At 71.3% G+C, this 57,418-nt stretch carries 45 protein-coding genes and 2 tRNA genes (1 of these 47 cut by a window edge); 16 read left to right on the top strand and 31 right to left on the bottom strand.

What is annotated here, in order from left to right:
* The 4 genes from ACTWP9_RS30970 to ACTWP9_RS30955 all read right to left on the bottom strand — a co-directional run.
* On the bottom strand, positions 1-449 hold the 5' portion of the coding sequence (locus tag ACTWP9_RS30970) for an ATP-dependent Clp protease proteolytic subunit (protein WP_443249637.1). 211 nt of this gene lie to the left of the window's left edge; the window shows 449 of its 660 coding nt (coding positions 1-449); it begins with the start codon at positions 447-449; the stop codon falls past the left edge of the window.
* A 70-nt stretch (positions 450-519) separates the two neighbouring features.
* Positions 520-1,125 carry an ATP-dependent Clp protease proteolytic subunit gene (locus tag ACTWP9_RS30965; RefSeq protein WP_209238803.1) on the bottom strand — a complete coding sequence of 202 codons (606 nt, stop codon included), beginning with the start codon at positions 1,123-1,125 and terminating at the stop codon, positions 520-522.
* Positions 1,126-1,372: 247 nt separating this feature from the next.
* The gene (gene tig / locus ACTWP9_RS30960) at positions 1,373-2,788 is read right to left on the bottom strand and encodes a trigger factor (RefSeq protein ID WP_443249636.1); all 1,416 of its coding nucleotides are present in this window, start codon (positions 2,786-2,788) and stop codon (positions 1,373-1,375) included.
* 101 nt (positions 2,789-2,889) lie between these two features.
* A tRNA-Pro gene (locus ACTWP9_RS30955) sits at positions 2,890-2,966 on the bottom strand.
* Between the two features lie 57 nt (positions 2,967-3,023).
* Here ACTWP9_RS30955 and ACTWP9_RS30950 point away from each other — a divergent pair.
* Positions 3,024-3,094 (top strand) — tRNA-Gly (locus tag ACTWP9_RS30950).
* Between the two features lie 168 nt (positions 3,095-3,262).
* On the opposite strand, the gene ACTWP9_RS30945 is transcribed toward ACTWP9_RS30950, so the two are convergent.
* Positions 3,263-3,457 carry a hypothetical protein gene (locus tag ACTWP9_RS30945; protein WP_443249635.1) on the bottom strand — a complete coding sequence of 65 codons (195 nt, stop codon included), beginning with the start codon at positions 3,455-3,457 and terminating at the stop codon, positions 3,263-3,265.
* 631 nt (positions 3,458-4,088) lie between these two features.
* Here ACTWP9_RS30945 and ACTWP9_RS30940 point away from each other — a divergent pair.
* The gene (locus ACTWP9_RS30940) at positions 4,089-5,285 is read left to right on the top strand and encodes an acyltransferase family protein (RefSeq protein ID WP_443249634.1); all 1,197 of its coding nucleotides are present in this window, start codon (positions 4,089-4,091) and stop codon (positions 5,283-5,285) included.
* A 167-nt stretch (positions 5,286-5,452) separates the two neighbouring features.
* On the opposite strand, the gene ACTWP9_RS30935 is transcribed toward ACTWP9_RS30940, so the two are convergent.
* Positions 5,453-6,616 (bottom strand): PP2C family protein-serine/threonine phosphatase, encoded by a 1,164-nt coding sequence (locus ACTWP9_RS30935; RefSeq protein ID WP_443249633.1) that lies wholly within the window; start codon positions 6,614-6,616, stop codon positions 5,453-5,455.
* A gap of 147 nt (positions 6,617-6,763) precedes the next feature.
* On the opposite strand from ACTWP9_RS30935, the gene ACTWP9_RS30930 reads away from it, so the two are divergent.
* Positions 6,764-8,017 (top strand): GNAT family N-acetyltransferase, encoded by a 1,254-nt coding sequence (locus tag ACTWP9_RS30930; protein WP_443249632.1) that lies wholly within the window; start codon positions 6,764-6,766, stop codon positions 8,015-8,017.
* Positions 8,018-8,033: 16 nt separating this feature from the next.
* Here ACTWP9_RS30930 and ACTWP9_RS30925 read toward each other — a convergent pair whose 3' ends face one another.
* Both ACTWP9_RS30925 and ACTWP9_RS30920 read right to left on the bottom strand, forming a co-directional pair.
* Entirely contained in the window at positions 8,034-8,867 is an 834-nt protein-coding gene (locus ACTWP9_RS30925) for an Fpg/Nei family DNA glycosylase (RefSeq protein ID WP_443249631.1), read from the bottom strand.
* A gap of 3 nt (positions 8,868-8,870) precedes the next feature.
* Positions 8,871-9,356 (bottom strand): ribose-5-phosphate isomerase, encoded by a 486-nt coding sequence (locus tag ACTWP9_RS30920; protein WP_443249630.1) that lies wholly within the window; start codon positions 9,354-9,356, stop codon positions 8,871-8,873.
* A gap of 205 nt (positions 9,357-9,561) precedes the next feature.
* Here ACTWP9_RS30920 and ACTWP9_RS30915 point away from each other — a divergent pair, with 205 nt between their 5' ends.
* Entirely contained in the window at positions 9,562-11,076 is a 1,515-nt protein-coding gene (locus ACTWP9_RS30915) for an amino acid permease (RefSeq protein ID WP_443249629.1), read from the top strand.
* 104 nt (positions 11,077-11,180) lie between these two features.
* Here ACTWP9_RS30915 and ACTWP9_RS30910 read toward each other — a convergent pair whose 3' ends face one another.
* A complete protein-coding gene (locus ACTWP9_RS30910) occupies positions 11,181-11,786 on the bottom strand; it encodes a biotin transporter BioY (protein ID WP_443249628.1) in 606 nt (201 codons plus the stop codon).
* A 360-nt stretch (positions 11,787-12,146) separates the two neighbouring features.
* Here ACTWP9_RS30910 and ACTWP9_RS30905 point away from each other — a divergent pair, with 360 nt between their 5' ends.
* Positions 12,147-13,601, top strand: coding sequence for an amino acid permease (locus ACTWP9_RS30905; RefSeq protein ID WP_443249627.1), 1,455 nt, complete (start codon positions 12,147-12,149; stop codon positions 13,599-13,601).
* Positions 13,602-13,815: 214 nt separating this feature from the next.
* Entirely contained in the window at positions 13,816-14,463 is a 648-nt protein-coding gene (locus ACTWP9_RS30900) for a superoxide dismutase (protein WP_443249626.1), read from the top strand.
* 127 nt (positions 14,464-14,590) lie between these two features.
* Here the strand turns inward: ACTWP9_RS30900 and ACTWP9_RS30895 are convergent, their stop codons facing one another.
* Entirely contained in the window at positions 14,591-15,229 is a 639-nt protein-coding gene (locus tag ACTWP9_RS30895; RefSeq protein ID WP_443249625.1) for a mycothiol-dependent nitroreductase Rv2466c family protein, read from the bottom strand.
* A gap of 191 nt (positions 15,230-15,420) precedes the next feature.
* Here ACTWP9_RS30895 and pepN (ACTWP9_RS30890) point away from each other — a divergent pair, with 191 nt between their 5' ends.
* Entirely contained in the window at positions 15,421-18,060 is a 2,640-nt protein-coding gene (gene pepN / locus ACTWP9_RS30890; protein ID WP_443249624.1) for an aminopeptidase N, read from the top strand.
* An 82-nt stretch (positions 18,061-18,142) separates the two neighbouring features.
* Here the strand turns inward: pepN (ACTWP9_RS30890) and ACTWP9_RS30885 are convergent, their stop codons facing one another.
* On the bottom strand, positions 18,143-19,117 hold the full coding sequence (locus ACTWP9_RS30885; RefSeq protein WP_443249623.1) for a LysR family transcriptional regulator: 975 nt from the start codon (positions 19,115-19,117) through the stop codon (positions 18,143-18,145).
* A gap of 244 nt (positions 19,118-19,361) precedes the next feature.
* Here ACTWP9_RS30885 and snpA point away from each other — a divergent pair, with 244 nt between their 5' ends.
* Positions 19,362-20,051 (top strand): snapalysin, encoded by a 690-nt coding sequence (gene snpA, locus ACTWP9_RS30880; protein ID WP_443249622.1) that lies wholly within the window; start codon positions 19,362-19,364, stop codon positions 20,049-20,051.
* Positions 20,052-20,234: 183 nt separating this feature from the next.
* Here snpA and pepN (ACTWP9_RS30875) read toward each other — a convergent pair whose 3' ends face one another.
* On the bottom strand, positions 20,235-22,811 hold the full coding sequence (gene pepN, locus ACTWP9_RS30875) for an aminopeptidase N (RefSeq protein ID WP_443249621.1): 2,577 nt from the start codon (positions 22,809-22,811) through the stop codon (positions 20,235-20,237).
* Positions 22,812-22,998: 187 nt separating this feature from the next.
* Between pepN (ACTWP9_RS30875) and ACTWP9_RS30870 the strand changes: the two genes are divergently transcribed.
* Entirely contained in the window at positions 22,999-24,831 is a 1,833-nt protein-coding gene (locus ACTWP9_RS30870; protein WP_443249620.1) for a TIGR03767 family metallophosphoesterase, read from the top strand.
* A gap of 36 nt (positions 24,832-24,867) precedes the next feature.
* Here the strand turns inward: ACTWP9_RS30870 and ACTWP9_RS30865 are convergent, their stop codons facing one another.
* Entirely contained in the window at positions 24,868-25,779 is a 912-nt protein-coding gene (locus ACTWP9_RS30865; RefSeq protein ID WP_443249619.1) for a LysR family transcriptional regulator, read from the bottom strand.
* 74 nt (positions 25,780-25,853) lie between these two features.
* Here ACTWP9_RS30865 and ACTWP9_RS30860 point away from each other — a divergent pair, with 74 nt between their 5' ends.
* Together ACTWP9_RS30860 and ACTWP9_RS30855 are read left to right on the top strand one after the other, a co-directional pair.
* Positions 25,854-26,768 (top strand): DMT family transporter, encoded by a 915-nt coding sequence (locus ACTWP9_RS30860; RefSeq protein WP_443249618.1) that lies wholly within the window; start codon positions 25,854-25,856, stop codon positions 26,766-26,768.
* Between the two features lie 11 nt (positions 26,769-26,779).
* Entirely contained in the window at positions 26,780-27,925 is a 1,146-nt protein-coding gene (locus tag ACTWP9_RS30855) for a serine hydrolase domain-containing protein (protein ID WP_443249617.1), read from the top strand.
* 14 nt (positions 27,926-27,939) lie between these two features.
* Here the strand turns inward: ACTWP9_RS30855 and ACTWP9_RS30850 are convergent, their stop codons facing one another.
* The 5 genes from ACTWP9_RS30850 to ACTWP9_RS30830 all read right to left on the bottom strand — a co-directional run bounded on the left by ACTWP9_RS30850 (position 27,940) and on the right by ACTWP9_RS30830 (position 32,024).
* Positions 27,940-28,845, bottom strand: coding sequence for a hypothetical protein (locus ACTWP9_RS30850; protein WP_443249616.1), 906 nt, complete (start codon positions 28,843-28,845; stop codon positions 27,940-27,942).
* Positions 28,846-29,008: 163 nt separating this feature from the next.
* Positions 29,009-29,245, bottom strand: a complete 237-nt coding sequence (locus ACTWP9_RS30845) for a hypothetical protein (protein ID WP_443249615.1) — start codon at positions 29,243-29,245, stop codon at positions 29,009-29,011.
* A gap of 58 nt (positions 29,246-29,303) precedes the next feature.
* The gene (locus ACTWP9_RS30840; RefSeq protein ID WP_443249614.1) at positions 29,304-29,465 is read right to left on the bottom strand and encodes a hypothetical protein; all 162 of its coding nucleotides are present in this window, start codon (positions 29,463-29,465) and stop codon (positions 29,304-29,306) included.
* Positions 29,446-31,743, bottom strand: coding sequence for a 4-alpha-glucanotransferase (gene malQ, locus ACTWP9_RS30835; RefSeq protein ID WP_443249613.1), 2,298 nt, complete (start codon positions 31,741-31,743; stop codon positions 29,446-29,448). The genes ACTWP9_RS30840 and malQ overlap by 20 nt, the downstream gene beginning before the upstream one ends.
* Positions 31,743-32,024 carry a hypothetical protein gene (locus ACTWP9_RS30830; RefSeq protein WP_243085736.1) on the bottom strand — a complete coding sequence of 94 codons (282 nt, stop codon included), beginning with the start codon at positions 32,022-32,024 and terminating at the stop codon, positions 31,743-31,745. Before ACTWP9_RS30830 ends, malQ begins: the two co-directional genes overlap by 1 nt.
* 576 nt (positions 32,025-32,600) lie before the next feature.
* Between ACTWP9_RS30830 and ACTWP9_RS30825 the strand changes: the two genes are divergently transcribed.
* The gene (locus ACTWP9_RS30825) at positions 32,601-35,939 is read left to right on the top strand and encodes a beta-N-acetylglucosaminidase domain-containing protein (RefSeq protein WP_443249670.1); all 3,339 of its coding nucleotides are present in this window, start codon (positions 32,601-32,603) and stop codon (positions 35,937-35,939) included.
* Between the two features lie 68 nt (positions 35,940-36,007).
* On the opposite strand, the gene ACTWP9_RS30820 is transcribed toward ACTWP9_RS30825, so the two are convergent.
* Entirely contained in the window at positions 36,008-36,547 is a 540-nt protein-coding gene (locus tag ACTWP9_RS30820; RefSeq protein WP_443249612.1) for an HNH endonuclease, read from the bottom strand.
* Positions 36,548-36,822: 275 nt separating this feature from the next.
* On the opposite strand from ACTWP9_RS30820, the gene ACTWP9_RS30815 reads away from it, so the two are divergent.
* Positions 36,823-37,806, top strand: coding sequence for a mechanosensitive ion channel family protein (locus tag ACTWP9_RS30815; RefSeq protein ID WP_443249611.1), 984 nt, complete (start codon positions 36,823-36,825; stop codon positions 37,804-37,806).
* A 139-nt stretch (positions 37,807-37,945) separates the two neighbouring features.
* Here the strand turns inward: ACTWP9_RS30815 and ACTWP9_RS30810 are convergent, their stop codons facing one another.
* The 8 genes from ACTWP9_RS30810 to ACTWP9_RS30775 form a co-directional block, all read right to left on the bottom strand.
* Entirely contained in the window at positions 37,946-39,673 is a 1,728-nt protein-coding gene (locus ACTWP9_RS30810; RefSeq protein ID WP_443249610.1) for an FHA domain-containing protein, read from the bottom strand.
* A 120-nt stretch (positions 39,674-39,793) separates the two neighbouring features.
* Positions 39,794-41,149, bottom strand: coding sequence for a vWA domain-containing protein (locus ACTWP9_RS30805; protein ID WP_443249609.1), 1,356 nt, complete (start codon positions 41,147-41,149; stop codon positions 39,794-39,796).
* Positions 41,150-41,297: 148 nt separating this feature from the next.
* The gene (locus tag ACTWP9_RS30800; protein WP_443249608.1) at positions 41,298-42,845 is read right to left on the bottom strand and encodes a PP2C family serine/threonine-protein phosphatase; all 1,548 of its coding nucleotides are present in this window, start codon (positions 42,843-42,845) and stop codon (positions 41,298-41,300) included.
* A gap of 2 nt (positions 42,846-42,847) precedes the next feature.
* Complete coding sequence (locus ACTWP9_RS30795) at positions 42,848-45,583, bottom strand: tetratricopeptide repeat protein (RefSeq protein ID WP_443249607.1); 2,736 nt, start codon at positions 45,581-45,583, stop codon at positions 42,848-42,850.
* A complete protein-coding gene (locus ACTWP9_RS30790; RefSeq protein WP_443249606.1) occupies positions 45,580-46,908 on the bottom strand; it encodes a hypothetical protein in 1,329 nt (442 codons plus the stop codon). The genes ACTWP9_RS30795 and ACTWP9_RS30790 overlap by 4 nt, the downstream gene beginning before the upstream one ends.
* 88 nt (positions 46,909-46,996) lie before the next feature.
* Positions 46,997-48,142, bottom strand: coding sequence for a glutamate ABC transporter substrate-binding protein (locus ACTWP9_RS30785; RefSeq protein WP_443249605.1), 1,146 nt, complete (start codon positions 48,140-48,142; stop codon positions 46,997-46,999).
* Between the two features lie 13 nt (positions 48,143-48,155).
* A complete protein-coding gene (locus tag ACTWP9_RS30780) occupies positions 48,156-49,619 on the bottom strand; it encodes a hypothetical protein (protein ID WP_443249604.1) in 1,464 nt (487 codons plus the stop codon).
* Positions 49,620-49,971: 352 nt separating this feature from the next.
* Positions 49,972-50,940, bottom strand: coding sequence for a methyltransferase domain-containing protein (locus ACTWP9_RS30775; RefSeq protein WP_443249603.1), 969 nt, complete (start codon positions 50,938-50,940; stop codon positions 49,972-49,974).
* A 71-nt stretch (positions 50,941-51,011) separates the two neighbouring features.
* Here ACTWP9_RS30775 and ACTWP9_RS30770 point away from each other — a divergent pair, with 71 nt between their 5' ends.
* The 3 genes from ACTWP9_RS30770 to ACTWP9_RS30760 all read left to right on the top strand — a co-directional run bounded on the left by ACTWP9_RS30770 (position 51,012) and on the right by ACTWP9_RS30760 (position 53,307).
* Complete coding sequence (locus ACTWP9_RS30770) at positions 51,012-51,740, top strand: ABC transporter ATP-binding protein (protein ID WP_443249602.1); 729 nt, start codon at positions 51,012-51,014, stop codon at positions 51,738-51,740.
* A complete protein-coding gene (locus tag ACTWP9_RS30765; protein WP_443249601.1) occupies positions 51,737-52,813 on the top strand; it encodes an ABC transporter permease in 1,077 nt (358 codons plus the stop codon). Before ACTWP9_RS30770 ends, ACTWP9_RS30765 begins: the two co-directional genes overlap by 4 nt.
* A 92-nt stretch (positions 52,814-52,905) precedes the next feature.
* Entirely contained in the window at positions 52,906-53,307 is a 402-nt protein-coding gene (locus ACTWP9_RS30760) for a globin (RefSeq protein ID WP_443249669.1), read from the top strand.
* Positions 53,308-53,334: 27 nt separating this feature from the next.
* Here ACTWP9_RS30760 and ACTWP9_RS30755 read toward each other — a convergent pair whose 3' ends face one another.
* The 4 genes from ACTWP9_RS30755 to ACTWP9_RS30740 form a co-directional block, all read right to left on the bottom strand.
* Complete coding sequence (locus tag ACTWP9_RS30755; protein WP_443249600.1) at positions 53,335-54,012, bottom strand: hypothetical protein; 678 nt, start codon at positions 54,010-54,012, stop codon at positions 53,335-53,337.
* The gene (locus ACTWP9_RS30750; RefSeq protein ID WP_443249599.1) at positions 53,993-54,418 is read right to left on the bottom strand and encodes an acyl-CoA thioesterase; all 426 of its coding nucleotides are present in this window, start codon (positions 54,416-54,418) and stop codon (positions 53,993-53,995) included. The genes ACTWP9_RS30755 and ACTWP9_RS30750 overlap by 20 nt, the downstream gene beginning before the upstream one ends.
* A gap of 4 nt (positions 54,419-54,422) precedes the next feature.
* A complete protein-coding gene (gene ettA, locus ACTWP9_RS30745) occupies positions 54,423-56,087 on the bottom strand; it encodes an energy-dependent translational throttle protein EttA (protein WP_443249598.1) in 1,665 nt (554 codons plus the stop codon).
* Between the two features lie 397 nt (positions 56,088-56,484).
* A partial coding sequence (locus tag ACTWP9_RS30740; protein ID WP_443249597.1) for a peptidase occupies positions 56,485-57,418 on the bottom strand: 934 nt, incomplete at its 5' end.

The raw sequence follows: 57,418 nt of genomic DNA, 5'->3' as shown, positions 1-57,418 counted from the left end.
CGCCCCGTCTCGCTGTAGGGCTGGTGGATCAGGATGCGCGCGTTGGGCAGCGCCATCCGCTTGCCGGGCGTACCGGCGGCGAGCAGCACGGCCGCGGCGGACGCCGCCTGGCCCATGCAGACCGTCTGGATGTCGGGCTTGACGAACTGCATGGTGTCGTAAATCGCGGTAAGCGCCGTGAAGGAGCCGCCCGGCGAGTTGATGTAGACCGAGATGTCGCGGTCCGGGTCCATCGACTCCAGGCACAGCAGCTGCGCCATGACGTCGTTGGCCGAGGCGTCGTCGATCTGCACGCCGAGGAAGATCACACGCTCTTCGAAGAGCTTCGCGTACGGGTCGTACTCCCGCACGCCCTGCGAGGTGCGCTCGACGAAGCGCGGGACGACGTAGCGGGACTCGGGCGCGACGCCGGTGAACTCGGCCCGGGGGCCCGTCTGAAGTGAGGTCATCGGGAGGTTCTCCTGGAGATGAGCTGGTGGCTGCGGTAGGGGCGTGTGCCGTACGGCGCTGTGGCGGGGCTCACGCGCCCGTGCCGCCACCGCCGGGGAGCTGCGCGGCATTGCCGTAGACCTCGTCGATGAGGCCGTACTCGCGCGCCTCCTCGGCGGTGAACCAGCGGTCGCGGTCCGCGTCGCGGGTCCACTGCTCGACGGTCTGACCGCTGTGCGCGGCCGACAGCTCCGCCAGCCTCTTCTTGGTGCGCAGCAGCTGCTCGGCGTGGATCTTGATGTCGGTGGCCGAGCCCGCCAGCCCCGCGGAGGGCTGGTGGATGAGGATGTCGGCGTTCGGCAGCGCGAACCGCTTGCCGGGCGTTCCCGCGGTCAGCAGGAACTGCCCCATGGAGGCGGCCAGGCCCATGGCGATGGTGACGACATCGTTCTTGATGTACTGCATGGTGTCGTAGATCGCCATGCCCGCCTGGACCGAACCACCCGGGCTGTTGATGTACAGGAAGATGTCCTTGTCCGGGTCGGCGGCAAGGAGCAGAAGCTGGGCGGTGATCTTGTTGGCGATATCGTCGTCCACCGGCTGGCCGAGGAAAATGATGCGCTCGTCGAGCAGCCGGTTGTAGACCTGGTCGCCGAGGCCACCACCGAAGTTGGGCTCGCCGGCGGCGGAAGGCATCGGAAGCGTCACGTGTCCACCTGCTCGTGTCCGGACGGCCACGCGAAGCTGGCCGTCACTGGGGTCTTCGTCTACTGGGGACCCTAACGCGCCGGTCGTCGGCCGCCATCCCGGGCCGAGCGCATTTCGCTGTGAGCGCAGGTTCCCCGGACGGCCACTGACGTCGCGGCCAACAGCCGAACGGGGGGCGCCCGGGCGTGCACTCGCGCGCCCCGGCGCCCCCCGCTCGCGGGTCAGGCGGGCCGGATCAGCTCTCGGCCTTGTCCGCCGTACCGGTGTCCTCGGCAGCGGCCTCGGCGGTCTCGGCGGCGGCCTCGGTCTCGGTCTCGGTCTCGGCAGCCTCGTCCTCGTCCTCGTCGCTCAGGTCGACGACCTCGCCGTTGGAGTCCTTGACGGTGACGGCCTCGACCACGGTGGCCAGGGCCTTGCCGCGGGCGACCTCACCGACGAGCATCGGCACCTGGCCGCCCTCGACGACGGCCTGCGCGAACTGGTCGGGGCTCATACCGGAGGACTGCGCGCGGCGCATAAGGTGCTCGGTCAGCTCTTCCTGGCTGACGTTGAGCTTCTCCTTGTTGACCAGCTCGTCGAGGACGAACTGGGTACGGATGCCCTTCTCCGCCTGCTCCTTGAGCTCGGCGTCGAACTCTTCCTCGCTCTTTTCCTGCATCTTCAGGTACGAGCCGAGGTCCAGGCCGAGCTGCGCGAGCTGGTGGTTGATCAGGTTGTGCTTACGGCTCTCGATCTCGTCCGCGAGCAGCTTCTCGGGCACGGGGACCTCTGCGAGCTCCAGGAGGGCGTCGAGCACCTTCTCCTGGGCCTGGGTGGCCTGCTCGTGCTTCTTCTGGTCGGCCAGCCGCTTGCGGCTGTCCGCACGCAGCTCCTCCAGCGTGTCGAACTCGCTGGCCAGCTGGGCGAACTCGTCGTCCAGCTCGGGCAGTTCGCGGGAGGAGACGGTCTCGACGGTGACGGAGACCTCGGCCTCCCGGCCGGCGCCGGAGCCGCCCTTCAGCTCGGAGGTGAAGGTGGCGGTGCCGCCCGCCTCCAGCCCGGTGACGGCCTCGTCGATACCGTCGAGCAGCTCGCCGGAGCCGATGGTGTAGTCGACGCCCTTGGCTACGCCGTCCTCCAGGACCTCGCCGTCGATCCGGGCCTCGAGGTCGACCTTGACGACGTCACCCTCGGTGGCCGCACGCTCGACGACCGAGGTGGAGGCGAAGCGCTCGCGCAGCTGCTCGACGGCCGCGTCGATATCCTCGTCGGAGACCTCGGCGGCATCGACCTCGACCTCGATACCGGAGTAGTCCGGGATCTCGATCTCGGGGCGGACGTCCACCTCGGCGGTGAAGGCCAGCAGCTCGTTGTCCTTCAGCTCGGTGATGTCCACCTCGGGCTGGCCGAGCACATTGAGCTCGCCCTCCTCGACGGCGGACTGGTAGAGCTTCGGAAGCGCGTCGTTGACGGCCTCCTCCAGGACGGCACCGCGGCCGAAGCGCTGGTCGATCAGGCGCGCAGGGATCCTGCCCTTGCGGAACCCGGGCACGGTGACCTGCTGGTTGATCTTCTTGTACGCCGCGTCGAGGCTGTCCTTGAGCTCCTCGAAGGGCACCTCGACAGTGAGCCGAACCCTGGTGGGGTTCAGAGTCTCCACGGCGCTCTTCACGGTCGGTCTCCTTGGGGCTGGCATTGGGGGTTCTGCTGATTCTTGGCTGCGCCCCGTATGCATGCAGACACGACACAGGCACGCGCGTCTTTCATAGTACGTGGTCGGGGTGGCCGGATTCGAACCGACGACCTTCCGCTCCCAAAGCGGACGCGCTACCAAGCTGCGCCACACCCCGTCGGTGCGACACGTAGAGTACATGTCGTAGGATGCGGGTCGTGCCGATCCGGTTCACGCGGGCGTAGCTCAATGGTAGAGCCCTGGTCTTCCAAACCAGCTACGCGGGTTCGATTCCCGTCGCCCGCTCGCAGTACGAAGGCCCGGCCCCGAGAGGGGCCGGGCCTTCGTCGTTCCGTCAGCGGGCGGTCACACTGAGCGCCGGGCGCCGCGGCGGGGACCCGGGAGAGAGCGCATCGGGGGCCCTGGGGGTGGTGCGGTGGCCCTTGGAGTGATCCGTCGGCAGTGAGCCGGCCGCTAGAAGCTGATCTGGTTGATCGTGTCGGCGAGCGAGTTCAGGAACCGGTTGATGGACGGGGCCATGCCGGTGGAGGCGAGGAAGAAGCCGAAGAGTACGGCGACGACGGCGGGGCCGGGCTTTATGGACTTGCTCCGGATCATCACGACGAGGATGACCGCCAACAGCAGGACTACGGACAGCGAGATGGCCACAACTGCTCACACCCTCATGGTCGGAACGCCTCACCCGGCCTTGGGGGGCTGCCACCGTGGCCGCACCCCCGCGCACACAGCGCGCCCCCATCGTGCCACCAACTCCGGTGCCGGTGGAGCCGGGTGAGGTGCCGAGGGCGCCATCATCGGGTAAATACTGATCGCCGTACTCGGACACTCCGGGATACTTCGGGTGTAGTCGGCGTACCTGACAAGTCTTTGGGCCGCACTGGAAAATCGAGCCATCAATTCGGCTTGAACAATGCACACCGGCTTGACGATGTGACGAATGCGCTGCGTGGTTTGCCGCACAGAGTGTGCACCTGGTGCATAAAGTCCGGCACCCGGTGCCGACCCGGCTCGTGCGTCCGGAAATCGCCCGCACACCCCGAAATCACCGGGCTCAGCCAGGAATTGTGTCGTCGCTCACAGCCGGTGCAGGGCAGCGGCGATGGGCCGGTACCAGGCGCCTCAGGGGCCTCATACGCCACGTTTAGGTGGGACATCGGCCATCAGACCGAACATTCGCGTCACGCCCCGTCAGCTGCGTTCCGTAAGCAGCAGGAATAGCGCTCGCGGGGGCGGGAAGGGGGAACGAGGCGAGAATTTACGGCTCACATGTTCAACCGCTATGGTGCGGCAGATGTTGCACGCTGGTTATGAGCGGGCGCCGCTCCCCCCCGTCCGCCAGGAGTCCCCCTCCCAGACGCCACCGGTGTCCGCGGAGCAACCTGCGAAGTCGCAGCCCGCGAAGGCGCAGAAGAAGCCAGCAGCCAATCAGCGGGACCCGTTCTTCGACAACGCGAAGTACCTGACGATCGTGCTCGTCGGGATCGGCCACACGTGGGACCCGCTGCGCCACGACAGCCGTACGGCCGAGGCGCTCTACTTCGTCCTCTACACGTTCCACATGCCGGCGTTCATCATCATCTCCGGCTATCTGTCCAGGAGCTTCGAGGGCAAGCCGAAGCAGGTGCAGCGGCTGGTCACCGGGGTCGTCGTGCCCTACCTGGCGATCCAGTTCGCCTATACGTACTTCATGCGCTGGGCCAACGACGACCCGGACCGTGAGTTCCACTTCCAGGAGCCCGGGTTCGCGCTGTGGTTCCTGTGCGCGCTGTTCCTCTGGCGGCTGACGACACCGCTGTGGAAGAGCCTGCGCTGGCCGATGCCCGTCGCGCTGGCCATCGGCGCCGCCGCGAGTGTGACGCCGACCATCAGCAGCGACCTGAACCTGATGCGGGTGGCGCAGTTCCTGCCGTTCTTCGTGCTCGGCCTCCAGCTGCGCCCCCACCACTTCCAGCTGGTCAAGCGGAAGCAGGCGCGCTACCTCGCGGTGCCGGTGACGCTGTGCACGACGGTCTTCGCCTACTGGGCCGTGCCCCGGATGTCCAAGACATGGTTCCTGCACGACCAGGCCGCTGCCGACATGCACGTCCCCTCCTGGGCGGGCGCGGTGATGTACCTCGCACTGTTCGGCTGCGGCCTGGTGATGACGGCCTGCTTCCTCTCCTGGGTACCGCGGCGGCTGATGTGGTTCACGCCGCTGGGCGCAGGCACGCTGTACGCCTATCTGCTGCACATCTTCTTCATCCAGAGCTCGCGGCAGTTCGACTGGTACGAGATGGACTGGGTCGACCATCCGCTGAGCCGGGTCGCCATCACGCTGCTGGCGGCGGCGATGATGACGGTGCTGTGCACTCCGTGGGTGACCCGGATGTTCAAGTTCATCATCGAGCCGAAGATGGACTGGTTCTTCAAACGGGACCCCGGGGCGATGGCCCGCCGGAGGGAGTCCGGCAGGCCCGGCGCCCACCGCAAGAAGTAGTCCCGTCCCCGAGGGCTTCTTCCGGCCCCCTTCCGCAACTGCGGGAGGGGGCCGCCTCGTTGGGGGACTCCTCGTTGCTCCTGTGCTGCCCTCGCCGCCACCGTTCCGCGGCACTTTCGAACGTACGGACAGCGGGTGATCCGGAACCACCCGGTTTGCCGCCGCTGTCAGTCGCGGCAGATCAGCAGCAGGGCCCGGTCGTCGTTGACGTCCCGCGCCACCGACTCGATCAGGTGCCAGGCCGCGCCGTGGAAACTGGAGGCGACATAGCGGTCCGCCTCCCCGGTGAGCCGGTCCATCCCCTCGGTCAGATCGCGGTCGGCGGTCTCCACCAGCCCGTCGGTGAAGAGCATCAGCACATCACCGCGCCGCAGCGTCCCCTTGACGGGGTCGAACTCGGCACCGTCGTACACCCCCAGCAGCGGGCCCTCGGCGGCCTTCTCCTCCCATTTCCCCGACCCGGCGTTGAGCTGCATCGCCGGGACATGCCCCGCGGACAGCAACTCGTAGTCGCCGCTGTCCAGATCGAGGACCAGGTGCACGGAGGTGGCGAAGCCCTCCTCCCAGGACTGGCGCAGCAGATAGCCGTTGGCGGCCGGCAGGAAGGCGTGCGGGGGCAGCGAGCCGAGCAGCCCTCCGAAGGCGCCGGAGAGCAGCAGCGCCCGGGAGGCGGCGTCCATGCCCTTGCCGGAGACGTCGGTGAGGACCACTTCCAGGGTGCGGCGGCCAGGGCCGGTGCGCGCCGCGACGACGAAGTCCCCGGAGAAGGACTGCCCGCCCGCCGGGCGCAGCGCCATCTCGTGATGCCATCCCGCGGGCAGCTTGGGCAACTTGCTCTGCACCCTGATGCGTTCACGCAGGTCGAAGAGCATGGTGCCGCCGCGCCGCCAGGGCACGCCGACACGGCTGCGGAACTGCGCGATGAGCAGCCCGGAGAGCCCGGCCGCCGCGACGACCAGGATGGTGCCCGGTGTGACGCTTCCCGCGCCGTTCGCCAGCTGCCACGGTCTCAGCAGCAGCGACTCCACCATGAGGGCGATCGCGGCGGCGGCGTACAGCGCCAGCAGGCTGGCGGGCCGCAGCAGCAGGCCCCCCGCGATCAGCGGCAGCACGAGTGCCTCGGGGGCGAACCACAGCGGGTTGAGGATGGTGGCCCAGGCCAGTGCGGGGACGGTGAGCAGGAGGCCGGCCAGTGCCACCCGGTCGGAGGCGCCGCCTCTGAAGTAGTCGACGGCGGACTTGCGCAGGTTTGTACGGACCCGGTGCCATGCCTTGTACGCCTGGTGCGACCGGGCCGTCGCTGCGATGAGTCCCGCACGGCGTTCCGCCATGTTCAGGGAGCCTAGCCACCCCTTCGGCGGCCCGTCGATTCCCGGCACCGGTCAGGGGGCGTGCAGGCGCTCCGCGCACACAGGGGGCGGCGCGCCCGCGGATGAAATCGTTCGCCCGCGTTCGAACAGCCTGCTAGTGATGGCTGTATGACAAGTGAACCGCGGGTTCTTCAGCCGTCGGAGTGGGACGCCTGGTACGACGTGTTGCTGAGCGCCTTCGCCTCCGGGGAGTCGTCGGAAGAGCGGGAGCTGTACCGGGCGCTGACCGAGGTCGAGCGGTCGATCGGGATCTGGGACGAGGACCGGCCGGTGGCCACGGCGGGCCTGCTGTCCTTCCGGATGACGGTGCCCGGCGGCGCCGTCGTGCCGACGGCCGGGGTGACGATGGTGAGTGTGGCGCCCACGCACCGCAGGCGGGGTCTGCTCCGCTCGATGATGCGGCGGCAGCTGGAAGAGCTGCGGGCCGCAGGCGAGGAACCGCTGGCGGCGCTCACGGCGTCAGAAGCGGCGATCTACGGGCGCTTCGGGTACGGACTGGCGACGCAGGCCCTCTCGGCCCAGATCGACACCAGCAGGGTCGCGCTGGAGCTGCCCGCCGGCCTGGCGGCCGAGGCGGACGGGCTGCGGCTGCGCCAGTCGGACGACGCCGCATCACTGCTGGCGGAGTGCGAGGCCGCCTACGCTCGTGCGGTGCCCAGGCGTCCGGGGATGCTCCAGCGGCGCCCCGGATGGGAGCGGATGCCGCTGCTCGACCCGGAGCGCAGCCGGGAGGGTGCCTCGCCCCTGCGCTGTGTGGTGGCGCTGCGCGACGGGGAGCCGGTGGCGTACGCCCGCTACGCGGTGAAGATGCAGTGGACCGAGACGGACGCGCCGGACGGCGAGGTACGGCTGCGGGAGCTGGAGGCGCTCGATCCGGCCGGATATGCCGCGCTCTGGCGGTTTTTGTGGGGCATCGACCTGACGACGTCGATCGTCGCCGAGAACCGGCCGCTGGACGATCCGTGGCTGCACCTGGTGAGCGATCCGCGCCGGTGCGGGACGGCTGTCGGCGACTCGCTGTATCTGCGTCCGGTGGACGTCGGCGCCGCGCTGGCGGCCCGCTGCTATGCAGCCCCGTTGGATGTGGTGCTGGAGGTCGAGGACGCCTTCTGTCCGTGGAACACCGGGCGATGGCGGCTGTCGGGCGACGAGAAGGGGGCGGTGTGCGAGCCGACCCGGGACGCGGCCGATCTGTCGCTGCCCGTACGGGAGTTGGGGCGCGCCTACCTGGGCGGTGCCTCGCTGACGGCGCTGGCCGGCGCTGGGCTGGTGCGTGAGGAGCGGCCCGGTTCGGGGGCGCTGCGGGCGACGGCGGCGGCCTTCGCGAGCGAGGTACAGCCGTGGCTGCCGCACGGGTTCTGACCCGGCCGCGCCCCTCTCAGCGGCGCTGGCAGGTGGGGCACCAGAACAGATTGCGGGCCGCGAGTTCGGCGGTGGCGACGGGGCTGCCGCACACCAGACACGGCTGGGCGGCCCGGCGGTAGACGTAGACCTCACCGCCGTGGTCGTCCACGCGCGGCGGGCGTCCCATGGCCTCGGGGGTGTGCTCGTCGCGCACGGTGTCGATGCGGTTCTTACGCACCCCGTCGGTCATCAGCGTGACCAGATCCGACCAGATGGCTTCCCATTCGGCGCGGGTGAGATCGCGTCCGGCGCGGTACGGGTCGATGCCGTGCCGGAAGAGCACCTCGGCGCGGTAGACGTTGCCGACCCCGGCGACGATCTTCTGGTCCATCAGCAGCGCGGCGATGCTGGTGCGGCTGCGGGAGATCCGCGCCCAGCCGGCCTCGGGGTCCGAGGCGGCGCGCAGCGGGTCGGGGCCGAGCCGGTCGCTGATCGCCTGCTTCTCCGGCGCGGTCAGCAGCTCGCACCGGGTGGGCCCGCGCAGCTCGGCGTAGTGCAGCGGACCCTCGGGATGTACGCCGGGACGGGTGGCGAGGCGCAGCCGGATCTGTCCCACGGGCGCGGGCGGCGGGCCCTCACCGAAGCGGAGGGTGCCGTACAGGCCCAGGTGTATGTGCACCCAGCCGAGCGGGCCGAAGCCCAGGAACAGGTGCTTGCCGTGCGCCTCGGTGGCGGTCAGCGCAGCGCCGTCCAGCAGCGCGGCGCCGTCCGCGAACTTGCCCTGCGGGCTGGAGGCGTCCAGCCGGTGCCCCGCGAACCGGTCCGCGACATCGCGCGCGAGCCGGTGGATGGTGTGGCCCTCGGGCACGGCTCAGGACTGCGGGTGGTGGGCGGGGACGGGCGGCAGCTCACCGGTGCGCTGGTAGTCGGCGAGCATTCCGATACGCCGCTGATGGCGCTCGCCCTCGGAGAAGGGGGTGTTCAGGAACGTCTCCACGAAGGAGACGGCCTCCTCGGTGGAGTGCATCCGCGCGCCCACACTGACCAGGTTGGCGTCGTTGTGCTCGCGGGCCAGGGCCGCGGTCTCGGTGCTCCACGCGAGGGCGCAGCGGGCGCCGGGAACCTTGTTGGCGGCCATCTGCTCGCCGTTGCCGGAGCCGCCGATGACGATGCCGAGGGAGCCGCTGTCCGCGACGGTGCGCTCCGCGGCGCGGAGGCAGAAGGGCGGGTAGTCGTCTTCGGCGTCGTAGATGAGGGGCCCGCAGTCGACGGGCTCGTGGCCCGCTGCCTTGAGCCACTCGACGAGGTGGTTCTTCAGTTCGAAACCGGCATGGTCGGAGCCGAGGTACACGCGCATGACGCAGAGTGTGCCATCCCCGTCGGCCAGGGGACCGCGCAGGGCGCGGTTACGAGGCGTAGCAAGATGTGTTTCTCAGCCGTACGCGCCGTTTCCTCGATGTTCCGTAGGCAACAATCGGGATTCACCTCTTCCGTAGGGGGCGGTACGGGCCGTTACATGTGATCGCTCAATCCATGAACGACGCATAGGAGCCGGCTGCCCCATGAGTTCTCAGCACACCCCGCGTCCAACGTCGGGGGAGCCGCCGCAGAAGCCGCCGTCGCACCAGAACGGCGGCGACGGCCTCCAGGCGGGCCTCAAGAACCGCCATCTGTCCATGATCGCTATCGGCGGCGTCATCGGCGCCGGGCTGTTCGTCGGTTCGAAAGCGGGCATCGCGGACGCCGGCCCCGGCATTCTGCTGTCCTACGCGCTGGCCGGGCTGCTCGTCGTCCTGGTGATGCGGATGCTCGGCGAGATGGCCGCCGCCGATCCGGCCTCCGGGTCGTTCTCCACCTACGCCGACCGTGCGCTGGGCCGCTGGGCCGGGTTCACGATCGGCTGGCTGTACTGGTTCTTCTGGTCCGTCGTGCTCGCCGTGGAGGCGACGGCGGCCGCGGAGATCCTGGAAGGCTGGGTGCCCTCCGTACCGCAGTGGGGGTGGGCGCTGCTGGTGATGCTGGTGCTGACCGGCACCAACCTGATCTCGGTCGGGTCCTACGGCGAGTTCGAGTTCTGGTTCGCGGGGATCAAGGTCGTCGCGATCGTCGCGTTCATCGTCGTCGGGCTGATCGCCTTCGTGGGCCTGCCGCCCGCCGACCACTTCGCGGGCATGGAGAACCTGACCGATCAGGGCGGGTTCCTGCCCAACGGGCCGGGAGCGATCCTCTCCGGCATGCTGCTGGTCGTCTTCTCGTTCATGGGCAGCGAGATCGTCACGCTGGCCGCCGCCGAGTCGCCGAACCCGGTCACCGCCGTGCGCAAGGCCGTCAACAGCGTGATCTGGCGGATCGGCCTGTTCTACCTCGGCTCGATCTTCGTGATCGTCTCGCTGCTGCCGTGGGACTCCAAGGCGATCGCCACCGACGGCCCGTATGTGGCGGTGCTGAACGCGCTGGACATCCCGTACGCGGGCACCGTGATGGACATCGTCGTACTGACCGCCGTGCTGTCCTGTCTGAACTCCGGGCTCTACACCGCCTCGCGGATGGCCTACTCGCTGGGTGAGCGCAAGGACGCGCCGGCCTCCTTCGGCCGCACCAACGCGCGGGGCGTGCCCACCATCGCGATCCTGGCTTCGGTGGCTTTCGGCTTCGTCGCGGTGTTCTTCAACTACATCGCCAAGGACACCGTCTTCGAGTTCCTGCTGAACTCCTCCGGCGCCGTCGCGCTGTTCGTCTGGCTGGTCATCTGCGCCTCGCAGCTGCGGATGCGGCGCCGGATCGAGCGGGAGACTCCGGAGCTGCTGACGGTGCGGATGTGGCTGTATCCGTATCTGACCTGGGCGACCATCGCCCTGATCGTCTTCGTGATCGGCTATATGTTCACGGACCCCGACGGGCGCATCCAGATGATCCTCTCGCTGGCCGTCGCCGCCGTGGTGCTGGTGGCCTCGCTGGTCAAGGACCGGGTCCAGCAGGGGGCGGGCGGGCAGCCGGGCGCGCCGTCCGTGCCGAAGCCTGCTGCCGAGGCCGACCCGCTGGACGCTGCGGGCACTCCGGAATCCTCGCGCAGTTGACCCTCCCCACCATGTGTGCGGGCCCGGCGCCGTACGACGCCGGGCCCGCACAACGAGCGGATGTCAGCCCCTGCAGGCGGGGGTGCCGATTGCAGGCGGAGGGGTCAGCCCTTGCGGCCCGCCAGCTTCCAGGCGGCGGGCAGCGCGCCCATCGCCAGCGCGGCCTTGACGGCGTCACCGACCAGGAATGGCACCAGCCCGGCGGCGACCGCCTCGCCGACCGACATTCCGGTGGAGACCGCGAGGTAGGGGACGCCGATCGCGTAGGTCACCGCCATGCCGACGGCCATCGTCCCGGCCGTACGCAGCACGCCGCGGTCACCACCGCGGCGGGCCAGCGCACCCACGGCGGCGGCGGCCAGCAGCATGCCGAACACATAGCCGAGCGAGGGCATCCCGACCCCGGCGGACGCGTCGGCGAACCACGGCACCCCGGCCATGCCCGCCACCGCGTACAGCGCCAGGGCGAGGAAGCCGCGTCCGGCGCCCAGCCCGGCGCCGACCAGCAGCGCGGCGAAGGTCTGGCCGGTGACCGGCACCGGGGAACCCGGGAGCGGCACCGACAGCTGGGCGGCTATCCCGGTCAGCGCGGCGCCGCCGACAACAAGTGCGACATCACGGACCCGGGCGCGAGCAGTGCTGGAGGCGGGCAGCAGATCCGCGAGCACGGCTCCCGGACGCGGTGTGACTGCGGAAGTGAGGGCACTCATCTGGCATCTCCGTGAAGTGTGCGAGCTGGTGGAAGCAGGCACGGCCGCGCAAGACGACGGCCTCGTGCCCGACGACGCTAGCCGAAACCACTCGTGCGCCGAGCGTGAGCGGGGCGTGAGCTTGGTGACAGTGCGGGCGTACGCGGGTCCTGCGCACCCGGTTTCACCTCGGCTCACCGCGCGCTGCCGCGGTCGACCGCCGAAAAGCCACTGTCCGCAATGCGGAAACCACTGCACGATTATTGCTGTGCCGGGGCAGCCTCACGAAGACTGTGCCAGCAGTCTCCCCCAAGGCTGCGGGGGCACACGAACCGCTCTGTTCCCCGTTCACCACCACACACACTCCAGGAACGGCCACTGATGACGCGCACCGAGTCCTCCGACGCGCCACACTCCCCCGGCGAGCCCACCCGGCCCACCGGACCGCCGGACGGGACCGACCCCTCCCGCCGCTCCCTCGCGCACGGCCTCAAGCAGCGCCACCTGTCCATGATCGCCCTCGGCGGCGTCATCGGCGCGGGGCTCTTCGTCGGTTCCGGCGCGGGCATCGCCGCCGCCGGTCCCTCCATCGTCCTCGCGTACGCGGCCTCCGGCGCGCTGGTGATGCTGGTGATGCGGATGCTGGGGGAGATGTCGGCGGCCCGCCCGGCCTCCGGCTCCTTCTCCGTCCACGCCGAGCGGGCCCTAGGACCTTGGGCGGGTTTCACCGCGGGCTGGATCTACTGGACGCTGCTGTGTGTGGCCATCGCCACGGAGGCAACAGCCGCGGCGAAGATCATGACGGGCTGGCTGCCCGACACCGAACAGTGGATGTGGGTCGCGCTGTTCATGCTGGCCTTCTGCGCCACCAACCTGGCGCAGGTGCGCAACTTCGGCGAGTACGAGTTCTGGTTCGCCGCGATCAAGGTGCTGGCCATCACCGCCTTCCTGGTGCTGGGCGTGCTCGCGATAGCCGGGCTGCTGCCGGGCACCGACTCGCCGGGGGCCGCCCATCTGACGGGCGACGGCGGCTTCTTCCCCAACGGCGCCGACGGACTCATGGTCGGGCTGCTCGCCTCGGTGTTCGCGTTCGGCGGCCTGGAGACGGTGACGATCGCGGCGGCCGAGTCGGAGAAGCCGGTCTCCGGCGTCGCCAAGGCGGTACGTACGGCGGTGTGGCGGATCGCGCTCTTCTACGTCGGCTCGATGCTGGTGATCGTCACGCTGATCCCGTGGCACGACAAGTCGGTGCTCTCCGGCCCGTACGCCGCCGTGCTGGACTACGTCGGCATTCCGGCCGCCGCGCAGATCATGAATGTGGTGGTGCTGATCGCGCTGCTGTCCGCGATGAACGCCAACATCTACGGTGCCTCGCGGATGTCCTACTCCCTGGTGGAGCGCGGCGAGGGTCCGGCGTTCCTGAACCGGGTGAGCGCCCAGGGAGTGCCGCGCTACGCGGTGATCGCCTCGTCCCTCTTCGGCTTCGTCGCGGTGCTGTTCAACATCTTCTGGGAGAAGACGGTCTTCCAGTGGCTGCTGAACATGGTCGGCGCGGCCACGCTGGTGGTGTGGGGCTTCATCGCCGTCTCGCAGCTCATCACCCGCAACCGGCTGGAGCGCGAGGCGCCCGAGAAACTGGTGGTGCGGATGTGGCTCTTCCCCGCACTGACCATCGTCGCGCTGGCAGGCATCGCGGCCGTGCTGCTGCTGATGCTGCGTGACGGCGACACCCGCACCCAGCTGGGCTTCACCGCGGGTCTGACGGTGGTGCTGGCCGCCGTCGGATATCTGAGGCAGCGCAGGCAGCCGCGTACGCCGATCCCGGAGGACGCCTGACGAGGGTCGAGCTCTTGAGACGGTCTGAGCCGTATGCCGGGCGCCGCGTCCACCTGACGGCGCCTCAGCGATCCGGCGGGACCTAGGACTTCGGGTCGAGCCACGACGGGCGGAGCGCCCCCAGCGTGCTGGGGGCGCTCCGCTTTTTCACGCTCTCTTGCTGCTAGCTTCTTGTTGCAAGTAATATGCAATAGCGATCGAAGGGCGAGAGGGCATGTCGACAGCGACCTATACGTTGCCGGAGCTGCCGTACGACTACTCCGCACTGGAGCCGGTCATCAGCGGCGAGATCATCGAGCTGCACCACGACAAGCACCACGCCGGGTATGTGAAGGGGGCCAACGACACCCTCGAGCAGCTGGCGGAAGCCCGGGACAAGGACCAGTGGGGGGCGGTCAACGGGCTGGAGAAGAACCTCGCCTTCCATCTGTCCGGGCACATCCTGCACACCATCTACTGGCAGAACATGACCGGCGACGGCGGCGGCGAACCGCTGGAGAAGGACGGCACCGGCGAGTTGGCGGACGCCATCGCGGAGTCCTTCGGCAGCTTCGCCAAGTTCAAGGCCCAGCTGTCCAAGGCGGCCGCCACCACCCAGGGGTCGGGCTGGGGCGTGCTGGCGTACGAGCCGGCCGGTGGCCGGCTCATCGTCGAGCAGATCTACGACCACCAGGGCAACGTCGGCCAGGGATCGGTGCCGATGCTGGTCTTCGACGCCTGGGAGCACGCGTTCTATCTTCAGTACCGCAACCAGAAGGTCGACTTCGTCGAGGCCATGTGGCGCGTCGTCAACTGGCAGGATGTCGCGGCCCGTTACGCCTCCGCGAAGGAGCGCGCCAACAACCTGCTGCTGGCGCCGTAGCCGTACGGCGCCGCCACCGACTTCCTCCCTCGTGATCGTCTTCTCACCGTTCCGGGGGCGGAAGACGGCGAGGGCCCCTGCGTGGACGGGACACACGCAGGGGCCCTCGCGCTCCGGGCGAGCCGGCTCAGTCGAAGATCGGACCGATGTCGCGGGTGCGCTTCAGCTCGAAGAAGCCGGGGATGGAGGCCACCATCAGGGTGCCGTCCCACAGCTTGGCCGCGGCCTCCCCCTTGGGAGCCGGGGTGACCACCGGGCCGAAGAAGGCGATCCGGCGGCCGTCCGCGCCCGGCACGGCGATGACGGGCGTGCCGACCTCCTGGCCCACCAGCCCGATGCCCTCCTCGTGCGAAATGCGCAAGGCGCCGTCGTAAGCGTCCGAGTCGGCGGCGTCCGCCAGCGAGGCGGGCAGCCCGGCCTCCTCCAGCGCCTCCAGGATCACGTCCCGGCCCAGCGACCGCCTTCCCGGGTGGGCGCGGGTACCGAGCGCGGTGTAAAGCGGGCCCAGCACCTCGGTGCCGTGCTCCTGCTCGGCGGCGATGCAGACGCGCACCGGGCCCCATGCCTTGCCGCCTGGCCGCATATTGTCCCGGTACTCCTCGGGCATCTCGTCCAGCCGCTTCTCATTGAGGACGGCCAGGCTCATCACGTGCCAGTTGACCTCGACCGGACGTACCTTCTCGACCTCCAGCATCCAGCGGGACGTCATCCACGCCCAGGGACACAGCGGGTCGAACCAGAAATCGACGGGCGTCTTCTCCGGCATGCGTTCTCCTCAGCAGTGCGTTGGTGACAGGTGGCTTCAAACGTGATCTCGAACGCCGACAACGTCGCGGGCGGTCGCTCGCATTCCCGGGTATGCCGTGCCAGTGCCGCGTGCGATCCTGAGCAGGTTGTCGACCATGCGGTCCGCCCTGCCGGCCTGGGGCCGCAGCCGATGAGGAGAGGGAGCGCGGCGTGCCCGGAGAGAACCTGACCCGCACGGAGGCCCGGCAGCGGGCAGCGCTGCTGACCGTGAGCGGGTACGACGTGGCGCTGGACCTGCGCTCGGCGATCGAGCCGCCCCCCGCCACCGGACCGCGCACCTTCCGCTCGACGACGACGATCACGTTCGAGAGCGCCGAGGAGGGCGCCACCACCTTTGTCGACCTGGTGGCGCCGCACGTGCACTCCGTCACCCTCAACGGCGAGTCGCTGAACGTCGAGGAGATCTTCGACGGCGCCCGTATCACCCTGTCCGGGCTGCGGTCCTCGAACGAGGTGACGATCGACGCGCAGTGCGCCTTCAGCCGCACCGGTGAGGGCCTGCACCACTTCCTCGACCCCGAGGACGGCGAGGTCTACCTCTACACCCAGTACGAGCCGGCCGATGCGCGCCGCGTCTTCGCCAACTTCGAACAGCCCGATCTGAAGGCCCCGTTCGACTTCACCGTCACCGCGCCCGCGCGCTGGACGGTGCTGAGCAACGGCGTGCAGGAGGGCGAGCCGCGCCCGGTCGACGACGGAGCCTCCGCGCTGTGGCGCTTCGCCCGCACCCAGCCGATCTCGACGTACATCACCGCCGTCGTCGCGGGCCCGTACCACTACGTCGCCGACACCTACCGCCGCACTTTCGGTGGGGGTACCTCCCGTTCGAGCGAAGCCGAGAATGGGGGAGGCAGCGAGCTGGAGATCCCGCTGGGTGCCCTCTGCCGCAAGGGGCTGGCGCGCTACTTCGACGCCGACGACATCTTCACCGTCACCAAGCAGGGTCTGGACTTCTTCCACGACCACTTCGACTACCCGTACCCGTTCGGCAAGTACGACCAGGCGTTCGTGCCGGAGTACAACATCGGCGCCATGGAGAACCCCGGCTGTGTGACGTTCCGCGAGGAGTTCGTCTTCCGCGGCAAGGTCACCGACGCCTCGTACGAGGGCCGGGCCAACGTCATCCTGCACGAGATGGCCCATATGTGGTTCGGCGACCTGGTCACCATGGAGTGGTGGGACGATCTGTGGCTCAAGGAATCCTTCGCGGACTTCATGGGCGCGTTCGCGCTGGTGGAGTCCACCCGCTTCCGTGACGGCTGGATCACCTTCGCCAACCGCCGTAAGTCCTGGGCCTACCGCGCCGACCAGCTGCCCTCCACGCACCCGATCACCGCCGACATCCGGGACCTGGAGGACGCCAAGCTCAACTTCGACGGCATCACCTACGCCAAGGGCGCCTCCGTCCTCAAACAGCTCGTCGCCTACGCCGGAAGGGACGCCTTCCTGGAGGGCGCCCGGCGCTACTTCAAGCGCCACCAGTGGGGCAACACCCGGCTGGAGGACCTGCTGTCGGCGCTGGAGGAGACCTCCGGACGCGATATGGCGGAGTGGTCCAAGGCGTGGCTCCAGACCGCCGGGGTCAACACCCTCACCCCGCAACTCACCTACGACGCGGGCGGCCGGGTCACCGAGCTCGCCGTCCTCCAGGAAGCCGCCTCCGAAGCGCATCCCACCCTGCGGCCTCACCGGGTCGCCGTGGGCCTCTACCGCCGCGATCCGGCCCGCGGCGCCCTGGAGCGGTACGCGCATTCGGAGGTGGACGTCGCAGGCCCGCGCACCCCGGTCGCCGAGCTGGCCGGTGCCGAACGTCCCGATCTGGTGCTGGTCAACGACGCCGATCTGACCTACTGCAAGGTCCGCTTCGACGAGGTCTCCCTGGCGACCCTGCGCGAACACCTCGGCGAGCTCACCGATCCCCTGGCCCGCGCGCTGTGCTGGTCCGCGGTGTGGAACCTCACCCGCGACGGGCTGATGCCCGCGCGGGACTTCATCGGTCTGGTGCTCCGGTTCGCCGGGCGGGAGACCGAGATCGGCGTCCTGCAGATGCTGCACGGCCAGGCCAGGCTGGCCCTCGACCGCTACACGGCGCGCGCCTGGCGTGCCGAGGGTGGGCGGCTGCTGGCGGAAGGCGCCGTCACCCAGCTGCGGCACGCCGAGCCCGGCAGCGGGCACCAGCTGGCCTGGGCCCGCTTCCTGGCCTCCGTCGCCTCCGGCGAGCAGGAACTGCGCCTGCTGCAAGGGCTGCTGGACGGCACAGCGCGGATCGACGGCCTGGAGGTCGACCAGGAGCTGCGCTGGACCTTCCTGGAGCCGCTCACCGCCGAGGGCCTCGCCGACGAGTCCGATCTCCACGCCGAGCTGGCGCGGGACGACACCGCCTCCGGCAAGCGGCACCAGGTGCGGTGCCTGGCCGCGCGGCCCTCCGCCGCCGTGAAGGCACAGGCGTGGGCCTCGGTGGTGGAGTCCGACGCGCTGTCCAACGCCCTGGTGGAGGCGACGATCTCCGGCTTCGACCAGCCCGGGCAGACCGGGCTGACCGCGCCGTACGCGGCCCGGTACTTCGAGGCGCTGGAGTCCGTCTGGGCCACGCGGTCGATCGAGATCGCCATGGCCATCGTGCGGGGCCTGTTCCCCGCCGCACAGGGTGACCAGGCCACGTTGGACGCCGCCGACGCCTGGCTGGCCGGGCATCCGCACGCCGCGCCCGCGCTCCGGCGCCTCGTCGCGGAGTCCCGCGACGACCTGGCCCGCGCCTTGCGCGCCCAACGCGCGGACGCCGGGGTGTGACCGACGAGGGGCGCCCCGCGCTCAGGCCACCACGGGAAGCCCGGGGTTTGCTCAGGCCACCACGGGAAGCCCCGGGTTCTGCTCAGGCCACCACAGGGAGCCCGGGGTTCTGCTGGGCCGACAGCCAGCGGGCGTAGGCGGGGCTGCCCCGGGCCACCTCCTCGTAGGAGGCCCGCAAGTCGTCGAAGACGGCATCGCACTCGGCGCCCAGCCCCCACCCCCGCCGGAACCCGACCACCAGCCGCACCCCGAGCGGATCACCCGCCAGGGGGACGATGGACATGCCCGGCCGTGGCTGCGACGTCGGCTGGCACGGCGTGACGACCTCCCCCGCGGCGACCAGATCGCCCGCGGACAGATAGTCGCCGTACACCACCCGCGGATCGATCCGCGCGGCGGCGAACACCCGCCGCAGCCCGTCCCAGTCGCCGTCGACCGACGGGTCGACCATCCACTTCTCGTCCGCCAGCTCCGCGACGGCGACGGCCCGCCCGGCCCGCGCCGCGGGATGGGTGGCGGGCACGGCGACGAACTGGGGTTCGCGCCGCACCAGCACCCGCAGTTCGACACCGTCCGGCACCCGTAGCGGCGAGCCTTCCACCTCGTGCACGAAGGCGGCGTCGAGCTGGTTGCCCGCGACCATCCGCAGCAGCGTGTTCGCGGAGACATCGGTCTGGAAGGTGATGTCGGTGTCCGGCAGCCGGTTGTGCAGCCGGCGCAGCCAGCCGGGGACGGCTCTGCTGCCGGTGCTGCCGAGCCGGAGCCGCGCCCCGGGTCCGGTATGGCCGAGCCCCGCCGCGTCCTTGGCCTCGCGGATCAGTTCGGCCATCTGCGCGACGATCGGCCGGGCCCGGTTGAGGACGGTGCGGCCGAGCGGGGTGGGCCTGCTGCCGGTGCGTTCGCGGTTGAACAGCTGGCCGCCGACGGCCTGCTCGATCCGCCTGAGCTGCGTCGTCAGCGAGGGTTGCGTCATGCCGAGCTGGCGGGCCGCCTTGTGCACGCTGCCCGTGTCGGCGATCGCACACAGCGCACGAAGGTGCCTCACTTCGAGCTCCACACGCGGAGCATAACGGCGGGGTCGCGCGCCACACCAGAGAGCGGCGGGCCGGTGACCGTACCGCGAACGCCCCTACGCCGCAGGGGGATTCACCGGTCCTATCGGCAGTTGGCATCATTCCGGAACGCCGCGCGCTCGAACACACTCTCCCGCAGCAGAAATCCGTCCGGAGGGACCGGCGGCGCCCCCCACGCCAACATCCCAGAGCGGCGCCGGTTCCTCGGAATTCGAGGAGAGACCCCCCATGAGATACCGCAGACCGGCTCTTCCGGCGGCGCTCGGCCTGGGCGTGACCGTCGCTCTCGGCCTGGGTGCCGCACCCGCCACGGCCCTGGACGGCGCCTCCACCACGTCCGCCACCCACTCCGACGCGGCCTCCCACGCCACCCCCACCACACAGGGCTTCACCGGCGAGAACCAGCGCGACAACGAGAAGTTCTTCAAGCTCATCGTCAAGGCAGCGCTCAAGAAGCAGGCCGAGAAGCCCGGCATCCAGCAGGTCACCATCAACTACGACGCCAGCGGCGCGCCCACCTTCCGCAACCAGATAGCCAACAGCACCTCCGTGTGGAACTCCGCCGTCTCGAACGTGAAGCTGGCCGAGGGCGGCGGCGCCACCTTCGACTACCGCGAGGGGAACGACCCGCGCGGCAGCTACGCGTCCACCGACGGGCACGGAGGCGGCTACATCTTCCTGGACTACGCGCAGAACCAGGAGTACGACTCCAACCGCGTCGTCGCGCACGAGACCGGCCATGTGCTCGGTCTGCCGGACCACTACGAGGGCCCGTGCAGCGAACTGATGTCCGGCGGCGGCCCCGGCCCGTCCTGCACCAACGACCAGCCCGACGCTGCCGAGCGCGCGAAGGTCGAGCAGCTGTGGGCGAACGGTGTCACCGACGTCGCGTTCGAGAAGGCCGCGCTCTTCAAGTGAGTCGCAGGTGAGCCGTACGTGAGCCCACATGAGCCCCACGTGAGCCGCGCTGTCGGCTGATCCCCCCTGCACAGCTGCCCCCGGCCTGGTCGGCCGGGGGCAGCTGCATGGACGTCGTCCCAAAGCGGGGCTCCCAAAGCGGGGCTTCCGGAGCGGGCTCCCGCAGCGGGGCGCCGCGTCGGGTCAGCCGGCGGCGCCCGCCGCCTCGTCGGCGGCCTGGGCCCGCAGCGCCCGCTCGACGCCGGCCCGGGACTCGGTCACCAGTCGGCGCAGCGCCGCGCCGGGCTCGGCCGAGGCGAGCCAGGCATCGGTGGCCTCCAGGGTCTCCTGGGAAACCTGGAGCACCGGGTAGAGCCCGATGGCAACCTGCTGCGCCATCTCGTGGCTGCGCTGCTCCCACACGTCCTTGACGGCGGCGAAGTAGCGCTCGGTGTAGGGCGCCAGCAGGGTCCGCTGGTCGGTCTGGACGAAGCCGGAGATGACGGCCTCCTGGACCGCGTTGGGCAGGGCGTCGCTCTCCACGACGGCCCGCCACGCCTCCGCCTTCGCCTCGGGGGTGGGGCGCGCGGCGCGGGCCGCGGCGGCGTGCCGTTCGCCCGCCGAGGTGGCGTCCCGCTCCAGCTCGGCACCGATCTGCGCATCACCGGCCCGGCCGGTGGCGGCGAGCCGCTCCAGGAACGCCCAGCGCAGCTCCGTGTCGACGACCAGGCCCTCGATGGTCTCGCTGCCGTCCAGCAGCGCAGCGAGCAGATCGAGCTGGTCGTCAGTACGGGCCACGGCGGCGAACGCGCGGGCCCAGGCGAGCTGGTGGTCGCTGCCGGGCGCCGCGGCGCGCAGCTGCTCCAGCGCCGCCTCGGCCCAGCGGGTCAGCCCGGTCTCCCGCCAGGCCGGTGCCGCGTACAGGTCCAGGGCGAGCTTGACCTGGCGCTGCAGGGACTGCACGACGCCGATGTCGGACTCCTTGCCGATGCCGGAGAGCACCAGGTCGAGGTAGGAGCGCGCGGGCAGTTCGGCGTCGCGGGTCATGTCCCAGGCCGACGCCCAGCACAGGGCGCGCGGCAGCGGGTCGGCGAAGTCGCCCAGGTACAGGGTGACGTTGGCCAGCGACTCGGGGTCCAGCCGGACCTTGGTGTAGGTGTAGTCGCCGTCGTTGAGCAGCAGCACGTCGGGGCGCTTGCGCTCGCGGGGCAGCGGCACCTGGGTCAGCTCGCCTTCGACGTCGAGTTCGACGCTGTCGGTGCGCACCAGCTTGCCGTCCACCAGGTCGTAGAAGCCGACGCCGAGGCGGTGCGGGCGCAGCGTGGGCTGCCCGGTGGCGCCTGTGGGCAGCGCGGGGGCCTCCTGGCGGATGGCCAGCGCGGTGAGGGTGCCGTCCTCGGCGCAGCTGAGCTCGGGCCGCAGGACGTTGATGCCCGCGGTCTCCAGCCACGCCTTGGACCATGCCTTCAGATCGCGCCCGGAGGTCTCCTCCAGCGCGCCGAGGAGGTCGCCCAGCCGGGTGTTGCCCCACTCGTGGCGCTTGAAGTAGGCGCGTACGCCCTGGAAGAACTCGTCCATGCCGACGTAGGCGACGAGCTGCTTGAGAACGGAGGCGCCCTTGGCGTACGTGATGCCGTCGAAGTTGACCAGGACGTCGTCCAGGTCCCGGATCGTGGCCATGATCGGGTGGGTGGAGGGCAGCTGGTCCTGGCGGTAGGCCCAGGTCTTCATCTGGTTGGCGAAGCTCGTCCAGGCGTGCGGCCAGCGGCTGCCCGGGGCGTGCGCCTGGCAGGCGATGGAGGTGTAGGTGGCGAACGACTCGTTCAGCCACAGGTCGTTCCACCACTCCATGGTGACCAGGTCGCCGAACCACATGTGGGCCAGCTCGTGCAGGATGGTCTCGGCGCGGCCCTCGTAGGCGGCATCGGTGACCTTGGAGCGGAAGACGTACTGGTCGCGGATGGTGACCGCGCCCGCGTTCTCCATGGCGCCCGCGTTGAACTCGGGCACGAAGAGCTGGTCGTACTTCTCGAACGGGTACGGGTAGTCGAACTTCTCCTGGAACCAGTCGAAGCCCTGCCGGGTGACCTCGAAGATCGCGTCGGCGTCGAGATACTCGGCCAGCGAGGGACGGCAGTAGATGCCCAGCGGCACGCTGCGGCTGTCGCCCTCCCAGCTGCTGTGCACCGAGTGGTACGGGCCGGCGATCAGCGCCGTGATGTACGTGGAGATCCGCGGCGTGGGGGCGAAGTGCCAAACGTTCTCCACCGGCTCGGGGGTCGGGGAGTTGGAGATCACCGTCCAGCCCTCCGGGGCGCCGACGGTGAACTGGAAGGTGGCCTTCAGATCCGGCTGCTCGAAGGTGGCGAAGACGCGGCGCGCGTCCGGCACCTCGAACTGGGTGTAGAGGTACGCCTGGTCGTCGACCGGGTCCACGAAGCGGTGCAGGCCCTCGCCGGTGTTGGTGTAGGCACAGTCCGCGACGACGCGCAGCTCCTGGGGCCCCTGCGCCAGTCCGCGCAGAGCGATACGGGAGTCGGCGAAGACGGCGGCCGGGTCGAGGGACTCACCGTTGAGGGTGACCTCGTGCACGGTGGGCGCGACCAGATCGGCGAAGGTGTCGCCGGCCTCTGCCGCGTGGAAGCGGACCGTCGTCACGGAGCGGAAGGTGCCCCCACCGCTCTCGGCTTCGCTGATGTCCAGCTCGATCTCGTACGAGTCCACGGTGAGCAGCCGGGCCCGCTCCTGGGCCTCTTCGCGCGTCAGATTCGTGCCAGGCACTTGGTTGGTCTCCCCACTCTCGCGGATCTCGGCGCTGTCGTACTGATTGCTGAAGCCATACTTGCACGCGGTTGTGACAGCTGGTGGCGGGCGTTCCCGTGCTGTTCAGACAGGGGTCATCCGGGTCGCCAATACATCGGATGAGGGGCTTCCCCGGCCCCTGTGCACCTCCGTATCAGGAGACCGAATGTCACGTCGCAACCGCCGCGACCGCTGTGTCCCGACCGACTCCACCCCCCACATTCCCCCCGCCGATTCCACTGCCGCTCACCCTCCCGATTCCTCTTCCGCTCCCGCTGCCGCCCGCCTCCACCCGCCCTCGCACGGCCCCGCCGGCATCCCCTCGGCCGGCCATGGGCGCCGTCGGGTGCTCGCCATCGCCGGGGCCGCCGGCGCCGCCGCGGCGTTCGGGTTGGTGACCGCACCAGCCGAGCCGTCCCCTGCCGCCGCGTCCGCCCCCCACGCCCCCGTACGACCCCGCCGCACCTCACGCGCCCCGGCTGTCGTGAGCGCGCCGCACACCGGCACCACCCTTACGGGGGTCGCGGTGCCCTCCGGGGACGGGCCGTTCAAGCGGCTGGTGACGGGGCCCGGCTGGCGTCGGGTGGTCCGCACCGAGCTGGCGTCGGCCGAGCGGCAGCGCGCTGCGAAGGCCGTACCGCTGGCGGCGTTCGTACAGTTCACCGATCTGCATCTGGTGGATGTGCAGCACCCGCTGCGCTACGAGTATCTGCGCGCGGAGACCGCCAGCGCGTGGCGGCCGCAGGAGGCGCTGTCGGTCGCCGGGGCGGTATCGCTGGTCGAGCGGGTGAACGCACTGACCGGCGGGCCCGCCACCGGCGCCCCGCTCTCCTGCGTCGTCACCACGGGTGACAACACCGACAACAACTCGCTCGCCGAACTGGAGTGGTTCGTGCACGTGATGAGCGGCGGACGGATCACTCCCAACACCGGCGAGCCCATGCTGTACGAGGGCGTGCAGGACTCCGGGCTGCGGGACTACTGGCAGCCGGACTCCGATGTACGCGATCACGACAAGAGCGTGGGTTACCCACGGATGCACGGTTTCTTGCGGGCTGCTGTCCAGCAGGTGACCAGTCCTGGTCTGAAGCTGCCCTGGTACGCCACGGTCGGCAACCATGACGCCCTGCCGGGCGGCTGTTTCGCCGCCGCGGACGCGCGCGGCTTCTTCGCCGACTTCTCGGTCGGTGACCGGAAGCTGATGGATCTGCCCAAGGCGCAGGCCGCCCGGCTGTGGCGGGCCGTGGACAAGGGCCTCGACCCCAAGGGGAAACTGTTCGAGGAGATGCTGCGCTCCGAGCGGCGCCGTATGCGCACCGTCACCCCGGACCCCAAGCGCGCGCCGGTCACCCCGCGCGAGTACGTACGGACCCTGGCACGGCCGCACGCCATGGGACGCGGACCGGCAGGGCACGGGTACACGGAGGCGCACGCCGAGGACGGCAGGCTGTACTACGCGTTCCCGATATCCAAGGACGTGATGGGCTTCAGCCTGGACACCACCCGGCGCGACGGGCACTACAAAGGCCGGGTGGGCAAGGCGCAGCTGCGCTGGCTGGAGCGCAAACTGGCGGAGCACGACGACAAGTACGCGATCGTCTTCAGCCACCACACCAGCACCACCATTCCGGAAGGCGGCAAGGAGCTGCTGGCGCTGCTGCGGGCCGCCCCGCACGCGGTGGCCTGGGTCAACGGGCACAGCCACCGCAACCGGATCACTCCGCACGGCACGTTCTGGGAGATCAGTACGGCCTCCCACATCGACTATCCGCAACTGGCGCGCACCGTCGAGCTGGTGGACAACAAGGACGGCACCCTCTCCCTGTTCACCACCCTCATCGAGTCGGCGGCCCCGCACCGTACCGACTTCACCGACCTGTCGCAGACCGGGCTGGCCGCCCTCTACCGGGAGCTCGCCTACAACGCCCCAGGAGCCCGCAGGGGGCTGGAGGGCGGTGAAGGGGACCGCAACACCGAACTTCTGCTCCGCAAACCGTGAGTCGCTCCGCGAACCGTGAGTCACCGCGCGGTGGTCTCATTCCATGCCCTCTCCGCCGTCCCGCTCCTCGGCCGTGAGGGCGGCCAGGCATGCCCGTACCGAGGGGCTGTCACCGCCTGCGCGCCAGGCGGCCCGCACCTCGCGGTGCAGCGGTGGGCGCACGGGCACGAACCGCACGCCGGGCGGGCAGGGCGTCCGGGCCATCTCGGGGACCAGCGCGACGGTCAGCCCACGCGCGACGAAGGCGAGCTGAGTGGCGTACTCGGTGACGGTGTAACGGACCCGTGGCTCGATGCCGCGCGCCCGCAGAGCCTGCACCAGCGCCTCGTACGGCTCGGTGCCCTCCGGGCAGCTCGACCAGACGACGCCCGCGAGTTCGCCCAGGTCCAGCGTTTCCCGGTCGGCCAGTGGGTGCCGGGACGGTAGCGCCGCCTGTACCTCCTCCACGGCGAGGGTCTTGACCCGGACCCCCTCGGGCAGCGGCATGGGGCGGCTGTGCCAGCTCTCGATCAGCAGCAGATCCAGTTCGCCGGCCAGCAGCAGCGGCACCATGTCCACGGCCTCGCCGTCCACCACGGTCGGCCGCAGCCGGGGGTGCGCCTCGGTGAGCGTGGCCAGCACATCGGGCAGCAGGGCGCGCAGCGAGCTGCCGACGCCGCCGAGCCGGAGAGGGCCGATGATCTCGTCACCGAGGTCGGCCAGATCGGACTCGGCAGCGGACAGCTGCGCGACGACGCGTGCCGCGTGCTCGGCCAGCACCCGTCCGGCGTGGGTGAGGCGGACGCCGCGGCCGTGCGGCTCCAGCAGCCGGTGGCCCGCCTCGCGCTCCAGCTTGGCCAGCTGCTGGGAGACACCGGAGGGCGTGATGTGCAGGGCGACCGCCGCGCGGGCCAGCGAGCCGTGCACGGCGACCGCGTCGAGCGCGCGGAGCCTGTCAGAACTGAACACCCAAGCAATGCTAACGAGTACCGCATATAAATCGTCGCTTTTGCTTGAGAGTTATGGCAGGCAGAGTGACTGTCATGACCACCGCCAGAGAGGGCACCCAGGGGACCGAGCCAGGCGCCGGACTGGCCGGGCGCAGCCCGGTACTGCTGGCCGTGGCGGCATCGTCATGCATCTCGGCCTCCGCGATGTTCGTGAAGCTGTCCGGCGTCAACGCGGGCACAGCGGCCTTTCTGCGCTGCCTGCTGGCACTGGTGGCGCTGGTGCCCGTCGCCGTGGCTGAGCGGCGCCGACTGGGACCGCGGCCGGCCCGCGCCCAGCTGTTCGACCTGGTGGCGGGGGCGCTGCTGGGCGTCGACTTCGTCTTCTGGGCGCAGAGCATCCACGATGTGGGCTCGTCCATCGCCACCGTGCTGCTCAACATCCAGATCGCCGTCTTCCCGCTGCTCGCCCTCGCCGTCACCCGCACCCGCCCCGGCGCACGCTACTGGCGCACCCTGCCCGTACTGCTGCTCGGCGTCGCGCTGGCCAGCGGTGCGATCGGCCACCCTGAGCCCGGCAGCAGCCCGGTCTCCGGAGTGCTCTACGGCGCAGCAGCGGGGGTGGCGTTCGCGGGCTATCTGTTCCTGACCCGGCTGGGCGGCGGAGGGGCGCACACCGTCCATCCGGTGTGCCTCTCCACGCTGGCCGCCGGTGTCACCTCCGGTGTGCTCGGCGCGCTGTGGACGGGTGTCGATCCGGCGCCCGGCTGGGGCCCGCTGGGCTGGCTGACGGTGATGTCACTGTTCGGGCAGGTGCTGGCGCTCGTTCTGCTGGGGCCCGCACTGGCGCGGCTGGCCCCGGTCACCAGTGCCGCGCTACTGCTGCTCCAGCCGGTGCTGGCAGTGCTGCTGGGTGTCGTCTTCCTCGCCGAACGGCCCACGTTGACCCAGTTCGCCGGGTGCGTCCTGGTCGTCCTCGCTGTTTGGCACACCAGCCGGGCTGATCACTAGAGTCACTGCCCATGCACCCGCCGCGCGCCCTCCTCAGCGGTCTGATCGCCACCGTGACCGCGTGCGGGCTGGCAGTGAGCTCCTCCACGGCCGCCGACCAGGGCCATACGCGCACGCGCGAGGTGATGGAGGCCATGGTCGAACAGGACAGCGCCCCCGGAGTGCTGGCACAGGTGGAGGACGGCGCCGGAGCGTGGGTCGGCAGTACGGGCACCGCCGACCGCACCACCGGTCGCCCCCGGCTGGCGCATGACCGCTTCCGGATCGGCAGCCTGACCAAACCGTTCGTGGCGACCGTGCTGCTCCAGCTCGAATCGGAAGGCAAGCTGCGGCTGGACGACCCGGTGCGCCGCTGGCTGCCGGACCTGCGGCTGGGTGAGCACGACCGGGCCGGGGGCGGCGCCGGACGCGCCGTCACGCTGCGCCAACTCCTCGGCCACACCAGCGGTATCCCGGACTACACCGCCGATCCCGTGCTGCACAGGAACTACTTCAGCCCGCGCTTCCTGGCACACCGCCGGAGTTCACACACCCCCGAGAAGCTGGTCGAGCGCAGCCTCTCGAGGCCGTCGCTGTTCCGCCCAGGCTCGCGGTGGAGCTACTCCAACACCAACTACCTGCTGGCCGGCATGGTCATCGAGCGTGCGACAGGGCACTCGTACGCCTCGGAGATCGAACGCCGCGTGCTGCACCCGCTGAAGCTCCGCGACACCTCGCTGCCCGGTACCTCGGCCCGCATTCCCGGGCAGCACGGCAAGGAGTACTCCACGCTGTTCGCACCTGGGGCACATTCGCCGGTACGTGACGTCACCTCGCTCAACCCGTCACTGGCCGGGGCCTCCGGCGAGATGATCTCCTCCGGCCGGGATCTGGTGCGCTTCGTACGCGCCCTGGTCACCGGACGGCTGCTGCCGTCGCGTCAGCTGGCCGAGATGCAGACGACCCGCCGGGCCGACTCGACCGACCGCTACGGGCTGGGCCTGACCGAACGCACCCTCCCCTGCGGCGTCACGGTCTGGGGCCATGAGGGCACCATCCACGGCTCCCTCACCGCGGCGTTCAGCACGCCGGACGGCACACACACGGCCGCCTTCAACGTCAACGGCGACTGGTCGGGCGGCATCGACGACCTGGTCGAGGCGGAGTACTGCAACTGAGCCCCTCCCGCCGGTCAGCGCGGGAGGACCGTCACATACTCCGCCGGCTCCAGCTCGCAGGCCGCCATCAGGGCCGTCCTGACCACGGTGGCCTGCTGGGCGAGGGAGTCGCGCAGCCTGTCCGGGGTGACGTGGACGACGGTGATGCCGAGCAGTTCGAGGGACTCACGCTTGTGGGTGTACGCGTCCCAGGCCGCCTCGGCACCGGCCCGGGGCGTGTGGGCGTCGATCTCCACCGCGACGGCCTGGTCCGGCCAGTAGGCGTCGACGGCGCCCAGGTGCGGTCCGCCGGGGACGCGCAGTTCGACGTTCCAGCAGGGGTCGGGCAGCCCATGGGCGAAGACCATCTCGTACAGCAGGCCCTCGGTCAGTGCGCGCCCCTCCGCCAGCAGGCTCTCCACGGCGTCCGCGACGTGCGGCAGCCCCAGCAGCCGGGCTCTGGTCAGCTCACGCACCACAGGCTGCGGCTCGCAGTGTCCGCCGCGTACCGCCTCGATCAGCAGCCGCCGTACGTCCTCGGCGCCGGCCAGCTGGGCCACGGCATCGGCCAGCGCCCGGGGCACGGGCGCGACGGGCAGCCCGGCGATCTCCTCGGGCTCGGGCAGGATGCGGGTCCGCATCAGATGCGCCGAGGTGTACGCGCAGCCCGCCGGGAGCGGCGCACGGGCGCCCGGTCCGGTGGGCTCGCCGAGGTCCGGGACGAGGACGTCGATCCGCTCCAGGTCCAGCAGGGAGGGAGCGGCGGAGAAGCAGTGCAGGGCGAGCGCCGCCAGGCCCGTGATCATCGCGCGGCGGGGCGCTCCGGGCTGGGCGCCGGGCGGTGCGGCGGCGTCGCTCTGCGCGTACAGCAGCGCGGCACGCAGCCGTTCCTCGCTGGTGGGCAGACCGGTACGGGGCGGGAGTGGTACTTCGTGCGTCATGGGGTGGGCGATTCCCCGCCGCCCGCGGGATGCCAACGTGTGTGACAGAGCTGTCGCCGAATGCGGACAACCCTGTACTAAAGCACGGCAGTTCGACTGCCGATAACGGTTCGCCGTCCGCCGGGCCTGCGGTGCGGTCCCGGGAGGGCCAACTCGTGCGGCGTCAGCTGCTCTTCTTGCGCCTGTCGCCCAGCGACACCAGCCCGGCGATCACCAGGAAGAGCACGATCGGCGCGACGACGTACAGCCCCAGGGTCTCGGCGATGCTCAGACCGGGGCCCGGCTGGTCACCGTCGTCGGGCGCTACCGCGAACGCAGGCGACGACAGCAGCAGCATCAGCGTCGCACCGGCGGCGACCGTGCCTGTGCGCAGGGCGTTCTTGTTGACCTTGTTGCTCACACAGCCAACATATCGGACGGGTGAACGGGCCGCGCGCCGGGGTGGTGCTAGCGGGAGTTCATCGTCCTCGCTGCCGCCGATCCGGCCGAACGTGCAGATACCGCGCCGAGGGGTCGAGGATCCGCTCGCGGGAGCCGGTGTCCACGTCCGTGGAGTCGTTGGGCTGACCGCCCGCGTACCCGGTCCACAGGTCGACGGGCTCACCCGGCCGCGGGGTCACCGCCTGGGTGCAGGGCCCGGCGGAGCTCCGCGAAGAGGGCGTGGGCGCGCGGGGAGGCGGCCAGCTCCTCCAGCGTGCGGGGCCGCCCTTGCGCATCGGCCACGGGAAGCCGCCAGTTGGGGTACTCGTCACTGGTGCCCGGCACGTTCTGCGCACGCCGGTCGCCCACGGCGTCCGGCAGCCAGACGCCGACCATCCGCGCGGGTGTGCCGGCGAGGAACCGGTACACCGCCTTGATCACGCCCTCCTCGTCGCCCCTCCCCTCCGGCAGCAGCCGCAGCCGCTCGAACAAGGCGAGCCACTCGGCGAGTTCGGCCCGGTCGGCGGCGTGCTCGGCGGCAGGGCTGTCCGCCAGCATTCCCAGCCGCCCGCGCAGCTCGACATGCGCGCCGGTGAACCGCGCTGCGGTGCTCGGGAGATCGTGTGTGGTGGCCGTCGCCAGGCAGTCGGCCCGCCACTGCTCCGGCGGCAGCGGCGCGGCCCGCCCGGACTCCCCGCTCCCACCGGCAGCACCACCGGCACCACCGGCACCAGCACCGCCTGCGTCGGCAGCACCGTCCGCACCATCGGCTCCACCAGCACTGCCCGCACCGCCCGCACCGGCGTCGCCCTCGCGGCTGACCGAGGCACCGCCCTGCCGGGCACTCCCGTACGCGCGCTCGAACCACAGCACCGAGGTGCCCAGCATCCGCCGGGCCGCCAGTTCCTCGCGGACTCCCGGCTCGACCGTGCCCAGGTCCTCACCGATGACCGCTGCGCCCACGCGGTGGGCCTCCAGCGCGAGGACGCCGTGCATGGCCTCGGTGTCGTACCGCACATAGGTGCCCTCGGTCGGCGGGCGGCCCTCCGGGACCCACCACAGCCGGGAGTGGCCCATCACATGGTCGAGGCGCAGCGCGCCCGCGTGCCGGAAGAGCCCGGCGAGGACCTCGCGGTAGGGCGCGTATCCCTCCCGGGCGAGCGCGTCGGGGCGCCAGGGCGGCAGACCCCAGTCCTGGCCGCGGGCGTTGAACGCGTCGGGCGGGGCGCCGACCGTGATGCCCTGGGCGAGGATGTCCTGGTGCGCCCAGGCGTCGGCGCCGCTGGGGTGCACGCCGACGGCCAGGTCGTGCACCAGGCCGATCGCCATACCCGCCGAGCGCGCGGTCTGCTGCGCGGCGGCGAGCTGGCAGTCGGTGAGCCAGGCGGCCCAGCTGTGGAAGTCGATCCGGTCCAGATGCTCGTCCCGCGCGCGTGCCGTACGGGCCGAGCGGGGGTCGTCCAGCCCGGCGGGCCAGGAGCGCCAGTCGGGGCCGTGCAGTTCGGCGAGGGCGCACCAGGTGGCGTGGTCCTCCAGCGCCTGTCCGCTCTCGGCGAGGAAGTCGCAGTAGGCGGCCCGGCGCCCAGGGCTCGGCGGAACCGTACGGACCAGCTCCAGGGCCTCGCGCTTCAGCTCCCAGGTGGCGTCCCGGTCGATGTGTGCGCCCCTGTGCAGTACGGCGTCGCGCAGCTCTGCGGCGCGGGCCAGCAGGGCGTCGGCCGCGCGGCGCTCGGCGGGGCCGAGGTAGGCGTATTCGGGGATCTCCTCGATACGCAGGTGCACCGGGTCGGGGAAGCGGCGGGAGGAGGGGCGGTAGGGCGAGGGGTCGGTCCGGCCGCCCGGCGCGGCGGGGACGGCGCTGTGCAGCGGGTTGAGCTGGACGAAGTCGGCACCCAGGCAGCGCCCCGCCCAGCCGGCGAGCTCGCCCAGATCGGCGAGGTCGCCCATGCCCCAGGAGCGGGTCGACAGCAGCGAGTAGAGCTGTAAGAGCAGTCCGTACCCGCGCGTCCTGCCGGGGCGGGTACGGGGCGCGGGGAAGAGGTCGGGGGCGACGACGAGGGTGCTGTGCGCGGAACGCTCGTCGGGCGCATGGGCCAGCAGCGTGTGCACGCCGGGCGGCAGCGCGGTCCCCGGGCCCCAGTCGAGGGTTTCGCCACTCTCGGTGACGACCCGCAGTGCGGTGTCGCCCGGGAGCGCGGAGCAGTTCGTCAGGCCGGACAAGCCGGATAAGGAGGCGGTGGTGACCGACCCGGAGTGCGCGCCGGAGCGCAGCACGACGGTGGGCGGCAGCAGTCGGCGGCTCTCCCACTCGTGCTGCTCCAGCGCGGTACGGACGGCGCGCGGCGTCGAGGCGTCCACGCCCAGGGCCGCGAGCACGGAGACGACCGTCTCCTCGGGCACCCGGACCTCCCGGCCCGGTGCGGGCTCGTAGGAGAGCGAGACGCCGTGTGCCGCGGCGAGCCGCGCGAGCCCGGTCATCAGATGTCTGCCGGCTCCGTACCGTAACCGACCCCGGTGGGTTCGCTGGTCAGCGGCGCCTCGGCGAGCGGGGGCTCACTGGTCAGCGGGGTGGCGTCGGCGAGCGGGGGCTCGCTGGTGAGCGGCGCGTCGGCACAGCCGCAGGTGCACGAGCCGTCGAGTCCGGAGTCGGGGTCGGACACACCGGACAGGTCTACCGGCTCGTGCCCTCGTTTGGAGAGTGCGCGCTGTTGGGGGAGCGGGGTGAGGGCGGAGATCAGGAGTTCAGCGGACGCGGCCACGGGGGCCTCCGTTCGTTGACGAATCGATGGTCAGGACTCGCCCTACCCAGTCGACGGGCGTGCAGACGTGTCCGAAGAGGGAACGTGTCCCAGCTCACGTGGGTTCCCGCGGCGAATCGGCGACAGTTCCCGCCCGGAGAAGGAGAACCAAAGGGCAAAACGGTCATGCGGTGCGAGTATTTGCGGACCGGCGGGTAGGCGGCGGGTAGGTGCGGACGAGGGCGGGGGTGCCCGCCCCCTGGTGCCGGTGCGGACGACTGCGCCAAAGCCCGCGACGGCCGCGCCGCCGAACCATAGAATCCGCAGGCGCCCGCGTTTCACGGCACATCTGTGGCCTCCCGCGGTGCGCCCGGTGGGGCCGCCGCCCCTACGGTGTCGCGGAGGTCACGGCGGCACGTACGGTACGCACGGCTCGAGCGCGCGGCAGCGGCGTACGCGCTGGACGGAGGGGTTCCGGTCGGACATCGGGAGGAAGCGGTGGGGACAGCGCGCGGCGAGGACGTCCCGGAGGCGTCCGGGGCCGGCACGGGCACCGTCCCGCTCGCGCGCCCCGGCGTGCCGGGCGGCTGGAGCCGGATGAGCGCTGCCGCGCTCACGGCGGCGGTCGTCTCCGGTCTGCTCGGCGGCGCACCCGCCGCACAGGCCGCTCCCTGGGCCCCGCCGGACGGCCCGGCCGCCGGAAACCCGGACGACGAGAGCTCACGCGACGGACTGCCTCCGGTCTGGCCGCGCCCCCAGACGATGCGCGCCCAGGGCGAGTTCGTCCCGGCGGGCTCCGCGGCCGCCCTGATCGTCGACAAGGACGCGGACAAACACGCCCTCCAGCTCATCCGCGCAACGCTGCGCGAGGCAGGCGTGCGTACGGTGCACGAGATACGTCCGGGCCACAGCGACCGGTCCACGGAAGCGTCCGTGCGCTCCGGCGACCTCGTCGTACGGGTCGGCACCGAGTCGGCCGGTCCCGCGCTGCGCGCCCTGCGCGCCCCCGCACGCAGCGACCTGCCCGCGGGCGGCTACCGCCTGGCAGCGGGCCAGTCCGGCGGGCACTACACCGTGGCGCTCGAAGGGACGGACGGGGACGGGCTGTTCTACGCCGCGCAGACGCTCCGCCAGCTCGCCACCGAACGCGACGGCCGACGCGGCTTCCCGGGCGTCCTGGTACGCGACTGGCCCACCGCCTCGGTACGCGGCACGACAGAGGGCTTTTACGGGCAGCCCTGGACACACCAGGAGCGGCTGAGCCAGCTGGACTTCCTGGGCCGTACGAAACAGAACCGCTATCTGTACGCGCCGGGCGACGACCCGTACCGCCAGGGGTCCCGCTGGCGCGATCCGTATCCGGCTGCGCAGCGCGCCGATTTCCGCGAACTGGCCGAGCGCGCCAGGCGCAATCACGTCACGCTCGGCTGGGCCGTCTCGCCCGGCCAGGGGCTGTGCTTCTCCTCGCCGGACGACCGCAAGGCGCTGCTGCGCAAGCTGGACGCGATGCGCGCCCTGGGGGTACGCGCCTTCCAGCTGCGCTTCGAGGACGTCAGCTACAGCGAGTGGCACTGCGACAAGGACGCGGACACCTACGGCACGGGCCCTCAGGCAGCCGCGCGCGCCCAGGCGGAGCTCGCCAATGCCGTGGCCGACCATCTGGCCGAGCGCCATCCGGACACCGCCCCGCTGTCCGTGGTGCCGACGGAGTTCTACCAGAAGGGCCGCACGGAATACCGGGCCGCGCTCGCCAGGAAGCTGGACGACCGGGTGGAGATCGGCTGGAGCGGTGTGGGGGTGGTGCCCCGCACCATCACCGGTGCCGAACTCGCCCGCGCACGCAGCGCCTTCCCGCGCCACCGGCTGGTGACGATGGACAACTATCCGGTCAACGACTTCGCGAGCGACCGGATCTTCCTCGGCCCTTACGAGGGCCGCGAGCCCGCTGTCGCCTCCGGTTCGGCGGCTCTGCTGACCAACGCGATGAAACAGCCGACGGCCTCCCGTATCCCGCTGTTCACGGCCGCGGACTACGCCTGGAACCCGCGCGGCTACCGCCCCAAGGAGTCGTGGCGGGCAGCCGTCGACGAGTTGGCGGGTGGCCGCGGCAGCGCGTCCGCCACCCGGGCCGCCGTGCACGCGCTGGCCGGGAACGACGCCTCTTCGGTGCTCGGCAGCGACGAGTCGGCGTACGTCCGCCCCCTGCTGGACGCCTTCTGGAGCGCCTACAAGCGGGGCAAGGGCCCCGAGCTCGACCGGGCCGCCGACAAGCTGCGCAGCGCCTTCACCACGATGCGCACGGCCCCTTCCCGGGTTCCCGACGGGCTGGGCAAAGAGGTCGAGCCGTGGCTGACCCAGCTCTCGCGGCTCGGTGCGGCGGGCGAGCGGTCTGTGGACATGCTGCTCGCGCAGCTGCGCGGTGACGGAGCCGCCGCCTGGAAGGCGCAGTTGGATGTGCGGCGGCTGCGCGCCGAGAGCGCCAGGAGCAAGGTGACCGTCGGCAAGGGCGTGCTGGCCGACTTCACGGACAAGGCCCTGAAGCTGTCGGACGGATGGACAGGCGCGCAGCAGCACAAGCCCACGTCGAAGAGGCAGTCCAACGGGCCGAAGGCCGGGTCCGGAGCCGGGCACGGCCGGCGGCTCACCGTGAGCGGCCGGCCGTCGGGCGCTCCGCACCACCCGCTCTCCGCCGCGGCGGACGGCGACCCGAAGACCTCCTACCGGACGGCAACAGGCCCGGCCGACGGGACCTTCGCACCGGAGCACCCGCCCATGCTCGTCCCGCCGTCCGCGGCAGCCGACGCGGCCGGGAGGGCCGACGCAACCCGCAAGCGCGACGACGCCCGCCACAAGCGCTCAGCGGACGCGCTGACCGTGCGGCTGCCCAAGCCGCGCCCGCTGCGTGCCGTCACGGTGCTGACCGGCCCGCACTCGGGCACCCGCGGCGCGGTCGAGGCGCACATCCCCGGCAAGGGCTGGGAGCGGCTCGGCGCGCTCTCGCAGACCGGCTGGACACAGCTGACCGCAGGCCGGCACGGCGCCGACAAGGCCGACGCGCTGCGGCTCGTCTGGAGCGAGGAGACGAAGCCGCCGGTCGTCCACGAGATCACACCCTGGTACGCCGACACCCCCGCGGCCTCGCTGTCGCTGCCCCGTACGACCGTGGACGCGGCGATCGGCGGCGGTGCCACCCGGGTCACGGCGCGGCTGACCGGGAACCGGCCCACGGACGTACGCGGCAAGGTCACCGCGAAGGCCCCCAAGGGCTTCACCGTGCGTGCGCCGCTGCGCACCACAGTGCGACGGGGCAGCACGGTGGAGGTGCCACTGCGGATCACCGCGGACAGCTCGGTCAAGACGGGCAGTTACCGCATCCCCGTCTCGTTCGGCGGGGAGCAGCTCACGCTGACCGTACGGGCGTATCCGCGCACCTCCGGGCCGGATCTGGCCCGGCACGCGCAGGTGACGTCCTCCGGGGACGAGACGAAGGACTTCCCCGCCGCTGCGGTGGCCGACGGCAAGCGCGGCACCCGCTGGTCCTCACCTGCCAAGGACGGCGAGTGGGTGCAGCTGAAGCTGGCCGAACAGGCCCGTGTGGGGCGGGTCGTGCTGCGCTGGCAGGACGCCCATCCCTCGCACTACCGCGTCCAGGTCTCCCCCGACGGCAAGCGCTGGCGCACCGCCGCAACGGTGCGGGACGGCGAGGGCGGCAAGGAGTCGGTCCGGATGGACACCCCCAGGGACACCCGCTATGTACGCGTGGTCGGTGACAAGCGGGCAACGCGCTTCGGGATCTCGCTGTGGTCGGTGGAGATCTACGGGGTGGACTCCACGGGCCGGGCGAAGCACGCCCGGCGGGACGACGACCGGGGCGCCGGCTCCCGAGCGGAACAGCTCCAGGAAGCGGGGGGCGCCGCAGGGCGGCACCCCCACTGAGCGTACGGACGTCACAGTCGGTCGAAGGGACGTCACTCCGGCCGTGCGGGCATAACAAAGCCCGGGCCTCAGGCAGTGGATCTGCCGTCGATCCGGGCGAGATCATCGTCCGCGCCGTATGGCTGAAGGTAGGGCAGCCAGCGCGGGTCCCTATGCCCCGTGCCGATGATGCGCCAGGCGAGGCCGGAGGGCGGGGCGGGTTGGTGACGCAACCGCCAGCCCAGTTCCGCGACATGGCGGTCGGCCTTCACATGGTTGCAGCGGCGGCAGGCCGCCACGACGTTCTCCCAGGCGTGCGCCCCTCCCCGGCTGCGCGGGATGACATGGTCGACGCTGGTTGCGACGCCACCGCAGTAGGCGCAGCGGCCGCCGTCCCTGGCGAACAGGGCGCGGCGGGTGAGGGGAACGCTGCCGCGAAAGGGCACCCTCACAAACCGCTTGAGACGGACGACACTGGGGGCGGGTATGACATGGGTCGCGCTGTGCATCAGGGCGCCGGAGTCCTCGAGGCTGATCGCCTTTCCGTTGAGGACCAGTACGAGCGCGCGGCGAAGCGGTACGACGCCGAGCGGCTCGTACGACGCATTGAGGACCAGGACGTGCGGCACGGTGCCTCCTTGTACGTCGGCGGCGCGTGGCTCGCGCCGTGACGATCTCCCCTCAGTGTGTCCCGTGCCCTGGTCACTTCGCCACCACGACCGGGCAACCCACTGAGCGTGTTTTGAACCACACCGGCTGTCTCCCCCCTTGAACAGTCTTCTCACTCGAACACCTGGGCTCATACTTGCTCGGTGGCACCAAATGTGAAGGCCCTGCGCCGTTAGTGTGGTCCTGGCATTCTTACGGGTGCCTTGCGGATGTGTCTCGCACGGAAGGTCAACCTGTGTACTGGCTGCTCAGCGCGTCCCCCTCGCCCGACGGCCCGCAGCCGCCGAAGTCCCTGGAGGACGCCCAGGACAGCGCGGGAGAAGCTGCCGGATGGGTCCAGCAGCACTGGTCGGACTGGCTTGCCACGGGTCTGCGCATCGTCTTCATCTGCGTCGTCGCCATAGTGCTGCGCTATCTCATCCGTCGCGCGATCACCCAGCTGATAACGCGGATGAACCGCAGGGCCGAGATCGCCGACAGCGGCAATGCGCTGCGCGGGCTGCTGGTGAGCGGCGAGCGCCGCAGACAGCGGTCCGAGGCGATCGGCTCCGTCCTCCGCAGTGTGGCCTCGTTCGTGATCATGGGCACCGCAGCGATGACGGTGCTCTCCGGGCTCGGGATCAACCTCGCGCCGCTGCTGGCCAGCGCCGGTGTCGCGGGCGTAGCACTGGGCTTCGGCGCCCGCGACCTGGTGAAGGACATACTGGCGGGTATGTTCATGCTCCTGGAGGACCAGTACGGGGTCGGCGACCGGGTGGACGCGGGAGAGGCGTCCGGTGTCGTCCTGGAGATCGGGCTGCGGGTGACGCAGCTGCGTGGCGACGACGGCGAGATCTGGTACATCCGCAACGGCGAGATCAAGCGCATCGGCAACCTCAGCCAGGGCTGGTCCATGGCAGCGCTCGACGTCCGCATACGGGCCGACGAGGATCTGGACGAGGTCCGGGCCGCCGTCGTCGCGGCGGGCGAGGAGATGGGCAAGGAAAGCCCCTGGGACGAGACCCTGTGGGAGCCCGTCCAAGTCCTCGGCCTGGACGAAGTGACGCTGGACTCCATGGTGCTGCGGGTGTCGGTCAAGACCATGCCCGACAAGAACCTGGCCGTGGAGCGGGAGCTGCGCTGGCGCATCAAGCAGGCGCTGGACTCGCGGGGCATCCGGCTCGTGGACGAAGCGTCCCTGGCGCTCGAGGCCGTGCGGCCCCCGTCGCTGAAGAAATAGCCCGGAGCAGTCCCCGGGCCCTGGAGAAGTAGCCCCCGGCGGCGCCCGGTTGCCGCCGGGTGGGGCGGCTTTCCGAGCCCTGGGGGCGGTGTCGGCAGCGTGGGCGTGCGCTGCCGCACGCCCACGCTGCCGGCCGAAGTTACCGGCGTACCAGGGTGATCGTCGTCCACGCACCCACGTGGACCCGGTCGCCCTCCTTGAGGGGGACGGGTACGAAGGGCTGGATCGGCTCCTCGGCGCCGTTGATGGTGGTGCCGTTGGTCGAGTCCTGGTCGACGACGGACCAGCTGCCGTCCGGCTGCTGCACCAGCACTGCGTGCTGGTGCGAGACGCCCGGGTCCTCCGGGGGGCGGCCCAGGTCGATGTCCGGGGCCTCTCCCGTGGAGGCACGGCGGCGGCCGATGGTGATCTGCGGGCCCGTAAGGGGCAGCTGCTGCTCCGGCGAGTACGCGGGAAGGTTGAGCGCCGCCGCCTCGGGGCCGCTGCGCTGCATCATCGCGGCGAAGTACGCGCGGTCCGGCGCGATCATCGCCGTCCACGCCCCGCCGCCCTGCGGGGCACCCACGTCCTGCCGGCCGTAGTCCTGGCCGGGCGGCTGACCCTGCTGCGGGCCGTAATCCGGCTGACCGGGCTGCTGGCCATAGTCCTGACCGGGCTGCTGCTGGGCGTAGTCCTGACCGGGCTGCTGCTGGCCGTAGTCCTGACCGGGTTGCTGCTGGCCGTAGTCCTGACCGGGTTGCTGCTGGCCGTAGTCCGGCTGACCTGGCTGTTGCCGGCCGGGCTGCTGGCCGTAGTCCGGGCCCGGTTGCGGCTGACCGTAGTCGTGGCCTGGCTGCGGCTGGCCGTAATCCTGGCTTGGTTGCTGCTGACCGTAGTCCTGGCCCGGTTGCTGCTGGGCCGGGTCGCCGGGGCCGGGCTGGGCCGGTACGCCCGGTGCCGGGGGCCCGACCGTGGCGGGGGGCGGCGGCGGACCGGGAGGGCCGTCGGGCGTCTGCGGCGGCGCCGGGGGCGCACCCAGCTGCTGCTCGGCGGGGCCGGGCGGGGAGAGCTCCCAGTCACCGTTGGCGGGCTGCCCGGACCGGCCGCCGTACGGCTCGGCTCCAGGGCCGGAGGGGTAGGGCTGTCCCTGCCCGGGGAAGCCGCCAGGGGCGCCAGGGGCGCCAGGGGCGCCAGGGGCGCCAGGGGCGCCCGGGCCGTCGAACGGGCCGGGGCCCTGGCCGGGTACCCCCGGCGCACCGGGCTCACCCTGGTGCCCCGCACCAGGTCCCGGCGGGCCGGGCCAGCTGGGGCCGTTCGAGCCGGGGCCCTCCGGACCGGCCTGGCCGCCGGGCTCGCCCGGATGGCCAGGGCCTTGCGCGCCGGGACCTTGGGGGCCAGGACCTTGGGGGCCGGGGCCTTGCGGGCCGGGGCCGCCGAAGCTGGGGCCGCCCGGACCGGGCGGACCGCCCGGGCCGCCGGGCCCGGGAGCGCCCTGGCCGTGGGGCGGCGGGAAGCCGGGACCGCCGGGCTGGGGCTGCTGGCCCGGCGGGACGTACGTCGTCGGCGAGTGGGTCAGGAAGTTGTAGCGGCACTCCTCGCAGAAGGGCGCCATGGACTCCCTGGGGGTGCCGCACTGGGGGCACAGCTCGGGCGGGCCCGAGTCGGGTCCCGGATAGCCGTAGCCCTGTCCCGGCTGCTGGCCCTGGCCCTGGCCGGGTGGGGGCGGCGGACCGGGCGGGCCCGGGTAGCCGTAGCCGCCGGGTGCGGACGGCTGAGGGGGCGGCGGTACGGCACCAGCGGGCGACGCCGGTGCGCCGGTCATGCGGTGACCGCAGACCTCGCACCAGTCGTCGGCCGCAGACTGGTGGCCGTTCGGGCAAGTCGGCATGGTGAGTGCCTCCCCCTCCGTGCTCCTGCTCTTCGGTACCTGCTGGTACGGATCGTGCCGGTTGTACGGGCTGTGTGGGCTGTGAAGTTCGTTACGGACTGCCCGCCGCGGCCGGTGCGGCTAGCGCTTCACGCGGACCGTCTTGGTGGACCGCGTCTCCAGCGTCATCTCATCGGCCTCGGCGACCTTCGCCTTCAGTCGAACAGTACCCGTCGCGGCATCCACCACGTCGACCACCTTCGAAAGCAGTTTCGCAGTATCCGCGTTCCCCGACTCGTTCGCCAACTGTACGGCTCGTCCTAGTTTGGCCGTTGCGCCTGCTTCGTCCCCGGCCTTCCGGAGATCGAGGCCCGTCTGGATCGCCTGCGCCAGTTCGGCCTGCCCGGTGTAGTGCGCGACCTGCGGGTTGATGGAGGTGGTGGCCACCATGTCGTCCGTCCACACCGCGCGCACCAGCCCCTGGCCGAGCGTCTGCGGGGTGCCGCCGTCGGGCGCCGGCAGGACCAACGAGACCCGGGCGGCGAGCATCTCCTGACCGACCTCGGCCGCCGGCACCTCCACACAGACGTGGTAGTCGCGGGACTCGTCCCCCCATGACCCTGTCGGGTAGTCACCGGCGCGCGGTCCGGCCTCCGTACGGCGTTCGGTCAACTCCTCGACCGTGGGCGCCACCTGCTTGACGTAGGCGATCCGGGCGCCCTGCGGAGTCCACAGGCGCAGCGCCACATCGGCGACCTCCTTGCCCATGGCGCTCTCCATCATCTGTGTGAAGTCCGCCGCCAGTCCGTCCGGATCGGCCACGATGTCGGCGGTGCCGAGCAGCGCGGAGGCGATCCCGGTGACCTCCTTGACTTCCCAGTCGGTGCCCACTCCCCGCGCGTCACAGGTGAAGCGGCCCGCGCACGCCTCCAGCGCGTCCTGCAACTGCTTGGGCTCCTCGTGCTCGTTGCGCCCGTCGGTGAGCAGGATGCCGTGCCGGATGGTGACGTCCGCGGAGCTCAGCAGTTGGTCGGCCAGCCGTAGCCAGGTGCCGATGGCGGTGCCGCCGCCCGCCGACAGTCCGCGCAGTGCGTCCTTGGCCTGGGCGCGGGTGGTGGCGTCGGCGGTGGCGAGCGCCCCGCCGCCGGGGAACACTTCCTGGGCCTTGTGGGTACCGGCGACGACGGCGAAGGAGACGCCGTCCCTGAGGGTGTCGATGGCCGCCGCTGTGGCGTCGCGCGCGTTGCGCATCTTGGTGGGCGGGTAGTCCATCGAGCCCGAGCAGTCGACCATGATGACGACCGCGGCGTCCGCGCCCTGGTGCGCGGAGGTGCGGGCCGGATCGGTCACCGGCAGCGGAACGCCCCCCGTGGTACCGCCTCCCGTGGAGGTGACGGTGACGATGGCGTTGACCTCCCGGGCGCCTTCGGGCAGGTACTCGTTCTGGTAGACGTCCACCGAGAAACGCGGCGCGTTGGACTTGGAGAAGTTGGCCATCAGTTCCGCTCCTGTCTTGCTCTACAACGACAAGTAAAGGGGCGGGCGGAAGTGCGGTGATGCTCGCGGCCCTTCCCCCCGGACAGCGTCCTTGTCGTCCCCGGCACCGCTCCTGCAGTCCCCTGAGGCCCCCCGCAGCGTGCTCGACTCAGGCCGATCCTGCCCCTCCCGGGGGCGCGGGGAACGGCACCACTGCCACCGTTACGTTGTCGTGCCCACCGCCGTCCAGCGCGTAGCCGACCAAGTGCTGCGCGGACTGGAGCGGCCGGTTGAGGGCGTCCGACGGAACGGCGGCTGCCATCTCCTCGGCGGATTCGGCATAGTTCCACAGGCCGTCCGTGCACACCACTACGACGCCTGGCTGTTCGGGTTTGAACGAGGCCGTGTGCGGGTCGATTTCGTACGCGTCCGCGCCCAGCCAGCCGGTGATGGCGTGCGCACGGGGGTCGGCGTACGCCTCGGCCTCGTTCATCAGCCCGGCGGCGACCATCTGCGCGGCCCAGGAGTCGTCCTCGGTCAGCCGCGCGGGGGCCGCCGTACGGTCGTCGGGCACCCAGTAGGCGCGGCTGTCGCCGATCCAGCCGACGGTCAGGATGCCGTCGGCGCTCAGCGCGCCGACGACTGTGCAGGCGGGCGCATTCTTGGACGGTTCGACAGGTGCGTCGGCGGCCAGCGCGTTGACCGCCTCGGAGGCGGCGACCAGCGCGTCGTGCATCGCCTGCTGCGGGTGCCTGCCCAGCGGCAGCGCCTGGTACAGCGAGGCGCTGGCGGCCTCGGCCGCCGCAGCCGACGCCTCGTCGGGGCGGGTGGCCGAGGAGACGCCGTCACAGATGACGGCGAACGTCGCGGGCGTCCCCTGGGACGTTGTGGTCTCCGCGATGGCGAAGAAGTCCTCGTTGCGGTGGTGCCGCAGACCCCGGTCGCTGGCCGCTGCCACGGTGTCCAGCGCCGACTCCATGTGGTCGCGGTCCCGGGGCTGTTTGTGGCCGCAGTGCTCGCAGTAGCCGTCGCTGTCGATGGTGCCGGTCCCGCAGGCCACACAGGTGGGCCCCGACGGCTCCGGCCCGGCAGGGGCTCCTGTGCGGTCGGCGGCGCTCTGTGGCGCCCCGGGCTCGTCCAGCACACTCCGCGGGTCGGGCGCGGTGGGCGCGGGCGCGGGGGTGTCCGCGGGAGCGTGGGGTCCCGCCGGCTCCGCGGATGCCAGGGGTGCTGCTGCCGAGGCGTCCGGCAGCGTCGGTGTTCCGGGGCTCCCGAGGGCGGGCGGCAGTGCGAAGTCGGGCTCGGCCGATGCCGGTTCAGCGGCGGCGGCGGCCGGCGTGGAGGGCGTCGGCGGTGTGGTGGGCGGCGGGTTCTGCTCGGCCACACCGTCGACGGCCTCCCCCGGTGCTACGGGAAACGCCTGGCCGGGCCCGGCCGCCGCCCCTGCCTGCACCTGCGCGGGCGGGGCCGCAGCTCCTGGCGGAGCTGCGGGGGGCGGGGGCGGAGGAGGGGGGTAGCCGTAGCCGGCCGCGGGCGCCGCCGGGAGGCCGTCCGGAAGGGTGGGGGTGCGTGGTGCGGGGGGTGCGTCGCGGTGGGCTGCGAAGCCCTGCGCCGCGGCGGCTTCGAGGTCCGCGCCGCATGCGCCGCAGAAACGGTCACCCTCCTCGAGCGGTTCCGCACAGCTCGGGCAGGCGGAGAGTTGGTCCAGCTGAGGCATGGTCACACCCACGTCCGGGGGCGGAAACGGTTGGCCCGTTCCACCAGTTCGATCCTCTCGGTTCCGCTCTGCGCGAGCCGGGCGAGCAGCCGGTAGGAGCGCTCCAGGCCGAAGCGCAGCCCCTCCTCGGTGAGCGGACTGTCCAACAGCCGTACCCCGGCACCGGGTGGCGAGCCCGGCGCACCCGCAGGCGCGGACCCGGGGGCGGCCCCCCGGGCGGGAACAGCCTGGCACAGCAGCCAGTCGAGTGCGCAGCCGAGTACCTCGCAGGTCAGCTCGTGGCGGCGGACGGCATCCAGCCCGACCTGTTCCAGGTCCGCCACCTGCTGTGCCGCCGCCTGGAGGTCCTCCAGCAGCGGCTCGTGGGGCGAGCACTGCCGCAGCCGTGCGCGGACGGCCGCCACCCGTGCCGCAGTGAAGTGGATGGACGACTCCGGTACCGACTCCAGCACCTGTACGGCGCCTTCCCTGTCGCCGGTCGCCAGCCGCACCCGCGCCAGGCCGAACGCGGCGCTCACGTACGAGGGGTCGGTCGTCCACACCAGCCGGTAGTACTCCGCCGCGTTGTCCAACTGGCCGAGCACCTCCGCGCAGCCGCCCAGCGCGAGCTTGGGCGCCGGTTCACCGGGAAACGCGTCGTAGACCGCGTCGAAGGACAGCGCGGCGGTCTCCCGGTCACCCGTCACCAGGGACGCCAGGCCGCGGTACCAGACGACGCGCCAGTCGTCGGCGTGCCGGGCCTCCAGCGCGTCCAGGGCTTCCAGCGCCGGCTCGGCACCGTTTTGCCCCTGGTCCGTCTCCAGGAGCGCGCGCAGCTTGCGCAGCCGCAGCTCCAAGGAGTCGGTCGCCGCCCCCTCCAGTGCGGTGAGCAGGTCGGCGGGCGACGAGGCCATCAGCCCGGCGAGGAAGCCCGCGTTGGGATCGGAGGGGTCGACCCGCGGTACGGGCAGCGCCAGCGCTGTCTGCCGCGTCCGCAGCGGGGCCAGCGCGATGCCGGTGCCCGCGGCCCCCTCGGCACCGCCACCGGACGGTAGGGGGAACGAGGCCAGCGGCGCGGGTCGCGCGGTGCGGGCCGGTGCCACCGTCGCCACCCCGGAGGGGGCGGCCGTCGCTGTGGCGGTCCCGGCCGCCGGTGCCGGCAGTGCGGCGGTGGCGGGGCCTGCGGACGGCTGGGCCGGGAGCGCGGCCTGCGCCTTGCCGGTGCGGCGCTGCTTGCCCGCCGGGTCGCGCGCCCCCAGCAGCGAGGCGTCGCCGACCTGCGGGGCGAACAGTTCGGTGTCCACGACGCGCAGTTCGGGCCCGAACAGGCTGGACAGTGCGGGCCGCGGTTTTCCGGTCTGTATGGCCACGACCTCGCGCAGCACGCCCAGCAGTTGATCGGACATCTCCTGCGCGGAGGCGAACCTGCGCCGTGGGTCGGGGTCGGTCGCGCGCACCAGGAGCCGGTAGAACGACTCGTACCGCTGGAAGACCTCGATGTTCTCCGGGTTGGGCAGGCTGTCGACGTAGACGTTGGTGTAGCCCTGGAAGTCGAAGGTGAGGACGGCCAGGGTCCGCGCCACGGTGTACAGGTCGGAGGCGACCGAGGGGCCCTCCTCGGCGACCTCGGGGGCCTGGTAGCCGACGGTGCCGTAGATGGCACTGTCGTCGTCGTCCATACGGCGCACCGCGCCCATGTCGATCAGCTTGAGCTGGTCGTCCTGCTGTATCGCGTTGTCGACCTTGAAGTCGCAGTAGAGCAGATTGCGGCTGTGCAGATGCCCGAGAGCCTCCAGGGCCTCGATGCCGTAGGCGCACGCCTGCTCGACAGGGAGGGGGTCGCGCTTGCCATCGGGGGTGCGCCGGGCGTTGGCGATCTGTTTGAGCGAACTGCCGCCGACGTACTCCATCACGATGTAGCCGTCGAGGCTGCCGGTGCGCTGGTCGAGGTGTTCGACGAAGTTGTAGATCCGGACGATGTTGGAGTGCTCGATCTCCGCCAGGAAGCGCCGTTCGGCGATCGCGGCGGCCATCGCGTCCTGGTCGCCGGTGTCCAGCAGGCCCTTGAGGACGACCCAGCGGTCGGAGACGGCACGGTCGACGGCCAGATAGACCCAGCCGAGCCCGCCGTGCGCCAGGCATCCGGCGACCTCGTACTGGCCGTGCACGATGTCGCCGGGGCTCAGCTTGGGCACGAAGGAGTAGGGGTGCCCGCACTGGGTGCAGAAACCTTCCGTGCGGCCCGGGCTGTCACCGCGTGCACGTCCCACGGGTGCGCCGCAGTCGCTGGTGCTGCAGAAGCGCTTGCGCTCGGGTACTTCGGGGTTCTCCAGAACGACGCCTGCCGGGTCCGGCCTGGGCACCTCCGGGATCTGCACCAGCCCGGCGCCCAGCCTGCCCCGGCTGGAGCTCTTGGCGGAGGAGCGGGCGCTGCGCACGGACACCGAGCGCTCCGTGCTCCGTCCGGACAGCGAGCGGGAGAGCCGCCCGGAGACCGAACGGCGGGAGGACTGGGAGCGCCCTGTGGAGCGGGAGGAGGCCCGCGAGGAGGAACTGGAGCGCGCGGAGCCCGAGGAGCGGCTGTCGCGCCCCGGGCTGGTCATCCCGGTCGGCGCCGAGCCCAGCGCCCCGCCGGGTGCCACCACGGGGGCGAGCCCGCAGGTGTTGCAGTACAGCTCGCCCGCTCCCATGTCCTCGTATGTGCCCTCGCACTGGGGCCGTTGGCACGGCCGGTTCTGCACGCTGGATTGCTCGCTCACTCTGCCCCCATGTTCATTGCTCCGCCCGCGGCGTCCCGAGCGTCCTGCTGTCGCTGCTGGAGTGCCTCCTGCGCGGCCCACTGGTAGCGCAGTACGGCGTCCTCGGCGGCCCGCAGGTCGCAGGGAGCGCTCCACAGCATCCTGCGCGCCACGTCGTAGCGCTCGATCAGCAGGCGGTCCTCCGCCAGGCCGTTCTGTGCCACCTTCGCCTTGTACGCGTCCAGACGGCCGCGCAGTTCCGCGCGGACGGCCAGTGGCGCGGTGACGGCCGACAGCTGGGCGCGGGCGCGCTCCAGTTCCTCCTCGGCCCGCTCCTCCAGGCTCTCCAGCAGCGGGGAGAGCCGGTGCCACTGAGCGTGTCTGCGGTAGTCGGCGGCCGTGGCGAGCTGTTCCTGGAGCACCGTGGGTGGTCCGCTGACGGCGGGCACCTCCGAGGCGGCGATCTTCGCCAGCACCTCGCCACGCGCCGCACGGGCCTCGGCGAGGGTGCGGTCGGCGCGGGTGAGCAGGTCGCGCAGTTTCATCAGCCGCGCTTCCGCGTCCTGCCGTACGGCGAGCACGGCGTCGATCTCGCGCCGTACCTCCTCAAGGGCACGGGCCGCGCTGTCGTAGCGGGTGGTGTCGGGCCGGCCGCCGCCCGGTGCGCCACTGCCGCCGGTCGGCGTCCAGAAGGCGAGCGGATCCTGGACGACCTCCTCGCGCAGTGCCTTGAGTTCGGCCGTGGTGCGTTCCAGATCGTCGGCGGCCGGGTGTTCGCCGGGGCGCATGCCCACCGAGTGCGCCAGGGAGCGCACGCGGCCCAGTTCGGCGGCGAGCAGGTCGATCCGGGCAGGCAGCGCGGACCATACGGAGTCGGCCGCCGCGACCACGTCGAGGGCCTGCGCGTACCACTCGTTCATCCGCTCGACGAGCTGGGTGAGCGTCAACTCCTCGGCGAGTTTGGGTACCTCGGTGAGGCTGGCGCCCGGAGAGCCGGGCAGTGCCCCGCCGGGCACGGTGAGGGTGCCGCGCAGCAGGCGGGTCAGCTCGACCAGGTCGTCACGGCTGGGCCAGCGACGGCGGGCCCGCAGTTCGCGGGCCTGGTGCAGGGTGCGTGAGTAGACCTCGAACCCGTTCCACAGCGCGGTGATGGCCGCCTCGGCACGTGTCCAGCGGTGCGCGGTCGTCCCGGCGAGCTGTGCGCCCTCCAGGAGCCTGCGCCCGGCGTGGTCCTGGAGCGCCAGCAGGGAGGACTCGACCGCTTCGTGCTCGGCGTCCAGCCGTTCCAGCACACGGTCGGCCTCCTCCCGGCTCATCACCTCTCCGGCGGCACCCGCGGGCCCCATCGATCACCTCGCTGTTCGACTCGTACTCACGGACCGGCACATCGGCAACGCGACCATGGCAACCGGTTCTGTCACCGCGGCAACTGGTTCAGTCACGGTAGAGCGGCTTCGGCGGTGCGGGTTTCTCCCCTTCCGTACCCATCATGTCCTCGGCCAGCCAGCGGTCGTAGGAAGACTTCCACTTGTCCTTGCGGTAGTCCTCCAGAACCTTGTTGACCCTGCGGACGAGATCCTTGTCCTCGAGGTTCATCGCGACACCGTACGGCTCCACCGTCTCCGGCTCACCGATGAGTTCGACAGAGGGGTCCTGTGCGGCCTGGCCGGCGCCCAGGGCGCTGTCGGTGACCGTGGCGTCGGCCTCACCCAACTGGAGGCGCACCAGGCAGTCGAGCTGGTTGGGCACGACCACGGGCTTGGCGCCCAGGGCCGCGTAGTTGGGGTTCTTCATCATCTTCTCCGCCGTGGAACCGGAGGCGTAGCACACGCGTTTGCCGCGCATGCTGCTGTCGAAGCCCTTGACGCGTGCGCGTTTCTTCGGCACGAGCAGCTGCTGGCCCGCCTCGAAGTAGGCGGTGGAGAAGGCGACCTGATCGATACGTTCGCAGTTGATCGTCATGGTTCGTACGATCATGTCGACATCGCCGTTCTCGATGGCGGGGATGCGCTGGTCGGTGGGGATGGTCCGGTAGGTGATCTTGTCCGGCCCGTCACCGCCCAGCAGATCGCGGGCGATGGCCTTCACCAGGTCGATATCGAAGCCCTCGATCTTGCCGGTGGCCGGGTCGCGGTAGCCCCACAGATAGCTGTTCTGATCGACGCCGACGACCAGCTTGCCCTTCTTCTTGATCCGCTTGACCGCGTCACCCGAGGCGCCGGAGGGCTTGACGCTCTCGGCGGGGTTGTGGCCGTCCTCGCACTTCTCCGGCTTGGGCTCGGCACCGGGCTCGGAAGCGGACGCGGGGCGGCCGGTGGTGATACCCGGGCCGCGCTCCGCGTCACCGGGCCCGGTGACTCCCGTGGCCCCGGAGGGTCCCGTCAGCCCGGTGGACAGCACCGTGGAAACCAGGACCGCCGCCGTGACCGCCAGACCACCCGCGGCGACGGCCCACGGCTTGCCGCGCCTCAGGTGCCGCCGCTCGCGTTCGTTACGGCGATCGTTACGGCGCTCATCCCCGCGTGCGTTCCGGTGCTCATTCCGGCGTTCGTTACGGCGATCGTTTCCGCGCTCCGACATGGTGTCCCCCTCCTCACCTGTACTCCGCGAGCCTGCGCCCGATGCCCAGTACGGCAGCCGCGGCGCCGAGCACGGCCAGCACCAGGGCGCCGACCACCAGCCCGGCGAACCAGTCACGCCCCTCGTCGGCGGCCTTCTCGAACTGCCGCTGCTCGTGCGCACCGGCGCGGCTGAGGCTCTCGTCCACCTCGTCGAAGCTCTCCCGCGTACTGTCCTTGGCGCCGATCACCTGCGCGACAGCGTCCTCGTAGTTGCCTCCGTCGTCCTCGGCGCGTGCCTTCTTGTGCCGCTGCTGCCACGTACGGACGGCCTCCTGGGCCTCCTCCACCGCGCTGCTGCCCGCACGGTCGTCCGCCACGTCGCGAGCGTCCTCCAGCAGCCCGCTGCCGGCCCGGCCGCGTTCGCCGTTGCCCGCGACCTTGACCATCTGCTTCTTGTAGCTCTCCTCGTACACCGCGCCGCCGCCGCGGGCCACCAGCGTCATGTTCTCGTCGCCGCGCGCCTGGAGGGTGCCTATCCGCGCCTCGTTGAGGGCGTGCAGCGAGCGGGCGCCCTTGGTGTCCGACTCGTTCAGTCCGGAGCGCGCCATCGCGTGCCCTGCGGTGAGCCACACCAGCAGGGCGAGCGAGAGGGCGGTCCCGCCGAGCAGTCCGCGGTTGAAGACACGGTTGGTACGGCGGTAGTTGCGGCGCTGCGCCCAGCCGAGCGCGGCCAGCGCCACGATTCCGGTGCCGACGGCGAGCAGCGGCCAGCTCTTGGCGTCGTCGTAGTCGCCGCCCAGCTGCTTGGTCTCGGCCGTGTACAGCTTGCGTGCCGCGGGCAGCAGTTCGCCGCGCATCTTCTCGTTGGCGTAACGCAGATAGGCGCCGCCCAGCGGGAGACCCTGCCGGTTGTCGGCGCGTGCGGACTCCACCAGTCCCGTGTAGACGGGCAGCCCGCGGTTGAGAACGGCGATCTGGCGCTGTGCGGTGCGGGAACCCCCGGAGTTGGCCGCCGCACTGGCGAGCAGTTCGGACGCCTCGCGGATGTCCTTCTCGTAGCGCCGCCGCTCCGAACGCGGCTCGTCACCGCCCGCCAGGAAGCCGCTGGAGGCCGAGGTGTCGGCGTCGGCCAGCGAGCGGTAGATGTGTGCTGCGTCGGCACTCAGCGGCTGACTGTGGTCGACCACGGCGTCGGCCGCGGCCACCCGGTCGGAGATCTGCCAGGCCGTCACGCCCCCGAACAGCACGACCAGAGCGGCGAGTACAGCGCCGATCGCGCGCAGCCGCCCGGGCTCGGTGGTCGCGGCCGTACGCAGCCGCCGTACGCCCTCGGACCACGCCGTGCGGCGCGGGGCACCCGAGGAGCCCGAAGGCGCCGCACCGGGCCGGGAGGCGGCGCTCCCGCCCGGGGCCTGGGCTACGCCCGTGCCGGGTCCCTCGGGGGGCACCGCGGGCACGGGCGGTGGGGTCGGTGGCGCGGTCGGCGGCTGTGTCACGGCTGGAGCCCTCCCCCTTGGTCGCTGGCAGACACCCTGCCGGTGCGTTCCGCTGCTCCCTTCCGTACAGTCCCTCGGCTCCCCTGCCCGGGTCTGCGGGCGGCAGGACGCCCGGCGGCGGTGCCCAGCCAGCAGTATGGCCGCATCAGCTGGTGCCTACAGCGGCTTGGCCGGGATCTTGTTCGGATCGCGACCAAACCCCCGGCCCGCGGCCCGCCCTACGGCGCACCCGGCAACCGCTGCGCACTGCTGCCCTTCCGACGCACTCTTGTGCCCTTCCGACACGCTCTTGTCCTCCCTCACGCACCCGAGGTGCCGGTGGTTCCCCGGCCGGGGCGGTGCGCCGCGGAGGTCACTGTTCGTCCGGTTCGCCCAGTGGCCAGGTATGCGGCCCCTCCGGGTCGTCCAGCCAGACCCACTGACGGCCCTCCTGGACGGTGACGCCGTACCGCTCCCGCTCCGGGTGTCCTGTACGGCCCCACAGTGCGTACGCCTCTGCTGGGTCCAGATGACCGTCGGTGAGGGCCAGCAGGAAGCGGAACCGGTCGTCGTTCAGTGCGTGCGGGGGCACACCACTGGGGAGGCCCTCCCCGCCGCTGTCGGACGGTACGGCTGCTCCGCCGCGCAGCGGTACGAAATAGGCGGGCGTGCTGTGGAAGGTTCCCGCAGCACTGCCGTCAGCCGCCACCCGCAGCCCGAGCAGCCCTGTCGCCAGCGGAGTGAGGATCAGCCCGCCGGTTGTGCACTGGGCCGGCCAGGCGTCGGGAATCCGGGCCACCGTGCAGGTGGCGATGATCCGGTCGTAGGGCGCGTGCGCCCGGCAGCCCTGCGCGCCGTCGCCGGTGACCACCCGGGGCCGGTATCCGGCGTCGGCGAGGTGCCCGCGGGCCGCGTCGGTGATGTCCGGGTCGAGATCGACGGTGGTCACCTTCCGGTCGCCGAGCCGGTGGCTGAGCAGCGCCGCGTTGTAGCCGGGCCCGGTGCCGATCTCCAGCACGTTCATACCGTCGGTGACCTGGAGGTGCTCCAGCATCGTCGCCATCAGGGAGGGCTGGCTGCTGGAGGAGAGCAGCCGGCCGTCGCGGATACGGGTGGCCAGCGGCTGATCGCTGTAGACGCCCTCCCGCCAGCGGGCCCTGCGGCCCGGGTCGGGGTCGTCGCGCCAGAGCCGGTCCATTCGGCCGCCCGGGGCCGGTACGTAGAAGAACGGCACGAACAGCTCGCGGGGCACCTGGGAGAAGGCCGCACGCCAATCCGGGTCACGCAGCCTGCCCTGGGCCACGATCTCCCGCACGAGGTCCGCGGGGCCAGCCGATGCCATGTTTCCACTGTGCGATGAGTCCGATGTTCCCGCGAGACCGGAATACAGCATTCAGCCGCTAGCCTCCGCGCATGTCCGACAACGCGATCAAAGCCGACGGGCTGCGCAAACGGTACGGGGAGACGCAGGCCGTCGACGATGTCTCCCTCCAGGTGAAGCGCGGCGAGTTCTACGGCATCCTCGGGCCGAACGGAGCCGGCAAGACCACCACCATGGAGATCCTGGAGGGACTGCGCGAACCGGACGAGGGAACGGCGCACCTGCTGGGACACCCGTCATGGCCGCGCGACCCCGCCCTGCTGCACCGCATAGGCGTGCAGCTCCAGGCATCCGCGTTCTTCGAGCGGCTGACGGCACGTGAGCAGATACGTACCTTCGCCGCGCTCTACGGAGTCGACGAGTCCCGCGCCGACGAGATGCTGGAGACCGTCGGACTGACGGAGAAGGCCCGCACCCGGGAGGACAAGCTCTCGGGCGGACAGGCCCAGCGACTGTCCATCGCCTGCGCCCTGGTGCACGACCCGGAGCTGGTCTTCCTGGACGAGCCGACCACCGGCCTGGACCCGCAGGCCCGGCGCAACCTGTGGGACCTGCTGCGCCGCATCAACTCCACCGGCCGCACGGTGGTACTCACCACGCACTACATGGACGAGGCCGAGACCCTGTGCGACCGGGTGGCCGTCATGGACCACGGGCGGGTGCTGCGGGTTGGACCGCCGAGCGCGCTCGTGCAGGAGCTGGGAGTCGACACCCTGGAGGACGTCTTCCTCCAGCTGACGGGGCGGGAGTACCGGGAGTGAAAGCCTTTCTCAGTCTGTCGCTGGCGATGGCGCGCGGGCTGGCCCGCGACCGCGCGGCAGTGTTCTTCACGTTGGTCTTCCCGCTGATGTTCCTGATGCTCTTCGGCGCCCTCTTCAAGGACCAGGGGGTCGACCGGTCCGAGATCGTGCAGGTCGGCGCGGTCAAGGTGCTCGACGGTATGCCGGACGAACAGCGTGCTTCCCTGCGCGACGTCTTGAAGATCGAGAAGACGGACGGCTCGGCGGCGGCCCACAATCAGGCGCTGGAAAAGGTCCGCAAGGGCGACGCCGACGCGGCCGTCTTCCAGCGCGACGGCAGGGTCGAACTGCGCTACTCCGCCGCCGACCAGGTGCGCTCGGGCACCGTACGGGGAGTGCTCGACAGCATCGTCCAGCAGGCCAACCAGCGTGCCACCGGACAGCCGCCTGCCTTCGCCCTGCGCACCGGCACCGTGGAGGACGAGGCCACCAAGCCGATCCAGTTCCTCACTCCCGGACTGCTGGGCTGGGCGGTGGCCATGGGCGGCGTCTTCGGCTCCGCCTTCAACCTCGTCAGCTGGCGCAGAAAACGCATCCTGCGCCGCCTGTGGCTCGCTCCGATCAATGCGAGAACGGTGGTGGGCGCCCGGATCGGCGTCAACCTGATGACCGCTTTCGCGCAGACGGCCATCTTCCTGGCTGTCGCCTCGCTCCCCTACTACGGGCTGAAACTGACCGGACACTGGTGGCTGTGCCTGCCGCTGGTCGTGTGCGGCACGCTGGCGTTCATGTCCATCGGACTGCTGGTCGGCTCGTTCGCGAAGACCGAGGAGGCGGCCAACGGGCTGGCGCAGCTGATCATTCTGCCCATGGCGTTCCTGTCCGGGGCGTTCTTCCCGCTGGACAACGCACCGGGGTGGGTGCGCACAGTCAGCGACTTCCTGCCGCTGAAGCACCTCTCCCAGGCCATGCAGGACGTCCTCAGCCGCGGTGAGAGCTGGGGCGCCGCACTGCCCGTGATGGGCGGACTGCTGCTGTTCGCCGCGGTGCTGACGCTGATCGCTGCGCGGCTGTTCCGCTGGGATTCGGCGTAGCCGGTCGGGGTGGCGGTGGTGGCAGGGCCCGGTCAGGAGGTGGTCCTAGGACGAGAGACCTCCTCCGGGTCGTCTGCGACCATGGACGGGTGATGGAGATTCCGCGCGGCAGTCTGGAGACGCAGACCTTCTACGAGCAGGTCGGCGGTGAGGAGACCTTTCGACGGCTGGTGCACCGCTTCTACCAGGGAGTCGCCGAGGACCCGCTGCTGCGGCCCATGTACCCCGAGGAAGACCTGGGCCCAGCAGAAGAGCGGCTGACGCTCTTCCTGATGCAGTACTGGGGCGGCCCCCGCACCTACAGCGACGCGCGGGGCCACCCCCGGCTGCGGATGCGGCACGCGCCGTTCAAGGTGAACCAGGCGGCGCACGACGCCTGGCTGCGGCACATGCGCGACGCGGTCGACAGCCTGGAGCTGCCCGAGCATCTGGAGGCCCAGCTGTGGAAATACCTCGTCTACGCCGCGGGGTCGCTGATCAACTCGGCGGACTGAACGGGCCGGGCGCCCCGGAGGACGCCCTCACACCGGGGTGACGCTCAGCCCTCCGCCTGCCGCACCGGGGCGCTCCCGGCGCCGCACGACCACCGACCCGTAGGCCGTCCGCAGCCGCAGCCAGGCGCCGGACTCCAGCAGGACCGCCGGGTCCTTGCCGCGCAGGAACCCGAGCGCGTGCGCCGCGTGCGCGGCACGCAGCGGCAGCCCGGTCCGCCCCAGCGGCCGGGACCAGATCTCCTCCGCGAGGGCGTCCAGCGTCTGCCTGCCCCGCTGCTCGGGCGGCAGCTTCTCGGCCCGCTCGCGGAACTCGCCCACGGCGGCGGCTGCCACCGAACCCACCGCGTCCACCGGCACCTTGGCGAACTCCTGCCAGCCGCCGCGCGGCGGCAGCACGCCTGCCCAGGACGGCCCGGTGACGGCCTTGGGGACACCGACGGCCTCCCGCTCCTCCTCGACCAGTTCCAGCAGTTCACCGGCGGCCACGGTCACATCCAGTTCGACCGGCTCCAGCAGCCTGCCCGTACGCACGGCAAGCACGTCGAAGCGGGCCGGTTTGGCGAACACCGCGGCCACGCCGCCGCCCGCCTGGATGCGCACGGCGGCGTTCTTCTCCCAGCGCACCAGCCGCTCCAGGAAGGCGGCGAGACCCGCCGCCTCCCCGGGGTCGGCGAAGACCAGCCGGTCAGCCACTGTGGCTGTCATCGAAGTAACCCTCCAGGAAGGAGCGCTCGGCGGCCGACAGCCGCCGGGGATAGCCCTCCTTCACGTTGTACGGGACCACGACCGTGCGCGCCCGTACGAACGGACCCTCCGCGGACGTCGGGTCCTTGATCTCATAGCCGAACGTGACCGAGGCGGCGGCCAGCTTCTCCACCCACAGCTCCACCGTCACCGGATCGGCCTGATGCACCAACTGCCGCAGATAGTCGATCTCGTGCCGCGCCACCACCGTGTCGCCTGCGAACGCCCCCGGAGCCGCCCCCCGCGCCGTCCGGGTCAGGAAGTCGATCCGCGCCTCTTCCAGATAGCGGAAGTAGACCGCGTTGTTGACGTGCCCGAGGGCGTCCATGTCCGACCAGCGCAGGGGGCACCGGTAGCTGTGCCGCACCCGGTCAGCTCCGGGTGAGCTTCTTGTACGTCGCCCGGTGCGGGCGCGCCGCGTCCGGACCCAGCCGCTCAATCTTGTTCTTCTCGTACGACTCGAAGTTGCCCTCGAACCAGAACCACTTGCTCTCGCCCTCGTAGGCGAGGATGTGCGTGGCCACCCGGTCCAGGAACCAGCGGTCGTGGGAGACGACCACCGCGCAGCCCGGGAAGTCGAGCAGCGCGTTCTCCAGCGAGGAGAGCGTCTCCACGTCCAGGTCGTTGGTCGGCTCGTCCAGCAGCAGCAGGTTGCCGCCCTGCTTGAGGGTGAGCGCCAGGTTGAGACGGTTGCGCTCACCGCCGGAGAGCACGCCCGCGGGCTTCTGCTGGTCCGGGCCCTTGAACCCGAACGCGCTCACGTAGGCGCGCGAAGGCATCTCGACCTGGCCGACGTTGATGTAGTCCAGCTCGTCCGAGACGACCGCCCACAGCGTCTTCTTCGCGTCGATGTTGGCGCGGCTCTGGTCCACGTAGGAGATTTTGACCGTGTCGCCCACCTTGATGGTGCCCGAGTCGGCCTCCTCCAGCCCCTGGATCATCTTGAACAGGGTGGTCTTGCCTGCACCGTTCGGACCGATCACGCCGACGATGCCGTTGCGCGGCAGCGAGAAGGACAGGTCGTCGATGAGCACCTTCTCACCGAACGCCTTGTGCAGGTTCTCGACCTCCACCACGACGTTGCCCAGCCGCGGCCCCGGCGGGATCTGGATCTCCTCGAAGTCCAGCTTCCGGGTCTTCTCCGCCTCGGCTGCCATCTCCTCGTAACGCGTCAGACGGGCACGGGACTTGGCCTGCCGCCCCTTGGCGTTGGAGCGGACCCACTCCAGCTCCTCCTTGAGGCGCTTGGCCCGCTTGGCGTCCTTCTGCCCCTCGACCTTGAGGCGGGACTGCTTCTTCTCCAGGTACGTGGAGTAGTTGCCCTCGTAGCCGATGGCCCGGCCACGGTCCAGCTCCATGATCCATCCGGCCACGTTGTCCAGGAAGTACCGGTCGTGGGTGATGGCCACCACGGTGCCCGGGTACTTCGCCAGGTGCTGCTCCAGCCACTGCACCGACTCGGCGTCCAGGTGGTTGGTCGGCTCGTCCAGCAGCAGCAGGTCGGGCTGCTCCAGCAGCAGCTTGCACAGCGCGACGCGGCGCTTCTCACCGCCGGACAGGTTGGTGACCTGCCAGTCGCCGGGCGGGCAGCCCAGCGCGTCCATGGCCTGCTCCAGCTGCGCGTCCAGGTCCCAGGCGCCTGAGTGGTCGAGCTTCTCCTGGAGCTTGCCCATCTCCTCCATCAGCTCGTCGGTGTACTCGGTCGCCATCTGCTCGGCGATCTCGTTGAACCGGTCGAGCTGCTGCTTCGTCTCCGCGACACCGTCCTGGACGTTCTCCAGCACCGTCTTGGACTCGTCCAGCGGCGGCTCCTGGAGCAGGATGCCCACGCTGTAGCCGGGCGAGAGCATGGCGTCACCGTTGGAGGGCTGCTCCAGACCCGCCATGATCTTGAGCACGGTGGACTTGCCCGCACCGTTGGGGCCCACGACACCGATCTTCGCGCCGGGCAGGAAGCTCAAGGTGACGTCGTCGAGGATCACCTTGTCGCCGTGCGCCTTGCGCGCCTTGCGCATGGTGTAGATGTACTCAGCCAAGAGGAACCGTCCGGCAATCTGTAGTCAGTCGTACGCGGTCAGGCCGCGCGGGTCGTCATGCGGCAGCGCGCCGCGGGTTGATGTGCGGCCGCACCACGTAAGGCATACGCACCCCATCTTGCCGCACCCGGGCCCCACCCCGGAAACGGGTTCTTCAGCAGCAGCCCGTCACCGTCCCGTCACACCGGAACCGGGCACCCCCACATCGGGGCCGAGGCCCCGGTCGGCCGCCGACTGGGAGGGGGTAACGGTCGCACTGGCGCCGCTCCGGTACGGGCGCCGCTCCGGTTCGGGCGCCCCTCCGCACGGGTGCGTGCGGCCGTCCCGGCGCGGCAGCCGTGGGAGCCGTACGACGCTCCCGGCGCCGCAGTCGTGCAGGGCCACGGCCGTCCCGGCGTCAGCTGCGGCGGCGCAGGATGCGGAGGGTGGTCACGCCCACGGCGAGCAGGCCGATGGCCAGGGCCGCGAACAGCCGGGTGCCGCCGCTGCCCGTATCGGCCAGGTCCCCGTCCGCCGTCACGGCGCTGCCACCGCCGACGGTGGCGGGGCGCTCGACCGTCTCGGGGGCGCTCTGCTGGGTGATCCCGCGGGCGGCGGCCGAGGTCGTGCAGTCGAGAACGCCGCTGAACGTCTTCTCGTACCCGTGCGGCCCGCGCACCGGAATCCGGTACGGCTGGTCCTCCGCGACCGGCACCGTCACCGTCCCGTGCTCGCCCTCCGCGATCTCCTCGCGCTGCTTGCCGACCCGCAACGGGAACGCGGTGTCGCCGCTGTTGGCGACGGTGATGTCCACACCGGAGGCGGCGCAGTTCTCCGTTGCGGTGGTGGCGGGCACCGGCCCGCGCTCGGCCCAGTTGACGGCGGCGGTGGCCGAGACGGTGGACTGGCTCGACCCGGCCAGGATCTGGGCCTGCCCCCGGCCGCGCTCCCCCGCGCCGGTGAGGACCCGCCCCACGGGCACCTTGGTGGCCGCTTGCGCGGTCAGCGAGGCGTTGCCGGGCTCGGCGCCCTTGGGCAGCTCGAAATAGAGCCGCGTCCCGTTGCGTGCGGCACGGACCCGCCTGCCGTCGCGGTCGACGATCCGCACCCCCTGGGAGGCGGCGTGCGGCTCCGGCGCCACGCTCACGGTGGCGGCGTTCGTCCGCACGGTGACCGGGCCGGGACGCTCGCCGTTCCTGCCCGGGATCTCGGCCTTGTCGAAGGTGAGCGACGGACCCGGCTCGGTCATCGAGCGCGCCTTCTTCACCAGGTAGGCGGCGAGCTTCTGGGCGGAGGGGTCGGTGGCGGTGATGACGGGGCGCTCCTGGGGGGCCTCCCCCCTCCCCCCACCC

This window comes from Streptomyces sp. 3N207, from assembly GCF_052246355.1.
Taxonomy (GTDB): domain Bacteria; phylum Actinomycetota; class Actinomycetes; order Streptomycetales; family Streptomycetaceae; genus Streptomyces.
This window is presented reverse-complemented; position numbering and strand designations above follow the sequence as displayed.

Excerpts from the sequence above, each read along its gene's own strand:
- ACTWP9_RS30775 (WP_443249603.1), bottom strand. The coding sequence starts at position 50,940 with ATGGCATCGGCTGGCCCCGCGGACCTCGTGCGGGAGATCGTGGCCCAG.
- ACTWP9_RS30825 (WP_443249670.1), top strand. The coding sequence starts at position 32,601 with ATGAGCGCTGCCGCGCTCACGGCGGCGGTCGTCTCCGGTCTGCTCGGC.
- ACTWP9_RS30785 (WP_443249605.1), bottom strand. The coding sequence starts at position 48,142 with ATGTCGGAGCGCGGAAACGATCGCCGTAACGAACGCCGGAATGAGCAC.
- ACTWP9_RS30900 (WP_443249626.1), top strand. The coding sequence starts at position 13,816 with ATGTCGACAGCGACCTATACGTTGCCGGAGCTGCCGTACGACTACTCC.
- ACTWP9_RS30930 (WP_443249632.1), top strand. The coding sequence starts at position 6,764 with ATGACAAGTGAACCGCGGGTTCTTCAGCCGTCGGAGTGGGACGCCTGG.
- ACTWP9_RS30755 (WP_443249600.1), bottom strand. The coding sequence starts at position 54,012 with ATGACAGCCACAGTGGCTGACCGGCTGGTCTTCGCCGACCCCGGGGAG.
- ACTWP9_RS30965 (WP_209238803.1), bottom strand. The coding sequence starts at position 1,125 with ATGCCTTCCGCCGCCGGCGAGCCCAACTTCGGTGGTGGCCTCGGCGAC.
- snpA (WP_443249622.1), top strand. The coding sequence starts at position 19,362 with ATGAGATACCGCAGACCGGCTCTTCCGGCGGCGCTCGGCCTGGGCGTG.
- ACTWP9_RS30870 (WP_443249620.1), top strand. The coding sequence starts at position 22,999 with ATGTCACGTCGCAACCGCCGCGACCGCTGTGTCCCGACCGACTCCACC.
- ACTWP9_RS30810 (WP_443249610.1), bottom strand. The coding sequence starts at position 39,673 with ATGCCGACTTGCCCGAACGGCCACCAGTCTGCGGCCGACGACTGGTGC.
- ACTWP9_RS30805 (WP_443249609.1), bottom strand. The coding sequence starts at position 41,149 with ATGGCCAACTTCTCCAAGTCCAACGCGCCGCGTTTCTCGGTGGACGTC.
- ACTWP9_RS30760 (WP_443249669.1), top strand. The coding sequence starts at position 52,906 with ATGGAGATTCCGCGCGGCAGTCTGGAGACGCAGACCTTCTACGAGCAG.
- ACTWP9_RS30790 (WP_443249606.1), bottom strand. The coding sequence starts at position 46,908 with ATGGGGCCCGCGGGTGCCGCCGGAGAGGTGATGAGCCGGGAGGAGGCC.
- malQ (WP_443249613.1), bottom strand. The coding sequence starts at position 31,743 with ATGACCGGGCTCGCGCGGCTCGCCGCGGCACACGGCGTCTCGCTCTCC.
- ACTWP9_RS30920 (WP_443249630.1), bottom strand. The coding sequence starts at position 9,356 with ATGCGCGTGTACCTCGGCTCCGACCATGCCGGTTTCGAACTGAAGAAC.
- ACTWP9_RS30895 (WP_443249625.1), bottom strand. The coding sequence starts at position 15,229 with ATGCCGGAGAAGACGCCCGTCGATTTCTGGTTCGACCCGCTGTGTCCC.
- ACTWP9_RS30860 (WP_443249618.1), top strand. The coding sequence starts at position 25,854 with ATGACCACCGCCAGAGAGGGCACCCAGGGGACCGAGCCAGGCGCCGGA.
- ACTWP9_RS30935 (WP_443249633.1), bottom strand. The coding sequence starts at position 6,616 with ATGGCGGAACGCCGTGCGGGACTCATCGCAGCGACGGCCCGGTCGCAC.
- ACTWP9_RS30905 (WP_443249627.1), top strand. The coding sequence starts at position 12,147 with ATGACGCGCACCGAGTCCTCCGACGCGCCACACTCCCCCGGCGAGCCC.
- ACTWP9_RS30940 (WP_443249634.1), top strand. The coding sequence starts at position 4,089 with ATGGTGCGGCAGATGTTGCACGCTGGTTATGAGCGGGCGCCGCTCCCC.
- ACTWP9_RS30770 (WP_443249602.1), top strand. The coding sequence starts at position 51,012 with ATGTCCGACAACGCGATCAAAGCCGACGGGCTGCGCAAACGGTACGGG.
- ACTWP9_RS30915 (WP_443249629.1), top strand. The coding sequence starts at position 9,562 with ATGAGTTCTCAGCACACCCCGCGTCCAACGTCGGGGGAGCCGCCGCAG.
- ACTWP9_RS30800 (WP_443249608.1), bottom strand. The coding sequence starts at position 42,845 with ATGCCTCAGCTGGACCAACTCTCCGCCTGCCCGAGCTGTGCGGAACCG.
- ACTWP9_RS30850 (WP_443249616.1), bottom strand. The coding sequence starts at position 28,845 with ATGACGCACGAAGTACCACTCCCGCCCCGTACCGGTCTGCCCACCAGC.
- ACTWP9_RS30910 (WP_443249628.1), bottom strand. The coding sequence starts at position 11,786 with ATGAGTGCCCTCACTTCCGCAGTCACACCGCGTCCGGGAGCCGTGCTC.
- ACTWP9_RS30855 (WP_443249617.1), top strand. The coding sequence starts at position 26,780 with ATGCACCCGCCGCGCGCCCTCCTCAGCGGTCTGATCGCCACCGTGACC.